The sequence below is a fragment of the Mycobacterium malmoense genome, from assembly GCF_019645855.1.
Classification (GTDB): domain Bacteria; phylum Actinomycetota; class Actinomycetes; order Mycobacteriales; family Mycobacteriaceae; genus Mycobacterium; species Mycobacterium malmoense.
On sequence record NZ_CP080999.1, the window covers coordinates 4,348,472 to 4,405,370 of the forward strand.

At 65.9% G+C, this 56,899-nt stretch carries 54 protein-coding genes, 1 tRNA gene and 6 pseudogenes (2 of these 61 cut by a window edge); 31 read left to right on the top strand and 30 right to left on the bottom strand.

Going from position 1 to position 56,899, the window contains the following annotated elements:
- On the top strand, positions 1–337 hold the 3' portion of the coding sequence (gene pgi / locus K3U93_RS19905; RefSeq protein WP_083011429.1) for a glucose-6-phosphate isomerase. 1,328 nt of this gene lie to the left of the window's left edge; only the last 337 of its 1,665 coding nucleotides appear in the window; its start codon lies beyond the left edge, outside the window; its stop codon occupies positions 335–337.
- Positions 338–430: 93 nt separating this feature from the next.
- Here the strand turns inward: pgi and K3U93_RS19910 are convergent, their stop codons facing one another.
- The 4 genes and pseudogenes from K3U93_RS19910 to cobF all read right to left on the bottom strand — a co-directional run bounded on the left by K3U93_RS19910 (position 431) and on the right by cobF (position 2,870).
- A complete protein-coding gene (locus tag K3U93_RS19910) occupies positions 431–1,180 on the bottom strand; it encodes an SDR family oxidoreductase (RefSeq protein WP_083011428.1) in 750 nt (249 codons plus the stop codon).
- A 77-nt stretch (positions 1,181–1,257) separates the two neighbouring features.
- Positions 1,258–1,728, bottom strand: coding sequence for a zinc finger domain-containing protein (locus K3U93_RS25055; protein WP_230981697.1), 471 nt, complete (start codon positions 1,726–1,728; stop codon positions 1,258–1,260).
- A gap of 150 nt (positions 1,729–1,878) precedes the next feature.
- A pseudogene (locus K3U93_RS25060) lies at positions 1,879–2,121 on the bottom strand (DNA-formamidopyrimidine glycosylase family protein); the annotation flags it as partial.
- A 5-nt stretch (positions 2,122–2,126) separates the two neighbouring features.
- The gene (gene cobF / locus K3U93_RS19920; RefSeq protein WP_083011426.1) at positions 2,127–2,870 is read right to left on the bottom strand and encodes a precorrin-6A synthase (deacetylating); all 744 of its coding nucleotides are present in this window, start codon (positions 2,868–2,870) and stop codon (positions 2,127–2,129) included.
- A 169-nt stretch (positions 2,871–3,039) separates the two neighbouring features.
- Here cobF and K3U93_RS19925 point away from each other — a divergent pair, with 169 nt between their 5' ends.
- The 4 genes from K3U93_RS19925 (at position 3,040) to K3U93_RS19940 (ending at position 7,548) form a co-directional block, all read left to right on the top strand.
- A complete protein-coding gene (locus K3U93_RS19925; protein ID WP_071510487.1) occupies positions 3,040–3,945 on the top strand; it encodes an AurF N-oxygenase family protein in 906 nt (301 codons plus the stop codon).
- A gap of 239 nt (positions 3,946–4,184) precedes the next feature.
- The gene (locus K3U93_RS19930; RefSeq protein WP_420915426.1) at positions 4,185–5,183 is read left to right on the top strand and encodes a DUF4873 domain-containing protein; all 999 of its coding nucleotides are present in this window, start codon (positions 4,185–4,187) and stop codon (positions 5,181–5,183) included.
- 543 nt (positions 5,184–5,726) lie between these two features.
- The gene (locus tag K3U93_RS19935) at positions 5,727–6,494 is read left to right on the top strand and encodes an STAS domain-containing protein (protein WP_230981469.1); all 768 of its coding nucleotides are present in this window, start codon (positions 5,727–5,729) and stop codon (positions 6,492–6,494) included.
- Positions 6,495–6,681: 187 nt separating this feature from the next.
- The gene (locus tag K3U93_RS19940) at positions 6,682–7,548 is read left to right on the top strand and encodes a TIGR03619 family F420-dependent LLM class oxidoreductase (protein WP_071510488.1); all 867 of its coding nucleotides are present in this window, start codon (positions 6,682–6,684) and stop codon (positions 7,546–7,548) included.
- 3 nt (positions 7,549–7,551) lie between these two features.
- Here the strand turns inward: K3U93_RS19940 and K3U93_RS19945 are convergent, their stop codons facing one another.
- Positions 7,552–8,370 carry an enoyl-CoA hydratase/isomerase family protein gene (locus tag K3U93_RS19945; RefSeq protein WP_083011425.1) on the bottom strand — a complete coding sequence of 273 codons (819 nt, stop codon included), beginning with the start codon at positions 8,368–8,370 and terminating at the stop codon, positions 7,552–7,554.
- Positions 8,371–8,448: 78 nt separating this feature from the next.
- Between K3U93_RS19945 and K3U93_RS19950 the strand changes: the two genes are divergently transcribed.
- Positions 8,449–9,369: an SAM-dependent methyltransferase gene (locus K3U93_RS19950; RefSeq protein WP_071510490.1), complete on the top strand. Its 921-nt coding sequence runs from the start codon at positions 8,449–8,451 to the stop codon at positions 9,367–9,369.
- A 56-nt stretch (positions 9,370–9,425) separates the two neighbouring features.
- Here the strand turns inward: K3U93_RS19950 and K3U93_RS19955 are convergent.
- A pseudogene (locus K3U93_RS19955) lies at positions 9,426–11,690 on the bottom strand (ATP-dependent DNA ligase); the annotation flags it as partial.
- A 19-nt stretch (positions 11,691–11,709) separates the two neighbouring features.
- Between K3U93_RS19955 and K3U93_RS19960 the strand changes: the two are divergent.
- From K3U93_RS19960 to ku, 3 genes are all read left to right on the top strand, one after another.
- On the top strand, positions 11,710–13,143 hold the full coding sequence (locus K3U93_RS19960) for a mannitol dehydrogenase family protein (RefSeq protein WP_479494922.1): 1,434 nt from the start codon (positions 11,710–11,712) through the stop codon (positions 13,141–13,143).
- A gap of 13 nt (positions 13,144–13,156) precedes the next feature.
- Positions 13,157–14,113: a carbohydrate kinase family protein gene (locus K3U93_RS19965; RefSeq protein WP_083011423.1), complete on the top strand. Its 957-nt coding sequence runs from the start codon at positions 13,157–13,159 to the stop codon at positions 14,111–14,113.
- A gap of 175 nt (positions 14,114–14,288) precedes the next feature.
- Positions 14,289–15,176 (top strand): non-homologous end joining protein Ku, encoded by an 888-nt coding sequence (gene ku, locus K3U93_RS19970; protein ID WP_083011422.1) that lies wholly within the window; start codon positions 14,289–14,291, stop codon positions 15,174–15,176.
- Between the two features lie 17 nt (positions 15,177–15,193).
- Here ku and pstA read toward each other — a convergent pair whose 3' ends face one another.
- From pstA to pstS (K3U93_RS19985), 3 genes are read right to left on the bottom strand one after another with little or no spacing between them, the layout of a single operon-like run.
- The gene (pstA, locus tag K3U93_RS19975) at positions 15,194–16,108 is read right to left on the bottom strand and encodes a phosphate ABC transporter permease PstA (RefSeq protein ID WP_071510494.1); all 915 of its coding nucleotides are present in this window, start codon (positions 16,106–16,108) and stop codon (positions 15,194–15,196) included.
- Positions 16,105–17,094, bottom strand: a complete 990-nt coding sequence (gene pstC, locus K3U93_RS19980; protein WP_071510525.1) for a phosphate ABC transporter permease subunit PstC — start codon at positions 17,092–17,094, stop codon at positions 16,105–16,107. Before pstC ends, pstA begins: the two co-directional genes overlap by 4 nt.
- An 11-nt stretch (positions 17,095–17,105) precedes the next feature.
- Entirely contained in the window at positions 17,106–18,221 is a 1,116-nt protein-coding gene (gene pstS, locus K3U93_RS19985) for a phosphate ABC transporter substrate-binding protein PstS (RefSeq protein WP_083011421.1), read from the bottom strand.
- 269 nt (positions 18,222–18,490) lie between these two features.
- On the opposite strand from pstS (K3U93_RS19985), the gene K3U93_RS19990 reads away from it, so the two are divergent.
- Positions 18,491–19,282 (top strand): SDR family oxidoreductase, encoded by a 792-nt coding sequence (locus K3U93_RS19990; protein ID WP_071510496.1) that lies wholly within the window; start codon positions 18,491–18,493, stop codon positions 19,280–19,282.
- 102 nt (positions 19,283–19,384) lie between these two features.
- On the top strand, positions 19,385–20,461 hold the full coding sequence (locus K3U93_RS19995) for an NAD(P)H-dependent amine dehydrogenase family protein (RefSeq protein WP_083011420.1): 1,077 nt from the start codon (positions 19,385–19,387) through the stop codon (positions 20,459–20,461).
- A gap of 7 nt (positions 20,462–20,468) precedes the next feature.
- Here K3U93_RS19995 and pstS (K3U93_RS20000) read toward each other — a convergent pair whose 3' ends face one another.
- A complete protein-coding gene (gene pstS / locus K3U93_RS20000; RefSeq protein WP_083011419.1) occupies positions 20,469–21,584 on the bottom strand; it encodes a phosphate ABC transporter substrate-binding protein PstS in 1,116 nt (371 codons plus the stop codon).
- Between the two features lie 186 nt (positions 21,585–21,770).
- Between pstS (K3U93_RS20000) and K3U93_RS20005 the strand changes: the two genes are divergently transcribed.
- From K3U93_RS20005 to K3U93_RS20015, 3 genes are read left to right on the top strand one after another with little or no spacing between them, the layout of a single operon-like run.
- Positions 21,771–23,027, top strand: coding sequence for an Nramp family divalent metal transporter (locus K3U93_RS20005; protein WP_230981699.1), 1,257 nt, complete (start codon positions 21,771–21,773; stop codon positions 23,025–23,027).
- Complete coding sequence (locus tag K3U93_RS20010) at positions 23,028–24,083, top strand: poly-gamma-glutamate hydrolase family protein (RefSeq protein ID WP_083011418.1); 1,056 nt, start codon at positions 23,028–23,030, stop codon at positions 24,081–24,083.
- Between the two features lie 18 nt (positions 24,084–24,101).
- Complete coding sequence (locus tag K3U93_RS20015; protein WP_083011466.1) at positions 24,102–24,926, top strand: LLM class F420-dependent oxidoreductase; 825 nt, start codon at positions 24,102–24,104, stop codon at positions 24,924–24,926.
- An 86-nt stretch (positions 24,927–25,012) separates the two neighbouring features.
- Here K3U93_RS20015 and K3U93_RS20020 read toward each other — a convergent pair whose 3' ends face one another.
- Positions 25,013–25,948 carry a ribose-phosphate diphosphokinase gene (locus tag K3U93_RS20020; RefSeq protein WP_139797097.1) on the bottom strand — a complete coding sequence of 312 codons (936 nt, stop codon included), beginning with the start codon at positions 25,946–25,948 and terminating at the stop codon, positions 25,013–25,015.
- A gap of 361 nt (positions 25,949–26,309) precedes the next feature.
- Here K3U93_RS20020 and K3U93_RS20025 point away from each other — a divergent pair, with 361 nt between their 5' ends.
- The 3 genes from K3U93_RS20025 to K3U93_RS20035 all read left to right on the top strand — a co-directional run bounded on the left by K3U93_RS20025 (position 26,310) and on the right by K3U93_RS20035 (position 27,477).
- Positions 26,310–26,762, top strand: coding sequence for a DUF5709 domain-containing protein (locus tag K3U93_RS20025; RefSeq protein ID WP_083011417.1), 453 nt, complete (start codon positions 26,310–26,312; stop codon positions 26,760–26,762).
- Between the two features lie 184 nt (positions 26,763–26,946).
- On the top strand, positions 26,947–27,162 hold the full coding sequence (locus K3U93_RS20030; protein WP_230981471.1) for a hypothetical protein: 216 nt from the start codon (positions 26,947–26,949) through the stop codon (positions 27,160–27,162).
- A 242-nt stretch (positions 27,163–27,404) separates the two neighbouring features.
- Positions 27,405–27,477, top strand: a tRNA-Arg gene (locus K3U93_RS20035).
- A 136-nt stretch (positions 27,478–27,613) separates the two neighbouring features.
- Here the strand turns inward: K3U93_RS20035 and K3U93_RS20040 are convergent.
- Positions 27,614–27,724 (bottom strand): annotated as a pseudogene (locus K3U93_RS20040) (GNAT family N-acetyltransferase); the annotation flags it as partial.
- Positions 27,725–27,812: 88 nt separating this feature from the next.
- Between K3U93_RS20040 and K3U93_RS20045 the strand changes: the two are divergent.
- The 4 genes from K3U93_RS20045 to K3U93_RS20060 all read left to right on the top strand — a co-directional run bounded on the left by K3U93_RS20045 (position 27,813) and on the right by K3U93_RS20060 (position 31,496).
- Positions 27,813–28,301 (top strand): helix-turn-helix domain-containing protein, encoded by a 489-nt coding sequence (locus K3U93_RS20045; protein WP_230981700.1) that lies wholly within the window; start codon positions 27,813–27,815, stop codon positions 28,299–28,301.
- A complete protein-coding gene (locus tag K3U93_RS20050) occupies positions 28,301–28,879 on the top strand; it encodes a DUF6036 family nucleotidyltransferase (RefSeq protein WP_230981473.1) in 579 nt (192 codons plus the stop codon). The genes K3U93_RS20045 and K3U93_RS20050 overlap by 1 nt, the downstream gene beginning before the upstream one ends.
- A gap of 532 nt (positions 28,880–29,411) precedes the next feature.
- Positions 29,412–29,822 (top strand): nitroreductase family deazaflavin-dependent oxidoreductase, encoded by a 411-nt coding sequence (locus K3U93_RS20055; RefSeq protein ID WP_230981484.1) that lies wholly within the window; start codon positions 29,412–29,414, stop codon positions 29,820–29,822.
- A gap of 483 nt (positions 29,823–30,305) precedes the next feature.
- Complete coding sequence (locus tag K3U93_RS20060; RefSeq protein WP_420915428.1) at positions 30,306–31,496, top strand: MFS transporter; 1,191 nt, start codon at positions 30,306–30,308, stop codon at positions 31,494–31,496.
- A 27-nt stretch (positions 31,497–31,523) separates the two neighbouring features.
- Here the strand turns inward: K3U93_RS20060 and K3U93_RS20065 are convergent, their stop codons facing one another.
- On the bottom strand, positions 31,524–33,005 hold the full coding sequence (locus tag K3U93_RS20065; protein ID WP_083011415.1) for a glycoside hydrolase family 183 protein: 1,482 nt from the start codon (positions 33,003–33,005) through the stop codon (positions 31,524–31,526).
- A gap of 502 nt (positions 33,006–33,507) precedes the next feature.
- Here K3U93_RS20065 and K3U93_RS20070 point away from each other — a divergent pair.
- Together K3U93_RS20070 and K3U93_RS20075 are read left to right on the top strand one after the other, a co-directional pair.
- Positions 33,508–33,669, top strand: a pseudogene (locus tag K3U93_RS20070) (carotenoid oxygenase family protein); the annotation flags it as partial.
- A 201-nt stretch (positions 33,670–33,870) separates the two neighbouring features.
- The gene (locus tag K3U93_RS20075) at positions 33,871–34,347 is read left to right on the top strand and encodes a VOC family protein (RefSeq protein ID WP_139797102.1); all 477 of its coding nucleotides are present in this window, start codon (positions 33,871–33,873) and stop codon (positions 34,345–34,347) included.
- 4 nt (positions 34,348–34,351) lie between these two features.
- Here the strand turns inward: K3U93_RS20075 and K3U93_RS20080 are convergent, their stop codons facing one another.
- The 7 genes from K3U93_RS20080 to K3U93_RS20110 form a co-directional block, all read right to left on the bottom strand.
- Positions 34,352–34,777 carry a hypothetical protein gene (locus K3U93_RS20080; protein WP_071510505.1) on the bottom strand — a complete coding sequence of 142 codons (426 nt, stop codon included), beginning with the start codon at positions 34,775–34,777 and terminating at the stop codon, positions 34,352–34,354.
- A gap of 62 nt (positions 34,778–34,839) precedes the next feature.
- Positions 34,840–35,310 carry a type II toxin-antitoxin system Rv0910 family toxin gene (locus K3U93_RS20085; RefSeq protein WP_083011414.1) on the bottom strand — a complete coding sequence of 157 codons (471 nt, stop codon included), beginning with the start codon at positions 35,308–35,310 and terminating at the stop codon, positions 34,840–34,842.
- Between the two features lie 4 nt (positions 35,311–35,314).
- Positions 35,315–35,503 (bottom strand): antitoxin, encoded by a 189-nt coding sequence (locus K3U93_RS20090; RefSeq protein WP_071510531.1) that lies wholly within the window; start codon positions 35,501–35,503, stop codon positions 35,315–35,317.
- Between the two features lie 43 nt (positions 35,504–35,546).
- A complete protein-coding gene (locus K3U93_RS20095) occupies positions 35,547–37,946 on the bottom strand; it encodes a cation-translocating P-type ATPase (protein ID WP_071510507.1) in 2,400 nt (799 codons plus the stop codon).
- Positions 37,943–39,535, bottom strand: a complete 1,593-nt coding sequence (locus K3U93_RS20100) for a serine hydrolase (protein ID WP_083011413.1) — start codon at positions 39,533–39,535, stop codon at positions 37,943–37,945. The genes K3U93_RS20095 and K3U93_RS20100 overlap by 4 nt, the downstream gene beginning before the upstream one ends.
- 19 nt (positions 39,536–39,554) lie before the next feature.
- Positions 39,555–40,670 carry an MBL fold metallo-hydrolase gene (locus K3U93_RS20105; RefSeq protein WP_083011412.1) on the bottom strand — a complete coding sequence of 372 codons (1,116 nt, stop codon included), beginning with the start codon at positions 40,668–40,670 and terminating at the stop codon, positions 39,555–39,557.
- Positions 40,671–40,675: 5 nt separating this feature from the next.
- Complete coding sequence (locus K3U93_RS20110) at positions 40,676–41,404, bottom strand: enoyl-CoA hydratase (protein WP_071510510.1); 729 nt, start codon at positions 41,402–41,404, stop codon at positions 40,676–40,678.
- A 124-nt stretch (positions 41,405–41,528) separates the two neighbouring features.
- Here K3U93_RS20110 and K3U93_RS20115 point away from each other — a divergent pair, with 124 nt between their 5' ends.
- The 3 genes from K3U93_RS20115 (at position 41,529) to K3U93_RS20125 (ending at position 43,728) form a co-directional block, all read left to right on the top strand.
- Positions 41,529–41,774, top strand: coding sequence for a type II toxin-antitoxin system VapB family antitoxin (locus K3U93_RS20115; protein ID WP_071510511.1), 246 nt, complete (start codon positions 41,529–41,531; stop codon positions 41,772–41,774).
- Entirely contained in the window at positions 41,771–42,169 is a 399-nt protein-coding gene (locus tag K3U93_RS20120) for a type II toxin-antitoxin system VapC family toxin (protein WP_083011411.1), read from the top strand. The genes K3U93_RS20115 and K3U93_RS20120 overlap by 4 nt, the downstream gene beginning before the upstream one ends.
- Before the next feature lie 86 nt (positions 42,170–42,255).
- A complete protein-coding gene (locus tag K3U93_RS20125) occupies positions 42,256–43,728 on the top strand; it encodes a carboxyl transferase domain-containing protein (protein WP_083011410.1) in 1,473 nt (490 codons plus the stop codon).
- Between the two features lie 305 nt (positions 43,729–44,033).
- Here the strand turns inward: K3U93_RS20125 and K3U93_RS20130 are convergent, their stop codons facing one another.
- From K3U93_RS20130 to K3U93_RS20145, 4 genes and pseudogenes are all read right to left on the bottom strand, one after another.
- Positions 44,034–45,197, bottom strand: a complete 1,164-nt coding sequence (locus tag K3U93_RS20130; protein WP_139797096.1) for a hypothetical protein — start codon at positions 45,195–45,197, stop codon at positions 44,034–44,036.
- A 573-nt stretch (positions 45,198–45,770) separates the two neighbouring features.
- Positions 45,771–46,286 (bottom strand): GNAT family N-acetyltransferase, encoded by a 516-nt coding sequence (locus K3U93_RS20135; protein ID WP_071510515.1) that lies wholly within the window; start codon positions 46,284–46,286, stop codon positions 45,771–45,773.
- A complete protein-coding gene (locus K3U93_RS20140) occupies positions 46,287–46,565 on the bottom strand; it encodes a type II toxin-antitoxin system TacA family antitoxin (RefSeq protein ID WP_230981487.1) in 279 nt (92 codons plus the stop codon). It abuts the gene before it with no gap.
- Positions 46,566–46,764: 199 nt separating this feature from the next.
- A pseudogene (locus K3U93_RS20145) lies at positions 46,765–47,862 on the bottom strand (ABC transporter ATP-binding protein); the annotation flags it as partial.
- Positions 47,863–48,327: 465 nt separating this feature from the next.
- Between K3U93_RS20145 and prrA the strand changes: the two are divergent.
- Positions 48,328–49,038, top strand: coding sequence for a two-component system response regulator PrrA (gene prrA, locus K3U93_RS20150; protein ID WP_139797095.1), 711 nt, complete (start codon positions 48,328–48,330; stop codon positions 49,036–49,038).
- A gap of 13 nt (positions 49,039–49,051) precedes the next feature.
- Positions 49,052–50,392 (top strand): HAMP domain-containing sensor histidine kinase, encoded by a 1,341-nt coding sequence (locus K3U93_RS20155; RefSeq protein ID WP_083011408.1) that lies wholly within the window; start codon positions 49,052–49,054, stop codon positions 50,390–50,392.
- 17 nt (positions 50,393–50,409) lie between these two features.
- Here the strand turns inward: K3U93_RS20155 and arfC (K3U93_RS25750) are convergent, their stop codons facing one another.
- From arfC (K3U93_RS25750) to arfA, 4 genes and pseudogenes are all read right to left on the bottom strand, one after another.
- Positions 50,410–50,844 carry a channel accessory protein ArfC, sunset domain variant gene (gene arfC, locus K3U93_RS25750; protein WP_434084838.1) on the bottom strand — a complete coding sequence of 145 codons (435 nt, stop codon included), beginning with the start codon at positions 50,842–50,844 and terminating at the stop codon, positions 50,410–50,412.
- A 216-nt stretch (positions 50,845–51,060) separates the two neighbouring features.
- A pseudogene (gene arfC, locus K3U93_RS25755) lies at positions 51,061–51,150 on the bottom strand (channel accessory protein ArfC); the annotation flags it as partial.
- Positions 51,147–51,299 carry a channel accessory protein ArfB gene (gene arfB, locus K3U93_RS20165; RefSeq protein WP_176220024.1) on the bottom strand — a complete coding sequence of 51 codons (153 nt, stop codon included), beginning with the start codon at positions 51,297–51,299 and terminating at the stop codon, positions 51,147–51,149. The gene arfB and the pseudogene arfC (K3U93_RS25755), both read right to left, overlap by 4 nt.
- Positions 51,300–51,310: 11 nt before the next feature.
- Positions 51,311–52,342, bottom strand: a complete 1,032-nt coding sequence (arfA, locus tag K3U93_RS20170) for a channel-forming protein ArfA/OmpATb (RefSeq protein ID WP_220688557.1) — start codon at positions 52,340–52,342, stop codon at positions 51,311–51,313.
- 106 nt (positions 52,343–52,448) lie between these two features.
- On the opposite strand from arfA, the gene K3U93_RS20175 reads away from it, so the two are divergent.
- Positions 52,449–52,712: a DUF2630 family protein gene (locus tag K3U93_RS20175; RefSeq protein ID WP_083012724.1), complete on the top strand. Its 264-nt coding sequence runs from the start codon at positions 52,449–52,451 to the stop codon at positions 52,710–52,712.
- Positions 52,709–54,298, top strand: coding sequence for a phytoene desaturase family protein (locus K3U93_RS20180; RefSeq protein WP_254893632.1), 1,590 nt, complete (start codon positions 52,709–52,711; stop codon positions 54,296–54,298). The genes K3U93_RS20175 and K3U93_RS20180 overlap by 4 nt, the downstream gene beginning before the upstream one ends.
- A 172-nt stretch (positions 54,299–54,470) precedes the next feature.
- On the opposite strand, the gene K3U93_RS20185 is transcribed toward K3U93_RS20180, so the two are convergent.
- Both K3U93_RS20185 and pdxH read right to left on the bottom strand, forming a co-directional pair.
- The gene (locus tag K3U93_RS20185) at positions 54,471–55,766 is read right to left on the bottom strand and encodes a citrate synthase (RefSeq protein ID WP_083012721.1); all 1,296 of its coding nucleotides are present in this window, start codon (positions 55,764–55,766) and stop codon (positions 54,471–54,473) included.
- 248 nt (positions 55,767–56,014) lie between these two features.
- Positions 56,015–56,641, bottom strand: a complete 627-nt coding sequence (pdxH, locus tag K3U93_RS20190) for a pyridoxamine 5'-phosphate oxidase (RefSeq protein WP_139797221.1) — start codon at positions 56,639–56,641, stop codon at positions 56,015–56,017.
- 116 nt (positions 56,642–56,757) lie between these two features.
- Between pdxH and K3U93_RS20195 the strand changes: the two genes are divergently transcribed.
- Positions 56,758–56,899 carry the 5' end (the start) of a citrate synthase 2 gene (locus K3U93_RS20195; protein ID WP_083012717.1) on the top strand. The gene runs 980 nt beyond the window's last position, so the window shows 142 of its 1,122 coding nt (coding positions 1–142); it begins with the start codon at positions 56,758–56,760; its stop codon lies beyond the right edge, outside the window.

The window sequence follows — 56,899 nt, forward strand, 5'->3', positions numbered from 1 at the left end:
CAAGACCGCCGAAGAGATCGCCGCCGAAGGCACGCCCGCCGACATCGTGCCGCACAAGGTGATGCCGGGTAACCGCCCGTCGACCTCCATCCTGGCCAACCGGCTCACCCCGTCGGTGCTGGGCCAACTGATCGCGCTCTACGAGCATCAGGTCTTCACCGAGGGCGTGGTCTGGGGCATCGACTCGTTTGATCAGTGGGGCGTGGAGCTGGGCAAAACCCAGGCCAAGGCGCTGCTTCCGGTGATCACCGCTGACACCTCACCGGCGCCGCAGTCGGACAGCTCGACTGACGCGCTGGTGCGTCGCTACCGAACCGAAAGGGGCCGGGTCAGCTGACCCGGCCCCTGCCGCGAGCGTGCGCAGAATGCCACCGCGAGGCGGCGTGTCGTGTACAAACACGCACGCTCGCGGTTGGGGCAAGGAGGGGGGCTACGCGAACGCCTTGGTGAAGCGGGGCGGCAGCACCCGCATCAGCTGCACCAGCGGCGCCCACGGCCACCACGGCACGACGGCGCGGCCGGGCTCGCGCTCGATGGCGTCAACGAGTGCTTTGACGCCAGTTTCGTTGTCCACCAGGAACATTGTGCTCGCCGATTTGGCCGTCATTTCCGACTCGATGTAGCCCGGCTCGATCACCGAGACCTTCACGGGGCTGTTGCAATATTCGGCCCGCAGTGATTCGCCCAGGGAACGCATTCCGGCTTTGCTTGCGGCGTAGGAGGCTTTGACGCCCGGCACGCCTTTAGCGCCGAGCACCGACGAGATGAGCACCAGATGCCCCGAACCACTCTTGGTGAACATCTCCAGCGCGGTTTCGATCTGCACCAACGCTGCCACCAAGTTGGTCTCGATGGTCGCCTTGTTCGCCCACAGCTTGCCGGAGCCCAGCTTCGCGCCCTTGCCGATACCGGCGTTGACGATGATGCGGTCGATGCCGCCAAGCTCGTCGCTCAGTTCGGCGAAGACCTTGGGCACCTGCTCGTGGTCGTTGACGTCCAGCGCGGCGACCGCGATCTTGATGCCCGGATGCTGTTGCGACAGTTCGGCTTTCAGCTCGTCGAGGCGGTCGGTGCGACGGGCGCACAGCGCCAGGTCGCGGCCCTTGGCGGCGAAGGAACGCGCCATCCCGGCGCCCAGGCCGGAGCTGGCGCCCGTGATGAGGATCTTCTGACGAGTCACGTTGGCAGCATATCCAGTGCCCGCCCAACGTCGAGTTGTTGGGCTGGACAGTGGGTTTTCGCCACAAGTCGGCGCACTTACTTCAGCAGCCGCGACATGCGCCGGTCGGCCAGCACCTTGCCGCCCGTCTGGCACGTCGGACAGTACTGAAAAGACTTGTCCGCGAAGGACACTTCGCGCACGGTGTCCCCGCACACCGGGCAGGGCAGCCCGGTGCGCGCGTGCACCCTCAGTCCGGAACGCTTCTCCCCTTTGAGCATGGCGGCACCCTGGCCGACCAACCGGCTGACCGCGTCGGTCAGCACCGACACCATCGCGTCGTGCAGCGCGGTGAGCTGTCCGCCGGTCAGCTTCCCGGCGATGGCGAACGGCGAGATCTTCGCGACGTGCAGGATTTCGTCGCTGTAGGCGTTGCCGATGCCGGCGATCACCTTCTGGTCGGTGATGACGGTCTTGATCCGGCCGGTGTTGCCGGCCAGCAGCCCGGCCAGGTCGTCGACACCGAGGTCCAGCGCGTCCGGGCCGAGGCCCGCGATGCCCGGCACCAGCCGCGGGTCGTCGACGAGCCACACCGCCAGCCGCTTTTGGGTGCCGGCCTCGGTGAGGTCAAAGCCGGGCGCCTCACCCGGCGTGCCCAGGTGCACCCGCAACGCGATCGGTCCCTTGCCGGGGCGCAGCGGCGCAGCGGCGAGCTTGTCGGACCACCGCAGCCAGCCCGCGCGCGACAGGTGGGCGATCAGGAACAGCTTTCCGGCCTGCAGCCCCAAGTACTTGCCCCACCGGGCGGCCCCGGTCACGACCTGGCCGTGCAGGGCGCTGATCGGCGGGTCGAAGGTTTTCAGCACCGACAGCGCGGCGACGTCGACGCGGCCGATCGTCAAACCGACGGCGTGGCGCCGCAAATGGTCGACCAGCGCTTCGATCTCCGGCAGTTCGGGCACGCCCTTCAGTCTGCCGGTCTGAGCAAATAGGTGTCCATGATCCAGCCGCGCCGCGAGCGGGCGTCGGCCCGCATCGCCGCGATGCGCGTCCCGACCTCGCCGACGGTGCCCGCCACCAGCAGCTCGTCCTCGGTACCCAGGTATGCCCCCCACCAGATCCGGGTGTCCGCGGGGCACGCCTGAAACGAGCAGTCGGCGTCGAGCATCACCAGGGCCGAGCCCTTCAGGCCGGCCTTACGCAGCTGCCTACCGGTGGTGATCAGCACCGGTTCGCCGACCTCGTTGAGCGGGATCCGGTGCCGTGCCGTCAGCGCCTGCACGGCGGTGATTCCCGGAATGACGTCATAGCCGAAGTCGACCTCGGCCGCGACCGCGTCGAGGATGCGCAGCGTGCTGTCGTACAGCGACGGGTCACCCCAGGCCAGGAAGGCGCCCACCCCGTCGGGGCCGAGCTCGGCGGAGATGGCCGCCGCCCAGACCCGCGCACGCGCGGCATGCCAATCCGAAACGGCCTCCCGGTAGTCGCCGTCGACCTGCCGTTTAGGGTCGGGCAGCTCGACGAAGCGATAGCCCGGCTCGCGGATGAACCGCGCGCAGATCTCCCGTCGCAGCGAGACCAGGCCGCTTTTCGCCTCCCCCTTGTCCATCGCGAAGAACACCTGCGTGTCGTTGAGCGCCCGGATCGCCTGGACGGTCATGTAGTCGGGGTCCCCGGCGCCGATGCCGATGACGTGGATATGCCGACTCACCGTTGCCTCCTGACACGCTCATCGCCGGACACGTTGCGCGCACGGCCCGGTGTGGGTCAACCTAATTGAAACCTCATACACCTAGTCGAAACCACAGGTACCCGATACCATGGGTATTGACTATCTGTTGCGATCTTCCTGCCGTCCGAAGCATGAAGGGACACCAGCGATGACCACCGCGGTGAAACCAGCCGGGCCGAGTCGTGAGGAATTCTCGGAGCGTCTACTGAAAGGCTCGGTCAAAAAGTCCTACGAGCCGGTCGTCGACATCGACTGGGATGCCCCGCTGGAGCCGGACAAGTTCTTCCTGCCGCCGCGGCTGGTGTCGCTGTACGGCACGCCAATGTGGGACGAGATGACGCGCGAGCAGCAGATCGAGCTGTCCCGCCAGGAGCTGGTCAACACGCTGTCGGCCGGAATCTGGTTCGAGAACATGCTCAACCAATCCTTGTTGCGCACCATCCTGCACGAGGACCCGACGAGCCGGTCGACGCATTACAAGCTGACCGAGCTGGGCGACGAGACCCGCCACATGGTGATGTTCGGCAAGGCCATCGAGCGCATCGGCGCCAAGCCGGTGCGCCCACGGCTGCTGCACCGGATGATCATCAACGCCCTGCCGCTGGCGTTCCAGCGGGGCGCGATGCTGTGGGTCGCCGCCCTGATCGGTGAAGAGATTTTCGACTCGCTGCAACGGCAGATGATGGACGACCCGGAGCTGCAGCCAATCATCCAGCGGCTCATGCGGATTCACGTCACCGAAGAGGCCCGTCACATCCAGTTCGCCCGCGACGGCGCGCGCAAGCGTGTCGCCGAAATGCCCCGGTTCAACAAGTGGTTCATGGCCAACATCAACGGGCTCGGCGGGTATTTCTTCCGCTACCTGTTCAGCAATCCGATCCCGTACGCGCGGACGGGCCTGGACGCCAAACGGGCACGAGCGACCGCGCGCACGAGCCCACACCGTTATGAGACGCAGATTGCCGGTTTCGCCCCGCTGGCCGCGTTTTTGACCGAGATCGGCCTGATGGGCCCGATCGCGCGCCGCGGCTGGAAGCGCGCCAAGTTTCTGTGACGCGGCGCGTCCACGAGGTCGTTATCGTCGGTGCCGGCGCGGCCGGCAGGTGTGCCGCGACCGAGCTGGCCGACGCGGGCGTCACCGACTCCCTGACCCTGGACAAAACGTCGGGCCACGAAGTCATCGGCTCGGTGTTCGACGACGACTCCGACACCTGGACGTTGCACACCGCCGCCGGCGAGATTTTCCAGGGTCGTATCGTCATCGCGGCCCACCCACCGCCAAATGTCCCGTGGATACCGGAATTGGCCGGGCGCAACGACTTTCGCGGAGCGTCGTTTCACGCGGCCCGGTGGCAGCCCGATTTCGATCCAACCGGCAAGCGCATCGCCGTCATCGGCGCCGACACCACCGCCGGGCATCACATTCCGCGGCTAACCCAATCGGCGGCCTCGGTCACCGTCTTCGCGCACCCGCCGCGCCGGATCGTCCCCGAGTTGCCGCTGCCGACGACGCGCGCAAAACGCTGGCTGCGCCGCCATATCCGACCGACCGCAAGCAACGGGCGGTCGCGGCCCGCGCTGGTGGGATCGGCGGTCGGCGCCGTCACCCCGTCGGGCATCCGCACCACCGACGGCGTCGACCACGACGCCGACGTCATCGTTTACGGCACTGGGTTCGCGATTCCCGAGCGGATCCCGGACAAGAGGCTGGTGGGTTCCGGCGGGCTGACCATCCGGCAGGCCTGGGACGACGGCATGGAGCCCTACTTCGGGGTCGCCCTTCACGGTTTCCCGAACTACTTCTTCATCGGCGGGCCCGACGTTGGCGCCCAAGCACGCTATGTCGCCGAATGCGTGCGGCTCATGAAGCACACCACCAGCACCCGAATCGAAGTGCGGCGCAGCAGCCAACAGGTGTTCAACGAGCGCGTCTACGTGCAATCCGCCCAGCCGCATCGGGTGGCATCGGCCTTCGACCTGTCATTCAGCGCACGCGAAGACGGCGAAATCTACGACGGCGCAGCGACGCTGACGGTGGCCGGCACCGAACACCCGGTGCGCGTCCGCCTCGCCGGCCACCTGGACCCGATCGACGGCCGTTACCACTGGCAGGGCACGGTTTTTGGTTCCTCGTCGCAGCCCCTGCCGGACGAGACGCTCAGGCAGGCGCGCACCGCGACGCTGACGGTGGGCGACCGCAGTGCGCCGGCGCGCATCGTCGAGCAAACGCCGTGGGGCACGCACACGGTCGCCGGAGTGGGCGCTCCACCGTACGCGCCGAGCCGGCGCTAACGGCCTAGAACCGGTCTGCCTTTTTTAGGTTTGCCACGTGTTACGTGGGGGTAATCCGCATAGGCCTATTTTCATCCCGCGCGGGAGGTTGGGCACCCGGGCAAAGTGGGTAACCCCGCTGGGTGCACACGCTGCAGCAGACGAGTGGACGAGAACGGCATGTTCGGCGTGGTAGGGGTCGATGCTTCGGACGGGCGGGTCGAAGCACGCACCTCGCTCGTGTCCAGTCCGCGGAGCGGCCATGGGGCCAAGGCGGCCCACCACATCCAGTCATCCCTGGCGGCATCGATGCCGCCCATCCGGGAGCGAGAAGCTTCTGCCGCCGAGGGGGCGGGTTCTCAAGCAGTTATCCGGGCGGGAATTCGAGGAGCGGGATATGGAAATGGGCCGCACGGCCGAGCCGGAAAGCCGGATTACGACATCCCATCCGTTTTCGACCACGTTAGGAATGCGGGCGCCTGAATCGCTCGCGGGACACGCACGCTGGCACGGCACGTGTTCGCGGGCCGCGGTCTGCGAGGATGAAGCCCTGAAGGAAAAGGGGTGGCCGCGGTGAGCGCGGTAGCTGAGTCGCCGAGCTCGCTGGCAGTTGTGACGCGGATGGATCAGTCGATGGTCGTCCTGACGGTCGAAGGCATGCTCGATACCGGCAGCTCCGCGGCGCTGCGCGACATCGTCATGAACGCCACACGCGACAAGCCCTCGGCCGTCATCGTCAACGTCAGCGCGCTGCGAGTGCCCGCGGAATCGGCCTGGTCGACCTTTATCGGCGCGCGGTGGCAGGCGCAGCCCGACGTTCCGATCATGCTGGTCTGCGCTGATCGCGCCACCCGCGAGGCGATCGCCCACAGCGACGTCGCGCGCTTCACACCGGTGTACGCGACCGAGAAAGGAGCGGGGAAGGCGCTCGATCGGCTCGCACGCCGCACCATTTGGCATGCCGACGCCGAACTGCCCGCCAACCTGACCAGCCTGCGCGAGTCACGCCGGCTGGTCCGCGAGTGGCTGGCCGCCTGGTCGCAATCCGCGCTCATCCCGGTGGCGCTGGTGGTGGTCAATGTGTTCGTGGAAAACGTGCTGGAACACACCGGAAGCGTTCCGATGATGCGGGTCCAGACCGACGGCGCCACGGCGACCATCGCGGTGTCCGACGACAGCAGCGCCCCGGCCCTGCGGCTGCCGTCGTCGGACCAGGGCATCGACGTATCCGGCTTGGCCATCGTCGACGCGTTGTCGCGCGCGTGGGGCAGCACTCCCACGTCGTCCGGCAAGACGGTTTGGGCGGTCATCGGCCCCGAAAACCAGCTTTAGCCGGACGACGATGCGGCCGTGCCGCTGAGGAGCCCGGCAATCCAACAGGGCCGGACGACGATGCGGCCGTGCCGCTGAGGAGCCCGGCAATCCAACAGAGCCGGACGACGATGCGGGACCCAAGCGCGGGTCAAACTAGAACACGTTCTAATGTCGTGGGACGGCCCCCTCAAGGAAGGCAGACGACGTGCGGTTCAGCTACGCGGAGGCAATGACCGACTTTTCGTACTACATCCCGCTGGCAAAGGCAGCCGAGGCGGCCGGGTACCACAGCATGACCATCGCCGACAGCATCGCCTATCCGTTCGAGTCCGACTCGAAGTACCCGTACACGCCCGACGGCAATCGCGAGTTCCTGGACGGCAAGGCGTTCATTGAGACCTTCGTCCTCACGGCGGCATTGGGCGCGGTGACGTCAACGCTGCGGTTCAACTTCTTCGTCCTCAAGCTGCCCATCCGGCCGCCGGCTCTGGTGGCCAAGCAGGCCAGTTCGCTGGCCGCGCTGATCGGTAACCGCGTGGGCCTGGGGGTCGGCACCAGCCCCTGGCCCGAGGACTACGAGCTGCTGGGTGTCCCATTCGCCAAGCGCGGCAAGCGGATGGACGAATGCATCGAGATCGTGAAAGGCCTCACCACCGGCGACTACTTCGAGTTCCACGGCGAGTTCTACGACATTCCCAAGACCAAGATGACCCCGGCCCCCACCCAGCCGATCCCCATCCTGGTCGGCGGCCACGCCGATGCGGCGCTGCGCCGCGCCGCGCGTGCGGACGGATGGATGCACGGCGGCGGCGACCCCGAAGAGCTCGACCGGCTCCTCGCCAGGCTCAAGGAGCTTCGCGAGGAAGAGGGCAAGACCGGCCCGTTCGAGATTCACGTGATCTCGGCCGACGCCTACACCTTGGATGGCATCAAGCGGCTCGAGGACAAGGGCGTCACCGACGTGATCGTGGGCTTCCGCATTCCCTACATCAAGGGATCCGATACCGAGCCGCTGGAGACCAAGATCCGCAACCTGGAGGCGTTCGCCGAAAACGTGATCGCGAAAGTCTAAGCGTCACAGGGGATCCCACTTCGGAGTCCGCTTCTCCTGGTGCGCCTTGGCGGCCTCGACCGGATTGTTGGTGAAGCCGCTGAGGATCTGCGTGCGGTTCTCCAGCTCGATCGCATGCCGCAAGCTGGGCGCGTCCAGGGCCGCGTTGAGGCCAATCTTGGTCTGCCACACGCCATATGCGTTGTTCTCGGCGATCGAGTGGGCCAGCTGCAGGGCCGCCGGCATCAGGTCGTCCGGAGCGACCACCTCGTGCACCAGCTTGATGCGGTAGGCCTCGGCGGCGTCGATGATGCGCCCGGTCAGCATCAGCTCCCGCGCCACCCCGGCGCCGACGATTTTGGGCAGCAGGTAGCTGGTGCCCATGTCCATCGAGGAGAAGCCGGCCTTGATGAACACCGACCCGAAGCGGGCATGCTCGGAGGCGACCCGGATGTCGCTGACGAGCGTGAACGCCAGCCCACCACCGACGGCGACGCCGTTGACCGCGGCGATCACCGGGATGGGTAACTCGTAGATCCGGGTGAACAGGTCGGCCAGGCGCACCTGGGCGTCGTAATTGATCTTGAACGGCGGCGTCGTCGGTTTGGCCTTGGACGGCTTCTTGATCCAGGGCTCTCCGGTCCCGCTCAAATCGGCGCCGGCGCAAAATCCACGTCCGGCGCCGGTAAGGATCGCGATCCGGAATTCGCCTCCGCCGAGCGCGTCCAGCGCGTCGTGCACGCCGTCGATCAGCGAGCCGTCGATGGCGTTCAGGCGCTCCGGCCGGTTGAGGGTGACGCAGGCGATGTTGTCGTCGAGGGTTTTGAATTCCACTGCGGACATACCCAAACCGTAGGCGACATCGGTGTTTACCCCCGCGGCATACGGTGGTTTGGCCGCGTACGAATCAAAGGAGAAGTGATGGCACGAACCGAGGGCGACAGCTGGGACCTGGCCAACAGCGTCGGAGCCACCGCCACCATGGTGGCGGCTGCCCGGGCCGCCGCGACCAAACGTCCCCAGCCGGTTATCAACGATCCGTTCGCCGAACCGCTGGTACGCGCCGTCGGGGTCGACGTGTTCAACCGGATCGCGGCCGGCGAATTCGACTTCAACGGAGCCGACGGCGACGTCGGGATTCCGCGGATGACCGATACTTTCGCCGCCCGGGCCCGGTTTTACGACGACTACTTCGCCGAGGCCACCGGCACCGGCATACGGCAGGTCGTCATCGTCGCGGCGGGGCTCGACTCGCGCGCGTACCGGCTTCCATGGCCGGCGGGCACCACGGTGTACGAGATCGATCAACCAGAGGTAATCGAATTCAAGACGTCGACGCTGTCGAAGATCGGCGCCGAGCCCACCACCGACTACCGCCCCGTGGGGATCGATCTCCGGTACGACTGGCCCGCGGCGCTGCGGGCGGCCGGCTTCGCTACCACCCGGCCCACCGCATGGCTCGCCGAGGGAGTGTTGATCGGTTTTCTGCCGCCCGAGGCCGAGGTTCGATTGCTCGACAACATTGACGCGCTGAGCGCCCAGGGCAGCTGGCTGGCCGCCGACTACGGAACGATCACCGGGCCTTCGGAGCGGGCGCAGGAACAGGCCCAGCGGGCGGCCGAGGGCTGGCGACGGTACGGATTGGATCTAGACGTCGCCGGTTTGACCTACCCCGGCGAGCACACCGACGTCGCCGCGCACCTGGAGGCCCACGGTTGGGACGCGACCAGGTTCACGCTCGCCGACCTGTTCACCGCCGCCGGCCTACCGGAACTGGAGGAGGCCGACCAGCAGGGGCCACCGGCCGCCACGATCGGCTTCGTGCGGGCGATCCGAACCTAGCCGCGAGAGTGCGACTGCCGACGCCGCTTCTCCGGAAACGCGTCGCCAGTTACACTTTCGCGCACCACCTCGCTTGGCTTCTTGTCCGGCCGCAGCCCGCGCCAACTCGTTTGGCGCAGGCGGTCATCCGGGGTCCATTCGCTGTAGCGCACCTCGCCCACCAGAACCGGCTCGACGAACGTCACGCCCTTGGCGTCGAGTGTCGAAAGCGGCGCGTCGAAGGGAGACCGTTTGGTGTGCAACGGCGCCAGCGTCTTCTTCAGGTTCGCGAGGTCGCGTTCGGTGAAGCCGGTACCAACCCGTCCGGCGAAATGCAGCCCGCCTTCACCGGGGATGCCCATCAGCAGCGAGCCGATGCCGCTCGTCCGGCCGCCCTCTCCGGCTTTCCAGCCGCCGATCACGACTTCCTGGGTGTTCCAGTGCTTGTCCTTGATCCAGGAGGCCGCGCGTCGGCCCGGCTGATAGGTGGAGTCGCGCCGCTTGGCGATCACGCCCTCCCAGCCGTGCTTGCGGGAATGCTCCAGCGCCTGGGCGCCGTCGCCGGGCAGCAGCTCGGGAACGATGAGGTTGGTGCCGCTGGCCAGGGTTTCCAGCAGCTTTCGCCGATCCCGGTACTTCGCGCGCAGCAGCGAGCGGCCGTCCAGGTAGAGCAGATCGAATGCCCAGTACTCGACGCGGCTGCCCCGGCCCCGGTTCTGCATCTCGTGGAAGCTGGGCACGCCGGACTCGTTCAGAACGACGGCCTCGCCGTCGAGCACCGCGTGATGGTCCGCCAGATCGTCTGCTACCGCCCGTAATTCGGGGTATTCGGTGGTGACTTCGCGGCCGCGCCGGGACCGTACCCGCAAGGCGCCGTGATCGACCTCGACCAGCAGGCGGTAGCCGTCCCACTTACCCTCGAAGGCCCACTGGCTCGCCGTGCACGCCGCGACCGAACCCTGCGTGGCGAGCATAGGGTCGAGCGCGTCGAAGTCGAAGGCCTTTTGATCCTTCATCCGGTGCGCCAGCCACTGGTCGCCATTGGTGTGAATCAGCACGTAGCGCCCAGAGATCCGGCTCCCGTGCAGATTGACGATGACCTCGTCACCACGGAATTTCTCGGCGTCGTAGGTTCCCGAGTCCCAGATGATCACCTTGCCGGCGCCGTATTCGCCCTTGGGGATCACGCCCTCGAAGGTGGCGTATTCCAGCGGATGGTCCTCGGTGCGGACCGCCAAATGGTTCACCGATGGGGTTTCGGGCAGGTTCTTCGGCACGGCCCAGGACACCAGCACGCCGTCTCGTTCCAGCCGGAAGTCGTAGTGCAGCCGGCGGGCGTGGTGCTCCTGTATGACGAACGTATTGCCCTGCCCGGTAGCAGGTTTCGCTGTGGGAACCGGCTCGGGCGTTTTCGACGCGTCGCGCATGCTGCGGTATTTGGTCAGCCGATCGCGGATCGGCGCGTCAGCGTCCAGCGGTGCCAGCAGGTCGCCGTCGCGCGCGACCCGGGCAAGCACCTCGTCGTAACGCAACTGGCGCAGCGCAGGGCCGTCGATTTCGTCCCAGCTGCGTGGCGCCGCGACCGTCGGATGTTCGCGTCCGCGCAACGAATACGGCGCGATGGTCGTCTTGGAGCCGTTGTTCTGGCTCCAGTCCACGAACACCTTTCCCGCCCGCACGCTCCTGGTCATGGTCGATGTAACCAGCTTGGGCATCGTCTTTTCCAGTTGCAGCGCAACATGTTTGGCTAACGTCGTGGCACCCTTGCTGCTTACCGGCTCGGTCAGCGGCGTGTAGAGATGCAAGCCCTTGCTACCACTGGTCACCGCAAAGGTGGTCAGCCCGATATCGGCGATCAGATCACGGACCGCATGCGCCACCTCAGCCAGCTGAGCCATCGTCACGCCTGCACCGGGGTCCAGGTCGAACACCAACCGCGTCGCCGGGCCCGGCTTGAGCACTTCAGCACTGCTTCGCGTCCACTCGGCGACGAACCGCCACTGCGGCACGTGCACCTCCAGCGCCGCCTGCTGTGCGATCCACGCCAGCCCGGCGGGGCTGTCGATGATCGGATAGGTCGTCGTCCCCGACCGGTGGGTGACGCTGCCGCGCGGCAGCCAGTCGGGCGCCGACGAGGCCAGCTGCTTTTCGAAGAACGACTCGCGGTCGACACCGTTGGGCCAGCGCTTGCGGGTCGCCGGACGCCCGGCGATGTGCGGCAGCATCACCTCGGCAATCCCCGCGTAGTAGTCGAAGACGTCCTGCTTGGTGGTTCCGGTCGCGGGATACAGCACCTTGTCGGCGTTGGTCAGCCTCACCCGCGCCTTCGCCGTCGAGCCCATGATGTCAACGTACGTCGTCGTGAGCGCCGGTACCGTCAACTCCGTGGTTCGACTGAACAGCGCCACCCTGAGACGACTGCCGATCGCGACGCCGAGTCATGACCGTGACGGTGTGCAGGTCGGTATAGCGCACTTCGGCGTCGGCGGGTTTCACCGGGCACATCAGGCGATGTATATCGACAGGTTGCTGCAGCAAGGCCGGGCGCGGGAGTGGGGCATCTGCGGGATCGGCCTGATGCCGGCAGACCGCCGGATGAGAAACGTGTTGCGTGCTCAGGACGGCCTGTACACGCTGGTTTTGGAACACCCCGACGGCAACCGGGAGGCGCGGGTGATCGGTTCGATCGTCGACTACCGCTATGCGCGCGACGACCCGCAAGCGACGATCGAGCTGCTCGCCGCACCGACGACCCGCATCATCTCGATGACCATCACCGAGGGCGGCTACGAGATCCGTGACCCCGCGTCGGCATTCGGCCTGATCGCCGAGGCCCTGTCCCGGCGTCGTGACCGCGGCATCACCGCGCCGACGATCGTGTCGTGCGACAACATCGAGCGCAATGGCGAGGTCGCGCGTCGGGCCGTCATCGCCCATGCCGAACCGCTGCGTTCCGGCCTCGCAGGCTGGGTCGCCGAGCACGCCCGGTTCCCGTGTTCGATGGTCGATCGCATCACGCCGGTCACCACGCCGGACATCGTGGCCGGGGTGGAGCGCGACTTCGGTGTCGCCGACGAATGGCCGGTGGTGGCCGAGGCATTCGCGGCGTGGGTGCTCGAGGACGACTTCGCCGACGGCAGGCCGCCGCTGGACGAGGCGGGCGTGCTGCTGGTCGACGACGTGACCCCGTACGAGTCGATGAAACTTCGGCTGCTCAACGCCGGTCACCAGTGCCTGTGCTACTTCGCCGCGCTGTGTGGGTACCGCATGGTGCACGATGCGGCGCGCGACCCGTTGTTGGCCGAATTCCTGCTGGCCTATTTCGATTCCGAAGCGGTGCCGACGCTGCGGCCGGTCCCCGGCATCGATCTGGGTGCCTACACCCGCGGGCTTATCGAGCGCTTCGCCAACCCGGGAGTGCGTGACACCGTGGCGCGGTTGTGCGCTTATTCATCGGACCGGATCCCGAAATGGCTGCTGCCGGTGATCCGCGACAACCTGCGCACCGGCGGGCCGGTCCGGTTGGCGGCGGCGACCGTGGCAAGCTGGGCCCGCTACGCCGAGGCGGTCGACGAGCGTGGCGGACCGATCAAGGTCGTCGACAACCTGGCGGATTCGCTGGTGCCCATCGCGCGGTCGCAGCGGCTACATCCGACCGCCTTCATCGAGAACCGGGCGCTGTTCGGGGATCTGGCGCAGGCGCCCCGCTTCGTCGAGGCCTACCGCTGGGCGCTGGATTCGTTGCACACCCGCGGGGCGAGGGCAACGCTGGAGGTAGTGCTGCACGGCGCGTGAAGGAGGTGAGGCGATGACCCGCGGGCTGGTGATCGGTGAGGCGTTGATCGACATCGTGGACCGCAGTGACCCTTTGGAGGGCGGCACCGAGCACGTCGGCGGCAGCCCACTCAACGTGGCCGTCGGACTCGCCAGGCTCGGTCGCGCCGTCGACTTCTTGACCCATATCGGCGACGACGAACTCGGCCAGCGCATCGCCGAGTACGTCAAATCATCTGGCGCACAGCTGGTTCCGGGAAGCATGTCCGCGAGCCGAACGGCGACCGCGGCGGCGACCATCGCCGACGACGGGTCGGCGGTCTACGCGTTCGACCTGGAATGGCGCCTCTCCGGTACGCCCGAAGTCGCACCGCCATTATTCGTGCACACGGGATCCATCGCCGCCGTGCGGGAGCCGGGGTGCTTGGCGGTCGCGGCGCTGCTCGACGCCTACCGCGTGTCGGCCACCGTCACTTTCGACCCCAACGTGCGTCCGTCACTGATCGCCGACCGGGATCTGGCCCGCGAACGCATCGCACACCTCGTCGAGCGCAGCGACGTCGTCAAGGCCAGTGACGAGGACCTGAGCTGGATCGATCCCGACCACGAACCGGAGTGGACGGCCCGGACCTGGGCGGCGTCGGGACCCGCGATCGTCGTTTTGACGATGGGCGATCGGGGCGCGGTGGCGTTCTGCCCGGCCGGCGAGGCCAGGGTGGCCGCCAGGCCGGTCCGGGTGGTGGACACCGTCGGGGCCGGCGACGCGTTCATGGTCGGCCTGCTCGACGCGCTCTGGGGACTGGGCTTGTTGGGCGGCGGAAAGCGAGCCGCCCTGGGCCGCATCGGGCTCGACGCGCTGACGGCGGCGCTCGAGGCGGCCAGCCTGTCGTCGGCGCTGACCATCGGCCGCACCGGTGCCGACCTGCCCGACCGAGCCGCCCTGCAGGCTCAAACCTCCCCTCCGCCCGGTCGTTTCACTCGTTTCACTTAGGCCGGTGGAATTAGGCACCGGCGGATTGCGTGCCCGGGAGCGCCTAGGAGATATTGCGTCGCATCCGAGTGCCGCCCGAAACGTTGCCGCACGGGACCGGCAAACGGGAAAATTTTCGCTGCGCGGATCCGCCGCGCTGTTTTGCTGCGGGTGGTGTGTGGGCATACTGACTTACATGCGCTCCATCTGGAAGGGCTCCATCGCGTTCGGGCTGGTGAACGTTCCGGTCAAGGCGTATAGCGCCACCCAGGACCACGACATCAAGTTCCATCAGGTGCACGCCAAGGACAACGGCCGCATCCGATACCAACGCGTGTGCGAGCTAGACGGCGAGGTCGTCGAATACCGCGACATCGCCCGGGCCTACGAGTCCGACGACGGCCACATGGTGGTGATCACCGACGACGACATCTCCACCTTGCCCGAAGAACGCAGCCGCGAAATCGAGGTGCTGGAGTTCGTCCCGGCCAGCGAGGTCGACCCGATGATGTTCGACCGCAGTTATTTCTTGGAGCCGGATTCGAAGTCGTCCAAATCCTATGTGCTGCTGGCCAAGACACTCGCCGAGACCGATCGGATGGCGATCGTTCATTTCACGCTGCGTAACAAGACGCGGCTGGCTGCGTTGCGGGTCAAGGACTTTGGCAAGCGCGACGTGATGGTGGTGCACACCTTGTTGTGGCCCGACGAGATCCGCGATCCCGACTTCCCCGTGCTGGACAAGGAGGTCGAGATCAAGCCCGCCGAGCTCAAGATGGCCGGGCAGGTGGTGGAGTCGATGGCCGAAGACTTCAACCCCGACCGCTACCACGACACATACCAGGAGCAGCTGCTGGAGCTGATCGACGCGAAACTCGAAGGCGGGGAAGCGTTTACCGCCGAGGAGCAGCCCCAGGAGCTGGACGAGACCGAGGACGTCTCCGACCTACTGGCCAAGCTGGAGGCCAGCGTCAAGGCGCGCGCCGGTAACGGCAAGGCACCGGCGAAGAAGACACCGGCCAAAAAGGCGACCGCCAAAAAGGCACCGGCCAAAAAGGCTTCGAGAGCCGGGTCGAAATCCTGACCTTGTGCCCAAAGCGCTCAGCGCCGTCGGGTTGACAGGAAGCGGAATGCCGCGGCGATGACGTTGATCGCGGCGACGATGATGATCAGCGTCAGCGCCGCGCCCCAGATCCGCAGGAAACCGGCGTGCTCGGGATTGGTGAGTTCGGTGTAGATCAGCAGCGGCAGCGAGGCCATGTTGCCGTGGAAGATGTCGAGGTTGATGGATCGGCTGTATCCGACCAGCACCAGCACCGGTGCGGTTTCGCCGATAACCCGCGCGACGGACAGCAAGACGCCGGAGACAATGCCCGGCATCGCGATCGGGAAGACGATCCGCACGATGGTCTTCCACTTGGAAACACCCAGCGCGTAGCTGGCCTCCCGCAGGTCGTCGGGCACCAGCCGGAGCATCTCCTCACCGGCCCGCACCACCACCGGCAACATCAACAGGACCAGCGCCAGCGACACGGCGAACGAGCTCTGCTGGAACCCCAAGGTCGCGATCCACAGGCTGAAGATGAACAGCGCCGCGACGATCGAGGGCACCCCGGCGAGCACGTCGACCATGAACGTCGTCAGTCGCACCAGCCGGCCCGAACCGTATTCCACCAAGAACACCGCGGTCATCAAGCCCAGCGGCACGGACAGGATGCCGGCGACCCCGGCCTGGGCCAACGTCCCATACAGCGCGTGGTACACGCCGCCGGCGAACTCCTCTGGCAGCACGCCGCGCAAGGAGTGCGTCCACCAGCCCGACCGGGTGACGGCGTACCAGCCTCGCGCGATCACCACCGACAGCAGCCAGACCAGCGGCACCAGGGCCACGAGGAAGGAGGCGACGAAAAACGTTGTCGCGGCGTTGTTTGTGAGTCGCCGCCTTAAGCTCAGGGGCTTGAACGCGTCCGATTTGACCGGCAGGTCGAGCACGTCTGTGCTCGTTGGGGGGCTCATCCGTTGACCTTCCCGCCGGCGATCGCGCGGGCGGTCGCGTTGACGATGAACGTCAGGACGAACAGCGCGAACCCGGCGGAGATGTAGGCGCCTGTGGGCAGCGGTTCGCTGAATTCGGCCGCCGCCGACGCGATCTTGGAAGCGAACGTGTAGCCGCCGTCGAATAGCGACCAATTCCCCGGGCGGGCGGCCGAGCGCAGGATGATCAGCACCGCCACGGTTTCCCCCAGGGCGCGGCCCAACCCCAGCATCGACGCCGCGATGACACCGCTACGGCCGAACGGCAGCACGGTCATCCGCACCACCTCCCACTTGGTGGCGCCGAGGGCCTGCGCGGCTTCCATCTGTATGGGCGGGGTCTGCCGGAACACTTCGCGCGACACCGAGGTGATGATCGGCAGGATCATCACCGAGAGCACGATGGCGGCGGTGAAGATGGTGCCGCCGCCGGCCAGGGAGACGTTGCCCTTCTTGAACAGAAAGAACCATCCCAGGTTGCGGTTGAGAAACGTGGCGACCGGCTCGAGTTTGGGGGCCAGCACGAAGATTCCCCACAACCCGAAGATGATCGACGGCACCGCGGCCAGCAGATCGACCATCGCGGCGAACGGGCGCGCGAGCCGTTGCGGCGCGTATTGGGTGAGGAACACCGCGATCCCGACGGCGACCGGCACGGCCAAGACCAGCGCCGTTATCGAACTCAACACCGTGACCATGAACAGGTCGCGGATACCGAACGCCAGGTGGGACGCCTTGGTGGTTTCGAATTCCGCGCTGGTGAAGAAATTGGCATGGTCCGCGCGTAGCGACGGGACGGCACGGACCAACAGGAATACCGCGATCAGCACGATGGCGATCACGATCGTCGAACCGGCGGCGGCGGCGACCAACTTGAACAGTTGGTCGCCGCGGCGCGCCTTGTGTGGATCAATAGCCGTCAGCGCAGGCTTCGTCCCGGGCGGCTTGGCAAGCGTTTCTCGGGCCATCACACCCCAGATCACGCGATGGCGTTGACCGAAGCCGACAACCTCGACTTGAAGGAGTCCGGAATGGGGATATATCCGTTGTCCCCCAAGCCATTTTGCCCGGCGCCGATGGTGCTCTGCAGGAATGCCTTGACGGCCGTGCCGACCTGGGAATCGGGATACTTCGAGCAGACGATCTCGTAGGTCGCCAGCACGATCGGGTAGGAGCCGGGCTGCGTCGGCTTGTAAAACGACAGCGTGTCGAGCACCATGTCGTTGCCCTGCCCCGTGACGGTGGCGCCGGAGATCGTCTTGCCGACCGAGTCGGCGCTGATCGCGACCGCATCCGTACCGGCCGAGGTGATGATCTTGGCCATGTTCAGATTCTGTGCCTTGGCGAACGACCATTCGTTGTAGGTGATCGACCCTTCGGTGGCCTTGATGGCCGCCGACGTGCCGTCGTTACCCTTGGCGCCCTCACCGACACCGCCGTTGAACGTCTTTCCGGTGCCCTTACCCCACGCGCCGTTGGACGCCGCGTCCAGATACTTCTGGAAGTTGTCGGTGGTCCCGGACTGGTCGTTGCGGAATACCACGTGAATCGGCTCGGCGGGCAGGTTGACGCCAGCGTTAAGGCCCTGGATCGCCGGATCGTTCCAGGCGGTGATGCCGCCGTTGAAGATCTTCGCCGCGGTGGGACCGTCGAGGTTCAGCGAAGTCAGGCCCTTGACGTTGTAGGTGATCGCGATCGGGCCGAACACCACCGGCAGGTTCCACGCCGGCGAGCCGCAGCGCTGCTGGGCCGCCGCGTACTCGTTCTGCGCCAACGGCGAGTCCGATCCACCGAAATCGGTTTGATTGCCCGTGAATTCGCTAATCCCGGCGCCCGAACCGTTGGCCGTGTAATTCAACGTCTGGCCGGGGCAGGCCTGTTCGAACGCGTTGACGAAACGCGTCATCGCGTTGGCCTGGGCCGTCGACCCGCTAGCCTTCAGCGTCTTCTTCCCGCCGCAACTCACCTTCCCCGACGAGCCTGCGGCACTTCCCCCGGTTGCGTTAGTTGCGTTGTTGTCGCTGCCACACCCGGACAGCACCAGCGCGGCGCTAGCCAGGACGGTCAGCGCTGCGCCAAATCGGTTGAGCTTCATTCAGTTCCTAACGGTAGGGATGAAACATCGCCGCCGCCTGTGGCCGCGGCCGGCCAACCAGCCGTTTTCCTCGCAGCCATGAAGCTAACAGTAACAAGGTTAACGTTCAGCGAACTTTGCCTGGCCGTCATCGCCCGGTGCCCCGGCGCACGAGCAACATTCCGGAGCGTTACATCGCCACGCCGCTGTGACAAACTAGAACCTGTTTCAGAAATGCCGCGATCCGAGTTGGCTACCGTTTCGCCGACAACTCAAATAGAGAGGCCGCAATGATCCTTGACAGGTTCCGTCTCGACGACAAAGTCGCCGTCATCACCGGCGGCGGCCGCGGCCTCGGTGCGGCCATCGCGCTGGCGTTCGCCGAAGCAGGGGCCGATGTCCTCATCGCGTCGCGCACGCAATCCCAACTAGACGCCGTCGCCGAACAGGTCCGCGCCACCGGCCGGCGGGCGCATACCGTCGCCGCCGACCTGGCCCATCCCGAGGCGACCGCACAGCTGGCCGGTCAGGCGCTCGAGGCTTTCGGAAAACTAGACATCGTCGTCAACAACGTTGGGGGGACCATGCCCAACACGTTGCTGACCACCTCGACCAAGGACCTCAAGGACGCGTTCACCTTCAACGTCGCCACCGCCCACGCGCTGACCGCCGCGGCGGCGCCGTTGATGCTGGAGCACTCCGGCGGCGGCAGCATCATCAACATCACCTCGACCATGGGCCGGCTGGCCGGGCGCGGTTTCGCCGCCTACGGCACCGCCAAGGCCGCGCTGTCCCACTACACCCGGCTGGCCGCCCTGGACCTGTGCCCACGCATCCGGGTCAACGCCATCGCGCCGGGGTCGATCCTGACGTCCGCGCTGGACGTGGTGGCCGCCAACGACGAGCTGCGCGCGCCGATGGAGAAGGCGACACCCATGCGCCGCCTCGGTGATCCCGTCGACATCGCCGCTGCCGCAGTCTATTTGGCGTCTCCGGCCGGCAGCTTCCTGACCGGCAAGACGCTGGAGGTCGACGGTGGCCTCACCTATCCCAACCTCGACATCCCCGTCCCGGACCTGTGAACCCATGACCCGCGAGCAGACGCAGAATCGCCCATTTTCGTGCGGTTTTGGGCGATTCTGCGTCTGCTCGCGGGTCATGTCCCCACCGCTAAGGAGCTAGCCATGGCCATACCCGTCGTTCAATTGGGCACCGGCAACGTCGGCGTCCACGCGCTCAAAGCGCTCATCACCAACCCGGACTTCGAGCTCACCGGCGTGTGGGTGTCCTCGGAAGCCAAAGCCGGCAAGGACGCGGCGGAGCTTGCCGGACTTGCGGATTCGACCGGCGTGCTGGCCAGCACCGACCTGGACGCCGTGCTCGCCACCGGGCCGCAATGCGCGGTCTACAACGCGATGGCCGACAACCGGCTGCCCGAAGCCCTGGACGACTACCGGCGCGTGCTGTCCGCCGGAGTCAACATCGTCGGCAGCGGCCCGGTCTTTTTGCAGTATCCGTGGCAAGTGATTCCCGAGGAACTCATCTTCCCGCTGGAAACCGCGGCGCGCGAAGGCAATTCGAGCCTCTACGTCAACGGCATCGACCCTGGCTTCGCCAACGACCTGCTGCCGCTGGCCTTGGCCGGTACCTGTCAGAACATCCAGCAGATCCGGTGCATGGAGATCGTCGACTACGCCACCTACGACAGCGCCGTGGTCATGTTCGACGTCATGGGATTCGGTAAGCCCCTCGACGAGATCCCCATGCTGTTGCAGACCGGTGTGCTGAGCCTGGCGTGGGGCTCGGTGGTGCGGCAGTTGGCGGCGGGCCTGGGCATTTCACTCGACGAGGTCGCCGAGGTGTACGTCCGCGAGCCGGCGCCCGAGGACTTCGACATCGCGTCGGGGCACATCCCCAAGGGCACCGCCGCGGCGCTGCGGTTCGAGGTGTTCGGAATGGTCAACGGCGACCCCGTCGTCGTCCTCGAACACGTCACCCGGCTGCGCGAGGACCTGTGCCCCGATTGGCCGCAGCCGGCCCAGCCCGGCGGTTCCTACCGCATCGAGATCACCGGCGAACCGTCGTATGCCATGGACGTCTGCCTGAGCAGCCGCAACGGCGACCACAACCACGCCGGCCTGGTCGCTACGGCGATGCGGGTTGTCAACGCGATCCCCGCGGTGGTGGCCGCGCCGCCGGGCATCGTGACCACTCTCGACCTGCCCCTGGTCACCGGCCGGGGCCTTTACGTCCCCGGGTGACCCCAGCTCATGTGATGGCGTTGACCGCGGCCTTCAACCACAACTTCCACGCGTCCGGCACGGGGATGTATCCGTTGTCCGCCAGACCATTCTGTCCGGCGCCGATGGTGCTCTGCAGGAACGCCCTCACGGCCATGCCAACCTGCGGATCCGGGTACTTCGAGCAGACGATCTCGTAGGTCGCCAGCACAATCGGGTAGGCGCCTTGCTGCTTCGGCCTGTAGAACGACACGAGGTTGAGCACGAGGTCGTTTCCCTTCCCCGAGACCGTCGCGCCGGCAATCGTCTTGCCGACCGAGTCGGCGCTGATCACCACTGGATCCTGACCGGCCGAGGTGATGATCTTGGCCATGTTCAGGTTCTTCGCCTGGGCGAAAGACCATTCGTTGTAGGTGACCGCCCCTTCGGTGGCCTTGACGGCCGAAGAGGTGCCGTCGTTGCCCTTGGCGCCCTCACCGACACCGCCGTTGAACGTCTTTCCGGTGCCCTTGCCCCACGCGCCGTTCGAGGCCGCATCGAGATACCTCTGGAAATTGTCCGAAGTCCCGGACAGGTCGCTGCGGAACACCACTCGAATCGGCTCGGCGGGCAGGGCGACGCCTTTGTTCAGCGCCTGGATCGCCGGATCGTTCCATGTGGTGATGCCGCCGTTGAAGATCTTGGCCGCCGTCACGGCGTCCAGGGTTAGCGAATTCAGGCCCGTGACGTTGTAGGTGATCGCGATCGGGCCGAACACCACCGGCAGGTCCCACGCCCGCGAGCCGCAGCGCTGTTGGGCGGCGTCATACTCGTTGGCGGCCAGTGGTACGTCCGATCCACCGAAATCGGTTTGCTTGCCGGTGAATTCGCTAATCCCGGCGCCCGAGCCGTTGGGCGTGTAATTCAACGTCTGACCGGGACAAGCTTGTTCGAACGCTTTGATGAAGCGGGTCATCGCGTTGGCCTGCGCGGTCGACCCGCTGGCCTTCAGCGCCTTCGTCCCGGCGCAATCCACCGGCACCGGCAGCGGGCTCGGCGTCGAACTCCCGCCGGCCGTATTGCTGTTGCCGCCGCCGCACCCCGACAGAATCAGTGCACCGCTGGCCAGGGCAGTCAGCGCGGCGCCAAATCGCTTGAGCTTCACTCTGTTTCCTCACTGCAGGGGGTGAAGCGCGACCGCCGCCGTTCTCGCCGCATCGCGCCGCCAGCCATCTATCGCAGTCATGAAGCTAACAGCTGCAAGGTGAACTTCGGGCGAACTCTGCCTGGGGGTTGGCTGGACCACCCCATGGTTCACGGCGGCAGGCTGTTCGGTTAACCTAACTTTTTTATTCGAGAACATGGATCGAGGGTCGATACGTTGGCGCAGGGTAGCCAGGCCTCGCTCAAGACGAGTTGGTATCTGCTCGGGCCGGCGTTCGTCGCCGCCATCGCCTATGTCGATCCGGGAAACGTCGCGGCCAACGTCAGCGCCGGCACGCAGTTCGGCTATTTGCTGCTGTGGGTGATCGTCGCGGCCAACGTGATGGCGGGGCTGGTGCAGTACCTGTCCGCGAAACTCGGGCTGGTGACCGGGCGCTCGCTGCCCGCGGCGATCGGCGGGCAGATGAACCGCCCGCTGCGGCTGACCTTTTGGGCGCAGGCCGAGATCGTGGCGATGGCAACCGATGTGGCCGAGGTGATCGGTGGAGCGATCGCCTTGCGAATCCTGTTCGATTTGCCGCTGACGATCGGCGGGATCATCACCGGCGTGATCTCGTTGCTGCTGTTGACGATCAAAGACCGCCGCGGCCAGCTTCTTTTCGAGCGCGTCATCACTGGCTTGCTGCTCGTCATCGCCGTGGGCTTCGCGGCCAGCTTCTTCGTCGCCACGCCACCGCCCGACGCCGTGGTCGGCGGCTTGGTGCCGCGGTTCCACGGCCGCGAAAGCGTGTTGCTGGCCGCCGCCATCCTGGGCGCCACCGTGATGCCGCACGCGGTGTACCTGCACTCGGGCCTGGCCCTCGACCGGCACGGACATCCAGAGCCGGGCCAGCTCCGACGGCGGCTGTTGCGCGTCACCCGCGCGGACGTCGCGCTGGCGATGACGGTCGCCGGGACCGTGAACGCGGCGATGCTGCTGGTGGCCGCGATCAACCTGCAGGGCCGTGCAGGAACCGGATCCATCGACGGCGCTTACCTGGCCATTCACCACACATTGGGGTCGGCGATCGCGGTGCTGTTCGCCGTCGGATTGCTCGCGTCGGGCTTGGCGTCGGCATCGGTGGGCGCCTACGCCGGCGCCATGATCATGCAGGGATTGCTACACCGGTCGGTTCCCATGCCGGTGCGCCGGCTGGTCACGCTATGCCCCGCCGTCGCGATCCTGGCGCTCGGTTTCGACCCGACGCGCGCACTGGTGTTGTCGCAGGTAGTTCTGTCCTTCGGCATCCCCTTCGCGGTGCTTCCCCTGGTCAGGCTGACCAGCAACCGCAAGGTGATGGGTGTAGATGCCAACCACCCCGTCACGACGGTTATTGTCTGGGCGGTCGCCGTAATGGTTAGTCTGCTTAACATGGTGCTGATTTACCTGACGGTGACGGGCTGAATGCCGGCCCGCCGGCACCCTTACTTCGCATACGGGTCGAACCTGTGCGTCAGACAGATGGCGCTGCGGTGTCCCGATGCCGCCGATCCACGGCCGGCGGTCCTGTCCGATCACGACTGGCTGATCAACCAGCGCGGCGTGGCCACCGTCGAACCGTTCGCCGGCAACCAGGTGCACGGGGTGCTCTGGCAGCTCTCCGACGCCGACCTGGCGACGCTGGACGGCGCCGAGGGTGTGCCGGTGCGCTACCGGCGCGACCGGCTGACCGTCCACACCGACGGCGGGCCGTCGCCCGCATGGGTCTACATCGACCACCGGGTGACCCCGGGTCCGCCGCGACCCGGATACCTGCCCAGGATCATCGACGGCGCCGTACACCACGGGCTGCCGCAACGATGGATCGACTTCTTGCGCCGCTGGGATCCCGCCCGCTGGCCCCGCCCGGTCTCCGCGACTACCCCAGCGCCGCAGTCACTTTCAGCGCTGTTGCGCGAGCCGGGGGTGGTCGAGGAGAGCCGGCTGCGGTCGCGTTTCGGTTTTCTCGCCATTCACGGTGGCGGCTTGGAAGAGATGACCGACGTCATCGCCGAACGCGCCGCAACGGCCGCCGGCGCGTCGGTGTATCTGCTGCGCCACCCCGACCGCTATCCGCACCACCTGCCGTCGGCCCGTTACGATCCCGACGAATCGCCGCGGCTCGCCAAGTTTCTCGAGCATGTCGACGTCGCCGTCTCGCTGCATGGCTACGGTCGCCTCGGGCGTGGGACGCAACTGCTGGCCGGGGGGCGCAACCGCGCACTGGCGGCCCACCTGGCCCGGCATGTCCGGCTGACCGGTTATCAGGTCGTCACCAACATTGACGACATCCCGCCGGAACTGCGTGGGCTGCATCCGGACAACCCGGTCAACCGGGTGCGCGACGGCGGGACGCAGCTGGAGCTTTCGGTTCGTGTCCGGGGACTTAGCCCACGCAGCCCGCTGCCGGGAGCTGACGGGCTGTCGCCGGTCACCAGCGCCCTGGTGCGGGGCTTGGCGGCTGCGGCCCGTTGCTGGTAAGTGTCGTTTGAACGGAGGTTGTTGGTGGTCAAGGATTTTCGGTTTGCGCTAAGCGTCCGCTTCTTCAAATCGCGCGCGGCGCTAGAGGACAAGGCCAAGCGGGCGGAAGATCTTGGATTCGACGTTCTGTGTGTGCCCGACCATTTGGGCGCGGCGGCACCGTTTCCGACGCTGACCGCGGTCGCGATGGTGACCACGCGGATGCGGTTGAGCATGTATGTGCTCAACGCCGCCTTCTACAAGCCGGCCTTGCTCAGCAGGGACCTTCAGGCGCTAGACATGCTCAGCGGCGGCCGCGCCGAGGTCGGGCTCGGCACCGGTTACGTTCGGGAAGAATTCGAGGCCGCCGAGCTGCCGTACCCCAGCGCCGGAGCCCGGGTCGACTACCTCGAACACATGACGACGTATTTGAAAGAGCATCACCCGACGGTTCCGATCCTCATCGCCGGCAACGGCGATCGGGTGCTGACCCTGGCCGCCCGGTACGCCGACATCATCGGACTGACCGGCTCCAAGGTACGCGACGTCGACGATCCGTTCGCCGAACGCATCGACTTCGTTCGCAAGGCCGCGCCGGATCGGTTTGACCCGCTGGAGCTGAACCTGGCGATCACGGCGATGCCACGTGACGGCGAGACCGCCCCCGACCTGAAGCTGACCCGCAGCTACGCACCGGAACTGTCCGACGAGCAGTTACTGTCCATGCCGTCGGTGCTCAGCGGATCTCCCCGCGAGATGGCCGACACGTTGTCCGGATACCGCGAAAAGTACGGAGTCACGTCCTTTACGGTGCAGGACAACCACATCGACAACTTTGCAAAGGTGATCGCGGAGCTGCGCTGACCGGTTGCTGCCGTCGAGATCGAGCGTCTTGGCTGATCGTCGACGACCGGTCACCATCGACGACGGGTGATCCCTAGCGGTCCCGCTCATCGCGGGCCGGGCGGCTCATGCAGGGGCTCGTCGGCGTGCAGGCAGGCGATCACGTCGGCCAGCGTGGCCGCGACAGAGCAGACCCGGATCGACGTTCCCGCCGTCTGGACCGCAACGGTGTCGGTGACGAGCACTCCACGCAGGTCAAGCTCACGCAGGCGGCCGGCGGCGGCGTGAACCAGAAGCCCATGGGTCGCGGCCACGACAATGTCCGGCGCGACCCCGCGCGCGCGGAGCAATCCGACCGCGGCTTCGATGGTGGCCCCGGTGGTGATCATGTCGTCGACGATCACCGCCGGGCGGCCGCGCACGTCGCCGGCGATGTCCAACGCGGCGACAGCCGAACCACTTTCGCGTTGTTTACGCACCACCGCGACCGGGCCGTGCAGCACCGTCGCATACCGTTCGGCCAGCTTGACCGCGCCCAGGTCGGGGGCGACGACCACCGCCCCCTCCGGCAGCTCGCCGGCGAGCTCGCCCGACAGGACCGGGACGGCGGACAGCGTTTCCACCGGGATGCGGCACGCGGCCTCCAAGGACGGCGTGTGCGGGTCGACAACGACGAGCCGATCGGCGCCCGCGGCGGCGATCGCATCCGCCACAACTGCTGAGCCGAGGGCCTGACCCGGTTTGGTACGCCGGTCCTGGCGGGCGTAGCCGAAGTACGGCACCACCGCGGTCACCCGCGCCGCGCGGGCCCGGCGGCACGCGTCAAGCAGCAACAGCAGTTCGACGAGGTGCTCGTTGACCGGTGGCGATGTCGGCTGGATGACGTAAACATCTGAGCCACACGCATTTTCGATACTCGGACGAAGCTCCCCATCCGGATATCGCTGTGGTGAGCCGCCACCGGGCTCCACGCCCAGATAGTTGGCGATGGCACTGGCCAGAACCGGATTGGCGCTACCGGAGACGATTCGCAGAACGGTCATCGGACACCTTTTCCCTCGCCTTTTTCTCGCCGCACAGGGTCCATGTTGCCAACACTTCGGACAGATCGCCTTCGACGGTCACACCGATTCGGTGTCGGGCCGAGGGATCGGTCACCGTAGAAGGGCACGTTTACGCTGTTTATTCAAGCGCCGCAAGCGAAGTCGAGCACGCGCGGGCGCGGGGTCGTCCACAGTTCGCTGGTCCAACGTCGTCGGGTGAAGGGACGAATGGCCCTAGGCCGGGCGACATCGCCGTCTTTATGGTTGGTCTGCCCGTCACGATTCAGGAGTGCATAATGCCCGCTATGTCGTGGGAGAAACACGCAATCGCCAGTCACCGACACTACCTGGGGAGCAAATCATGAATACTCACTACGGCAGCGGCCCGGCGGCAGGCGAATACAGCGCCGAGGACGACAACCAGCTTCAGCCAGAGGACACCCTCACCGACCGCGGCGTCGACGACATCCTCGACGAGGGGTACTCGCCGCCCGAGCAACCATACGGGCGTGGCGCCTTCGGGCCGTCCGAAACCATGGACGAGCTGCTTGCGGAGGAAGAGCCGGACCCCGCATCGCGGATCGATGTTCCGCTCGATGAGGCCGAGCGGCAGCGCTCTGACGAAGCCGAGCGCGAAGCCGAATTTCCCCAGCGGCGTGAGGTTGGCCGGGCGCGAGCCGGCCGGCTTGTCGCGCCGGACGAGGGATTTGGTGAAGATGCCGAGGCGGAATTGGTCGCCGAGGACGTAGGTATCAGCGGCGGTGCGGCCTCCGCCGAGGAGGCCGCGGTTCACATCATCGAAGACGGGCAGTGACCAAAACTCGCAAGTTCACCCGTCGGCCGACCGGGCTCGTTCAACACGTCGGCCGTGCGGGGAGGTGACATAGCCCACCAGGCCAGCTGGCCAGCGGTCGTGGATGCCCCGACTCCGCATCTCGCCAGCACGCCGGTAGCCTCAATCTCGATCGGCCAATGCGGAGGATTGCTTTTATATGAAGATGTGGATCCAACTTGAAGGCCACGATGAGGATGACGAATACCCGGACGACGCCACCTACGAAGTACTCACGGGCGGTGTGCTAAAGATCGTCAGCGGCAACGACATTCACCTCTACAGTCCGGTGTACTGGCAAGAGGTCACGATCGATACCCGCCCCGCGGTCCAGCGTGACGAACAAGCGCAACCCCTGGACGACGAGCTCAAATGGCAATGAGTCCGGCCCAGACACGATTCGCCTTGGGCCGCAACGCGATCGCCCGCATTTAAGAGGACCCAGTGCGAGCCCCCGAACATCTGCCAAGCGACCCCGTTCACGTCCACGCTTCATGTCGCTTTGCCCCGCCAGCTACACTCACGTCAGCCGCACTGGGACGACCGGCCCGATCTCGGGCCTGTGACCCGGCACGGCGTTAGGACGCCCAGGACACCGCATGGCAGTATTCGAAGACGTCCCTCGCCCTCGTAGCTCAGGGGATAGAGCACGGCTCTCCTAAAGCCGGTGTCGCAGGTTCGAATCCTGCCGGGGGCACTCGATGTTTACGCAGGTCAGCGATGGTTTTTAGGTGTCTGCTGACTAGCCGTGGCTTGCTCCGGCCGGTGCTGTGGTCGGTGATTGTTTGGCATCAGATGACGCAGCCTGGCGGGCGATAGTCAATCGCGTAGCATCAGCCGCGGATGAGCGCACGAGCGTCTTTCATAACCAGCATCGGATGCAGCGGATCGGTCGGAGAGACCTCGAACTCGAAGTGGGCGTAGAACGCGCGGGCCTCATCGTGCGGCACGACACAAAACGCCCCCGCCGCCTGCCTATAGTATATGATGCTATAGTTGGGCATGAGCGGTCGGAGTGACGTATTGCGGACGGTGATGCACGAAACAGGCACCACCCAGTCCGAGTTGTCTCGGCTCAGCGGTGTGCACCAGCCGAGCATCAGCCAGTTCCTCTCGGACAAGGTTGAACTCAGCGATGAGCAGCTCGACCGACTGTTGTCCTGCATGGGGTACCGACTCGAAATCACCCGCCAACCAGTCACTCCCCAGCTGACACGTTCCGAACGCCGCTCGTGGAAACTGCACCGCGAGCTGGCCAGACACCTGACGCGGTCGACTCTCACACAATGGCAACCCACGATCGAGCGCAACCTGCGACGATTGCGGTCCGATGTCACCGGACAGCCGCACATGAGAAACCTCGACCGCTGGGAATCACTCATGAGAGACGGCGACGTACCCGGCCTTCATCGCGTCCTTACTGGACTCGGCCGCGATTGCATCGAGATGCGCGAAGTCTCACCGATGGGTGGGCTGCTCCCCGAGGCGGAGCGCATCCGCGTTCTGCGCACGGTGCGCTGATGCGGCGCGACCAGCTTGAGCACGCTATCCGGACTGCCTGCCAAATCGCCGGTCTGACTGAAGTGATCATCGTCGGCTCCCAAGCGATCCTCGGCACCTACACCGAAGATCAGCTGCCCTTCTACGCCACCAGGTCGGTGGAAATCGACGTTCTACCGATCGCTGACGACACCGGTGAAATCGCCCGTCTTGCAGACGGAATCGAAGGAGCAGCAGGCGAATTCTCCCCGTTTGAACAGCTTCACGGCTTCAGTATCGACGCCGTAGACCTGCAGACCTCGGCACTGCCCGACGGATGGCGCGATCGCCTGGTCAAAGTCCAGAACGAGAACACCGCCGCACCATCGGGCGAACCGCAATTCATCGGATGGTGCCTCGACAAGGAAGACTTGTGTGTTGCGAAACTGTGTGTCCTGCGAGAGAAGGACCAGAACTTCGTCGACGCACTGATCACCGCCGGCCTTGTTAACTCGCAGGTGATCGCTACCCGCCTCGCGACCGTACCCGACCGCCACGAGCATCTCCGCGATATCGACGGACTTCACACGGGGTCATCCTGTTTCGGGTGCCTCGCCTGAGTTCCTCGGCACCGGTGGTCTGCCACCGCTTCCACATCAACGGCGTAGCGCCGCGCAAGCACGTCGTCAACACCGACGCACCGGTGCGGCAAGCAACACGCTGTCCCGCACCGTATTTCGCATGTACTGGTAACCCCGCCATATTCGATCCCGCTGTATTCCTCCCCGGGCGAGGCAACGAACGAGCCGAGATGAGGTGAGCGAGGAGCCTCGACTGCTGGTCGAGTCAGCCAGCGGTGTAGCTGGACATGGCGAGTCGGTCTGCGGAATGGTTGTTTGCTGACGTCCAAATCTGCGGAACTGCGATTCACGGGCCATGAGGCAGTCGAACTCACCCGAGCCGCGAGGCGCCATCGCTCGGAATTGTCAACGGCGGCCGAAAATTGACCCCTTTCCGACGTCGACACGGGGTCAGTTTCCAGACGACGCCGACAGGAGTTGGCCGCCAAGTCCACAGCATCTGCCCGGTGTCGAGCGGGGCCCGAAATGGCTGTCGTCGAACCGTGGTCGACAGGCGAGTATCGTCAGCGACGTGGCGCTTGCACCAGGGACCTGGCCCGTTCCGCTACTGCGTGTGGTTCGTACTTCGAACAAGTACTTGCTCAACCCGCTCATGGGCTTGCTTGCCGGGCGAAAAAACTCGTACGCCGCGGCTATCCGGCATACTGGCAGAAAGTCAGGCAAGCAATATTCGACGCCGGTTGGGGCAGAGCGTACGCAGGACGGGTTCATCATTCCGCTGGGCTACGGGACCCAAGTGGACTGGCTGCAGAACGTGCTTGCCGCTGGGCAGGCCACGGTATCGGCCAAGGGCGAGACCCACGACGTAACCGAACCCGAACTGATCAACGCGGCGACGGCCTTGCCAATGCTCTCGCCGAGGCGGCGGCGGACCTTTGAGCGCCTAGGCATTGCGCAATATCTGCATGTGAAGCTCGCCTGATTGCGATAAGACGCTGCGCACCGCAGAACTGATCTCCCGAAGTCAATCTCAGTCCACACATGCTGTGAGACAACGTAATTAGAGATATGGCGTACTTTACCGGTAACTCTCTGATACCCACGAACAGCTGCGACGCTTAGGACCGTGCCTGGAGCCGACCGCCAAACGTCGTCGACCCTCACCTAACCGGGCTGATTCCCGACTTCCTCGCTGACTGTGCGATTCGCAAGCCTTCACCGCACAGCATCAAGGCCGCTGTGCTGGGGGTGTCTCGTCGTCAGCTCGGTCTCGATCCAGTTCGCGCCGTCGCGTCGAAACAGCATGAACCCTGTTAGTTACGGTAACTTCAAATGGTGAGGTTTACCGCTCGCTTGGCTGCAGTAGCCGTGGCGATGTTCGCCGGCACGGGACACAACTAAGTTGAGCGGTGCGTCAGTGGATGAGCCACTCCGCCGGCACAGCTTTTTGCGACAGCCGAAATCGGTGTGGGCCGTCGCATTTGCCTGTGGGGTCTCGTTCATGGGTTCCGGGTTGGTGAGCCCGATCCTGCCAACGATGGCTAGCCGGCTGCACGCAACTCCAGCGCAGATGTCGCTGTTGTTTACGAGTTACCTATCGGTGACCGCTGTTACGATGCTGGCTACCGGCTGGGTCTCGTTCCGGATTGGCGCCAAGAGGACACTCGTTGTCGGATTGCTCCTCACCGCCGTGTTTAGCGGACTCGCGGGTGCTTCGCACGGGCTCGACGGCATTATTGGCTTTCGCGCCGGATGGGGTCTCGGGCATGCGCTATTTATCGCGACCGCACTGGCCGTCATTGTCGGAGCATCCAGCGGTGGAATCGTGGGCGCGATCGTGCTCTACGAGGCCGCCCTTGGCATTGGTATCGCGCTCGGGCCGGTGATTGGCGGCTTCCTGGGCGAAATCAGTTGGCGTCTACCATTCTTCGGCGTCTCCACCCTCATGGCGATCGGCTTAATCTGTGTCATCACCCTGGTCGCACCGACCGTGCATCCGGCGGAACGCGTCTCGGTCTCAGACCCCATCAAGGCACTTCGTCACCGCGGGTTGCTCACCACATCAATCGCCGCGCTGCTGTACAACTGTGGCCTCTTCATCGTCATCAGCTATGCCCCTTACCCCATGAAGATCACAGCACACGAACTCGGATTCGTATTCTTTGGCTGGGGAGTACTCATCGCGATCTTCTCGGCCTTCTGCGCGCCGTGGGCTCAGCGGCGCATAGGCACCGCGAGATCGCTCTATCTCACAATGCTTCTCATATCAGTGGATGTCGCCGCAATCGGCTACTGGATTGAGCGCCCGCGAATCATCATGATCTGCGTGATCGCCAGCGGGGCGCTCATCGGAATGAACAATACCTTGCTGACTGGCACTGCGATGCATGTGGCGCAGGTGCCCGGTCCAACTGCTTCTGCCGCTTACAATTTCGTGCGATTCATCGGTGGAGGTGTCGCGCCGTGGGTGGCCGGTATTGCGGCCAGGCACTATGGTCATTCCTCGGCGTTCTACGTCGGCGCGGCCGCGGTACTCCTTGGATTGGTGGTGCTCGCTACCACGCACCGGCTCATCGTGCAGGTGGATGAGCGCCGCGTCCAAGAAACCGAAGAAGTCATTGAGGAGTTTCTGGATTCAATGGGCAACGTTGGCTAGAAACAAGTTTGAGTTGCGGCCGGGGCACTATGGCAGCACGGTATGCATCAACATCACGTCGTATGCCGACCACAGCGACAGGTTGAAGTACAGGTCCCGACCAGACGACCAGGGATGGATCATCGGCGCGTAGATGCCACCGGGCATCTGGAACGACGACACGAGCGGTTGCTCCGGGCTCCACGGTCCCTGAGGGGTCGGCGCAGTCCTGGCCACGACGTCGTTGCTGCCACCGTTGGTATACAGCACCAGGTACTGCTTGAGATAGTTGTTGTATTGGGCCGACATTTCGCCCACGGGAGCCGGAAAAATCGGCGTCGCGGCCCCCGGATTGGCCGGGACCCAGCGCCCGCCATCGTCGCCATTCCAGTACTGGTACTTGGTCAAGTCCGGCAGCTGATTCGGGGTAACTCGCGACAGAAAGGCCGCACCGCCGCGCCCGGACGGAGTTCCGAACTGGTAGAGGTAGCCGTCGTTACCCTTCATGAAGGCGCCCATCTGGAAATTCTCGTTCCCCGGCGTGAACCCGGCTCCCGGGATGGCATCCGCCGAAGCCGTGCGGATACTGGTGGGGAAGATCCCCCAGTTCTGTCCGTTGTCGTTGGACCTGGCGATCGCGGAGTAGTTTGTCGTCCATTCGCCATCGCGACCCCATTGCCGGATCGACATGTAGCTCATGTACTGGGTTCTGCCGAGGGAGATCGCGGCGGTCGGAATGATTCCCGTCTCGTGCGACGCCTTGTGGATGGTGTTGACCACCTGTTTGGACAGGCCGTTTGTCCACACCGGTGAGCCCGAGTACTTGTCGTTGGGCACCCCGTCGGCCACGTGGATTCCGTGCGACAAATCATGGTCGGAACTGCGGAACAGGACGTTGTATCGCCATTCTTGACCGTGGACCTTGCAGTAGCCGAATGTGTCACCAAAGGCCATGAGGATCTGATGGTTGGCGGGATCGCCATTGTCCCAGGCGATTCCGAGGTCTGTCCCGGAGATACCGAAACGTTGCAGGGTCTTATTCGGACCGTTCGGTCCGGTCACCCAGTCGACGAGCGATGTCGGTGCCCCCGCGATCGAGGCGGGCGGCGGCGGTGCCGGCTGCGGCGGAACCGGTGCGGCGTTCGGCTGTAACTGAGTAGCGTTCGGGGACTGCGGGATGCCGGGCGCGGGCGGATTGGGCCCGGGCGGCGGTACTACTCCCGCCTGAGGTTGTATCGGCGCGGAGTATCGAGTACCCGGCGATCCCGGCCTGATCAAAGAAGAGATCAGCGGACCCAGCTTGGGCAGCGGCGCGCGGTCATTCGTATTGGAGGGCCTGCGCCCGGTCGGTGGTTGGACGACGGGCTGGGGTGCGGGCATCGCTGGGGGTGCCGCGGGAGGATCCACGTTCGCTTCGGGCGCGCCGCAAGGCGTGGCGTTCGCCGACGGCGCGAGGCCGACCGCACCAATGAATGCGATAGCAGCCACCGACGCCACCGATAGCGATACGGTCCGAGGAATCGCCGACAAATGTCACACCTTTCCAGGAGCAGGCCGCCGCATTGACGTCCGCAGTTGGCTCATGTGACGATAGTGATTTACGAGGCTGCTGTGACCACTGATTCGGCAATAGGTATGCATCCGAGACCGTGTCGCAATCGAGAGTTTTCACGGGAAATGCGCGCGCGGGAGCGCCGGCGCTCCCGGCCCCGCTGTTGGGCCCATAGGCCCCCCGCCCCCATCACTCGCTTGGGTCACAGGACGGTCACGTGCGGCGGTTTGCCCACCTCGTAGAAGGCTGCGGCCGGCCACGTTGGCACCCCAGGGAGCCGCTACGACTGCGTTAGCTAAGAGCCGGCATGTTTGTCCACCGCTGCCGGTGGCAATGTTTCAACAGAGGTGGGTGCGTCGGCCGGCCGGCGCACTTATCCAGGTCCCGTCGGTTCAGCCCGAGAGCCGACGGGGCCGCCCTTTTGCCTGCGCCCCGGCAACCGGACCGGCTCGCCGGATGGGCACGTCATCCAGGAGTACCGTGCCGCACGGCCTGGACGGCATCTGTCTGCGCAACACCGAGAATCGGCCACACCCGGCGTTGAAGACCTATCACCCGTTCGATGGTGACGGCATGCTGGACATGGTCGGCTTCCGCGACGGAAAAGCCTTCTACCACAACCGCTTTGTGCGCACGGATGGCCGGCGTGCAAACTCCAGTAGCCCGAACGTACTTTCAGCGGCACGCATTCGGCGTGGGTGCGCGGCGCGCGGTTGCCGCGCCGGCATTCGCCGAGTCGGCGGCGAGCGCCATCGGGCCGGGTGGATCGCCGAGCCTGTAATCCGGCAGCATAAGTACGAGTGGCGGTCTGCAGAATTACAGGCTCGGCGAATCGGGGTAGCAGTGGACAACGAAAAGCGTCATCGGACAACGCACTGGCCCGCGCGGCTGGCGTCGATCGGGGCCATCCGCTTCGCTCGCCGCTCGTCGAACTTCGAAGAAACAGTGCGGTTTTACCGTGAGCTGGTGGGGCTGCCGCTCTACGAAACGTTCGAGGCCAGCTACGGCAGCAACGGCGCCATATTCGGCCTGCCCAGTTGGAACCTGACGCTCGAAATCGTGGAGGCCGTCGACACCGTCGCCGTCGATCACCACGAACAGCTGTGCCTGTACTTTCCCGACAGGCAGGCACGGCAAGCCGCGATCGCGCGCTTTCAGGCGGCGGGGCTGGCACCCGTGGAGCAGCACCCCTACTGGGAGGCGACGGGTGCGGTCACCTATCGCGACCCCGACGGCCGCGAAGTCGTGTTCGCGCCCTTTGTGTTCGGCGTCAACGAGCCCGAGGACACGTCAGGCAGACACGAGTTCCCGCCGGCCTGAAACCTCACCGGCCGGAAACCACCGCCGCGATCACTGCCGCAACCGAGCATGCCACGGCGCAGACGGCAGCGACGGCGCCGACGTAGAGCCCGTATTGCGCCGACACCGGCGGGCTGACGTTGAGCCGGTAGTACCACAGTGTGAGCGCCACGATCAGCAGCGAAATGACGAGCGCGGCAACAGAAGCGAGCTTCACCGACAGGCCGCGGCCCACCATCGCCCCGGCCACCAGCAGCGTCGAGGACAGCAACACGATGAGCTGGCCCGCACCGAACCCCGGCGGCAGCTCCAGGCTGCCGTGGGTGCCTCCGATGGCGTTGGACCAGCCCCCGCCATTGACCGCCGTCGTCAGCCACGGCATCCAGGCGCTGGCCGAGATGAGCAGGGCGAAAAACGCCACCAGCCAACCAGAGCGCAGCCGGCGAGTCATGGTTGCGAGGTTAGCCGACGCGGGTCCGGGCCCGTGTGACCGAACGGCAGCGAGCCGGAAACTCACCGCCGGCCACCATCTCCGTTCATCTGTGGGTCGGGGGCCGTGAACACCCTGACAAAGTTGTGCAGCGATTCATTGATGTCGCTTCGCAGCGCCGCGGCAACGATCATGCCGATCGGCCCGAACAGCGCCGGGCCGCCCAGATGTACGTCGAACCCGACGACGGAGCCCTCGTCTTTGGGCTGGATCTTGGCCATCAGCTTGACCTTGACTCCGCCGACACCGTCGCCGTTGAGTGTCATGCCTTGCGGCGGCTTGTAGTGCACGACCGTCCATCTGATCCGGTTGAGCATGCCCTTGACCTCGACGATCGATTCGATGACCGTCCCCTTCTCGATCTCGTCGGGCAACGTGCTGCGCCACACCCGGTGGATCGTCAGCCATTCCCTGTACCGAGAGAGGTCGGAGGCATGCTTCCAGGCGACCTCGGGGGGCAGGGGTACGTCGATGGATCCGGAGAGTTTCGCCATGCGCTCAGTTCTGCTGGTCGCCGGGGCCAGCAGACTCAGCGGCCTTCTTCGCCTCCTCCTGCACCTTGTGGATGGTGTCGGAGTACTTGCCCTTCGTCTTGCCGTCGACGAACTCGCCGGCCTTGTCGATCGCGGTCTCGACCTTGTCGGCGTTCTGCGCCAACAGGTCTTTCGCCTTGTCCAGGAATCCCACGCGCCAGCCCCCTTCCCGCAGATGTTGCTTTGCTGGTCAAAGCCTAACTTGTCGGTGCCCACAACCGCGGCCGGACGCCCAGCATCTTGGCCCGGATCCACCAGGTTGCCTCGATCGCCGCGGCCCCCGCCACACCGATCCCCAGCGCGGTCGAGGTCACCACCATATTCGACGGGTCGAGCAGGAACTTCTGCTGGGCCAGCGGGATGCTGAAGATCACCACGTAGGCCAGGCCGGAGGCAACCACCAGCGCCACCCGCCACCACTGGTAGGGGCGCGCCACCACCGCGAGCACCCATAGCGCGGTCACCAGCAACGTGATCAGCGCAGCGGTCGACGCCTGATCCTGTTGCTGGAACGTGGCGTGGCGGCCGTGGTAGGCCACCAGGTAGGAGACGAACGTGGCGACACCGGCGACAAGTCCGGACGGCAGCGCCGAGGTCAGCACCCGCCGCACGAAGCCCGGGTGGGCGCGTTCGTTGTTGGGTGCCAGCGACAGGATGAACGACGGAATACCGATGGTGAACCACGCCGCGATCGTGACGTGGATCGGCTGGAACGGATACAGCAGCGGGTCGGCCTTGAGCGGTTTGGCAAACAGGCATTCGGTGCCCACAAACAGCGCGAGCAGCACCGAGTACACCGTCTTGGTCAAGAACAGGTTGGCGACCCGCTCGATGTTTCCGATCACCCGCCGGCCCTCGCCGACGACATACGGTAGCGTGGCAAACCTGTTGTCCAGCAACACGATTTGCGCCACCGCGCGCGACGCCGGGCTGCCCGCGCCCATCGCGACACCGATGTCGGCGTCCTTGAGGGCCAGCACGTCGTTGACGCCGTCGCCGGTCATCGCGACGGTGTGGCCGTGCGATTGCAGGGCGTGCACGATGGCGCGCTTCTGTTCGGGCCGCACCCGGCCGAAGGTGGTGTGGCAGTCCAGCGCGTCGGCCAGTTCGGCTGGGTCGGTGGGGAGTTGACGCGCATCCATCGTCTCGCCGCGCAGTCCGAGCTTGCCGGCGATGGCGCCGACCGAGACCGCGTTGTCGCCGGAGATCACCTTGACCGAAACGCCCTGGGTAGCAAAATAATCCAGTGTGTCGCGGGCGTCGGGACGGACTTTCTGCTCGAGTACTACCAGGGCGATGGGGGTGACCCGGCCCGGTGCGTCCGGGCGATCCACGGCCACCTCGCCGCGACCCAACAGCAGCACCCGCAGCCCTTGGGCCCCGATCCGCTCGGCCCGTTCGGCGACCGCCGATGCCGGGTCGAGCAGCACGTCCGGCGCGCCGATCACCCAGTCGCCGTGATCGCGGTAGGACACGCCGCTCCACTTGGTGGCCGACTTGAAAGGCGCGGTGGCGGTGGCGATCCAGCCGGGCGGCTGGTCGTAGGTGTCGGCGATCGCCTGCATGCTGGCGTTGGGCCGCGCGTCGGCCGTGGCCAGCGCCGCCAGCACGTCGGCGACGGTTTCGGACTGCGCGGCCCGCGCCCCGACCTCGAAGACGTCGGCAACCCGCATGCCGTTTTCGGTCAGGGTGCCGGTCTTGTCGACGCAAACCACGTCGACCCGGGCCAATCCCTCGATCGCGGGCAGCTCCTGGACCAGGCATTGGCGTTGACCGAGCCGGATGACCCCGACCGCGAACGCGATCGACGTCAACAGCACCAGGCCTTCGGGCACCATGGGCACCAGCGCCCCGACCATCCGCAGCACGGACTGCCGCCAGCCGGCGTGCGTGGTGAACAACTGGGTGTAGATCGTCAGCAGACCGGCCGGCACCAATAGATAGGTGATGAACTGCAGAATGCGGTTAATACCATGGCGCAGTTCGGATTTGACCAGGGTGAACTTGCTGGCCTCCTCGGCGAGCTTGGCCGCGTACGCGTCCGGGCCGACCTTGGTGGCGCGGTAGGCGCCGGTGCCGGCGACGACGAAGCTGCCCGACATCACCGCGTCGCCGGGGGCCTTGGCGATCAGGTCCGCCTCGCCGGTCAGCAGCGATTCGTCGATCTCCAAGTTCTCTTCCTCGAGGATCTCGCCGTCGACGACGACCTGATCCCCCGGGCCGAGCTCGATGACGTCGTCGAGCACCACCTCGCTGGGCATCAGCGTTCGAGTCCCGGATCGCCTGCGCACCAACGGTTTCGCCTGCCCGACGATCGCCAGCTTGTCGAGCGTCTGCTTGGCCCGGATCTCCTGGACCATGCCGATGACGCTGTTGGCGACGATGAGCAGCCCGAACAGCCCATTGATCACCGAGCCCGTCGCCAACACAATGATCAGCAGCACGCCCAGGATCGCGTTGATCCGGGTGAAGACGTTGGCCCGAACGATCTCCGCGATGCTGCGCGCGGCGCGCTGCGGAACGGCGTTGCTCTTGCCCTCGGTTACCCGCCGCGCCACCTCCGCATCGGTCAGGCCTAGCGTGTTAGCGACGGTCATCGGGTGAAGGTTCCCAGCTTGTCCGAATCGAAGTACTCCAGATTCAGCGTGGCGCGGGGGAACCCGGCGAAGACGGCCTTGGAAATCGTCCCAGGCGGGGCGTTTTCGTTCGTCAGCGGGAATGTGAAGGTATTGCCGTCCCAGTGCATCAGGGCGAAGGTCTGGTTTTTCGGCCCGAGCGAGAGCTGCAGCGCACCATCGCGTTCGGTTACGACGGCCGGACCCCAGTAGTCGTTGGCGTATACGCCGGCGTAGTCGCGCGGCGGTCTGGCCGGTGTGGGGTTGGCCGGGGGCTGCTTGCCGACGAGCGAGCCTTCCGGGTTGTTCATCCAGCCGATCGCCTGCCTGTACAGGCTGGCCCAGTCTTCGCGAATCTGGCCGTACTGCACCAAATCCATGAATTCGGCGGTCAGCGTCTCGGGCACACCGATGGGCGCGGCATTGGTCAGTGCGATGATGGCCAGGTCCTCGGACGGCATCACCACAAAGTTGGTCGCCGCCCCCAAAGAGAAAGCGCCGGAATGACTGTATTCGGTGCGCCCCGACGACGTCACCGACACGTTGAACCCGTAGCCATAGAAGCCAGAACGCGCCTTCGGCGTGGTCGCGGGCGCCGAGACGACCTGCGCGGTGGTGGCGGCCAGCAGGGCTTCCGGCGACACGATCCGCTGGCCGCCGTAACTTCCATTGCCCAGCAGCATGATTAGCCAGTGCGCCATGTCGTTGACCGACGAGCTCACGCCGCCCGCGGGCGTCTGTGTATCGGGATCGCGTTGGAAGCGCGGCTCCCATTTGTCTCCGACCCTGACGTGGTTGACGGCGCGGTCGGGCCTGGCCATGAAATCGGCGAACCGCGAACTGGTCGACGCCATTCTCAGCGGGCGGTAGAGCACCTCGTCGGACAGGTCGGCCCACGGTTTGCCCGCGGCGGCGGCCACCGCCTCGGCCGCGGCGGTCACGCCGAAGTTGGTGTAGGCGTAGCTGATTCGAAAGGGCGACAGCGGCAGGTACTTCAGCCGTTCGAGCGACTGGCGGCGGTCGTAGCCCAGATCCTCCAGCTTGTCACCGGCATGGTCGGGCAGCCCGGAACGATGCGAATACAGGTCGGCAATGCTCACATGGCCGGTGACGTAGGGATCCTCCAGCGCGAACCACGGCAGCTTGGACACCACCGGCGTGTCCCAGGTGACGACGTTGTCGCCGACCTCGTGCGCGACCACCGTCGCGCCGACCGATTTCGACACCGAGGCCAGTTGGAAGACGGTGTCGGCGTTGACCTTGTTGTCCTGGCCGTCGCCCTTGCTCGTGTCTTTGATGCCGAAGCCCTTGGCATATACCGTCTTTCCGCCGCGGACGACGGCGACGGCCATTCCCGGGATGCCGGTGGCCTTCATCAGGTTGCCGATCAGGCCGTCGACCTTGGAGATGGCATCGTCGATGCGACCCGGGGGAATGTCCACGCCCGAAACCTCGTTGGGCGGTGCGTTAGACAGTGCGGACGGCGGGCCGGATACCGGTTGCGCCGGCCCGCATCCCGTCGACGCAAGCAAGGCCAGCACGACGGCGGCCGTTGCGGCGCGTTTCGTCATGGCGGAACTCTAGCGTGGTTTAGAGCCGCCACCACGGGTTGAATCGCGGGGGCGCGGCGGGTTCGACGCGTTGACCGGGCGCGGGCACCGCCACATTCACATGAGCCGGCGTCGCGGCCGCGAGCAGGCGCTCGACCGGTTCCGCCCACGGGTGCGGGGCCAGCCGGAAGGTGCCCCAATGGATGGGCACCAGCAGTCCCGACCCCGAGTCGGTGATATCCAGGTGCGCCCGAACCGCCTCCTCGGGGTTCATGTGGATGTCGGGCCAGGCCGTGTTGTAGGCGCCGATGGGCAGCAGGGTCAGGTCGAACGGTCCGTGGTCGGCGCCGATCTGCGTGAAGCTCTTGGTGTAGCCGGTGTCGCCGCCGAAATACACGCGGCGGCTCGGGCCAAGGAAGACCCACGATGCCCACAGCGTGGTGTTCCGGCCCAGGAAGCGTCCCGAAAAGTGCCGTGCCGGCACGCAAATCAGGGTGAGCTCGTCGACTTGAGCGCTCTGATGCCAGTCAAGCTCGACGATGCGGCGCTCGGGGATGCCCCACGCGCGCAGGTGGGCACCGACTCCCAGCGGCACGACGAACGGGGCCCGCTGGGTGCGGGCCAGCGCGAGGACGGTGTCGACGTCGAGGTGGTCGTAATGGTCGTGGCTGATCACCACGGCATCGACGGCGGGCAGCCCGTCCAGTTGCACCGGCGGCGGATGCAGCCGCCGCGGTCCGACGACGTCCGACGGTGAGCATCGGTTACTCCACACCGGATCGGTGAGCACGCGGTAGCCGTCGATTTCCAGCAGCGCCGTCGAGTGACCGAACCAGCTGACGGCGAGCCGGCTGGGGTCACGCTCGACGATCTCCGGCGCGGCCAACGGGATCGGCGCCGCCGGCCGGCCGCTGCCGCGTCCACCCACGAATTCCCACGCGATCAGCCGCAGTTGCTCGCGGTCCATGTTGAACGTGGCCGGGTCGAGGTTGACGAACTTGCCGTCGGAGTAGTTCGGCGATTTCTGCGCCACCGCTCGGATCGAAGCGGGATCGGCGCCCAGCGCTGCCGGCGCGCCATGCAGCGCGCGCAACGCCCATCCACCGGCCGCCAGCGAGGCCGTGCCGGCGGCCAGCCGCAGCGCCCCCCGCAGCATGCTTGTCAGGCCCCCTGAAACTTCGGTTGTCGCTTCTCCATGCGGGCAATCTGCGCTTCGATGACATCCTGGCTGCCCCAGGCTTTGTCGAAGAGTTCTTTGTGCTGCGGTGACGCCTCCTCGATGGCGTCGTCGTTGAGCACCCGCTTGGCATGCTGGATGGCCAGCGGCGCCAGGCCGGCGATCTCGGCGGCCCAGGCCTGGGCGTCGGCCAGTGTCCCGATGCGGTTGGCCATTCCGGTCTGCAGTGCCACGTCGGCGGTCAGCTTCTCCGCGGCCAGCAGCATCGCGCGGGCCCGTCCGTGACCGACCAACGAAGACAGTCGCCGAATGCTCCAATTATCAAGGGCTAGCCCATATTTCGACGTCGGGAACTGGAAGAACGCCTCCGGCGCGACGACCCGCAGGTCGCATTGCATGGCCAGCTGCAGGCCGGCGCCGATGGCGGCCCCGTTGATGGCGCCGATGATCGGCATCGGCGCCCCGTCCATCGCCTTGTGCAGCTCGATGAGCCGGTCGGGATAGTCGGCGGCGAAGGCGTCGCCGCTGAGATCCGCGCCGGCGCAGAACACGGTGCCCTGGCCGGTGAGCACCACGGCCCGGGCATTTTCGGCGGCGGCTTTCAGCACGGCCTCCCGCAGCTCGTCGACGAGCTGGGAATTCAGGGCGTTGCGACGCTCCGGGCGCTGCAGCTCAATGGTCGTGACGGCTTCCGCCTGGGTGACACCGATCATGAGGGCCAGGATAAAGCGTGTTGAAGGACTGGTGTCAGCCCAACCACGCCGTCGCGACAAGGCGACGGAAGCCATCCGTAAGGATGGAACCGTGGTACCGTATCGACTGTAGAAAGGTACCACCATGGCTTTGAACATCAAAGATGCGTCGATCCACGAAGCGGTCAAGCAAATCGCGAAAATCACGGGTGAGTCCCAGACCCAGGCCGTGGCGACCGCGGTGCAGGAGCGCCTGGCTCGACTGCAACGGGACGATCTCACGGCCCGGATTCTGGCAATCGGCCACAAGACTGCGGGCCGGATGAGCTCGGAGACCAAGCAGCTGGACCACGCCACGCTGCTCTACGATCAGCGAGGGCTTCCGGCGTGATCGTGGATACTTCGGCGGTCATCGCGATCCTCACAGAAGAGGACGACGCCGCCGTCTACGCCGAGGCCCTTGCCGGCGCGGACACCTGCAGACTGTCAGCGGCCAGCTACCTCGAATGCGGGATCGTCCTAGATTCCCAGCGTGACCCGATCATTAGCAGAGCGCTCGATGAACTCATGCAGGAAGCCCAATGCGTAGTCGAGCCGGTAACCGAGCGCCAGGCCCGTCTGGCCCGCCAAGCGTATGCAGATTTCGGCAAAGGCAGCGGGCACCCGGCGGGTTTGAACTTCGGTGATTGCCTCTCGTACGCGCTGGCGTCCGACCTACGCGAGCCCCTGCTATGGAAAGGCAACGACTTTGGGTATACGGGCATCAGGTCGGCGCTGGATCAGTAGGACACCAATACCTGGGGCCTGAACCATTAGGGCGTTGCCGATTCGATCGAACCGAGTTAGCCGACAGGGTTATATAGCCTCGTCACGTGGGTCGTATCACGACTGATCAACTGCGGGATGCGGTGCTGGACGACGGCTCCTTCGTCAGCTGGGACAGCGAGCCGCTGGCGGTGCCGGTCAGCGAGTCCTATGCGCGGGAGCTGGCCGACGCCCGAGTCGCCACCGGCCGCGACGAGGCGGTGCTGACCGGCGAGGGGCGCATATTCGGGCGCCGGGTGGCGGTGGTGGTCTGCGAGTTCGGCTTCCTCGGCGGCTCGATCGGCGTGGCCGCCGCCGAACGGATCACTGCCGCGGTGGAACGGGCGACCGCCGAGCGGCTGCCGCTGCTGGCCTCGCCGAGTTCGGGCGGCACCCGCATGCAGGAGGGCACGGTCGCGTTTCTGCAGATGGTGAAGATCGCCGCCGCCGTCACACTGCACAGACAGGCGCACCTGCCCTACCTGGTCTACCTGCGCAACCCGACCACCGGCGGGGTGTTCGCGTCGTGGGGCTCGCTGGGCCATGTCACCGTCGCCGAGCCGGGCGCCCTGATCGGCTTCCTCGGGCCCCGGGTGTACGAGCTGCTCTACGGCGAACCGTTCCCGGCCGGCATCCAGACGGCGGAGAATTTGCAGCGGCATGGGGTGATCGACGGCGTCGTTGCGCTTGACGAGCTACGGGGCACGCTCGATCGTGCGCTGAGGGTGATCGCCGATCCGCCCGAGCCGCTGACCGCGCGGCGGCCGGCCGAACCGGTGCCCGACGTACCGGCGTGGGACTCGGTGGTGGCGTCCCGGCGGCCGGACCGGCCCGGTGTCGGACATCTGTTGCGGCACGGCGCAACTGACCGGGTGCTGCTGTCGGGTACCGGTCAGGGTGAAGCGGCGACGACGCTGCTGGCGCTGGCCCGATTCGCCGGCCAGCCCGCGGTGGTGCTGGGCCAGCAGCGGGTCGGTGGCGGACTCGTCGGGCCCGCTTCGCTACGTGAGGCCCGGCGCGGCATGGCGCTGGCCGCCGAGTTGCGCCTGCCGCTGGTGCTGGTGATCGACACCGCCGGCCCCGCGCTGTCGGCCGAAGCCGAGCAGGGCGGGCTGGCCGGTCAGATCGCCCAGTGTGTGGCCGAGCTCGTGACGCTGGATACGCCGACGGTGTCGGTCCTACTTGGCCAGGGCAGCGGCGGCCCGGCGCTGGCGATGGTGCCCGCCGACCGGGTGCTGGCCGCGCTGCACGGCTGGCTGGCGCCGCTGCCGCCCGAGGGAGCCAGCGCGATCGTCTTCCGCGACACCGCCCATGCCGCCGAACTCGCTGCGGCCCAAGGCATTCGGTCGGCCGACCTGTTGGCCTCCGGTATCGTCGACGCCATCGTGCCGGAGCATCCCGACGCCGCCGACGAGCCGGTCGAATTCTCCCAACGGCTGTCGCGCGCGATAGCCGCCGAAGTCGACGCGCTGCGCGGGATGCCCGACGCCGAGCGCCTGGCCGCGCGACTGCGGCGCTACCGACGAATCGGATTGCCCTGAGACGCTTTGGTCCGTCAGCTCTCGGCAGCCGAGGTAGCGCTGGATGATCGCGGGGGTCGATGAATCAGTAACAACGCTCGAAGTCCGCGACCCAGTCTCACCAAAGTTATTGGGATAGAACATATTCCAGCAGATCGCGGAGTCATGATGCAAAACCTGGTGGACTCTCGTCCGGCATTGGTTACGTTGTCGTGGGCGACTGCACGCCCGGGTGAGGAGCACATCAGTAAACGATGGCCCCCTTCTCGCGAAGGGGGCCATCGCCGTTGGCGGTCACCGGCTCGCATCGGCGACCACCCGCGGACTCAGAGCAGCTTGAGGATGTTGGAAATCAACAGCCCGATATTGCTTGCCAACGCTGCGCCGAAGTTGCCCAACATCGCGGGGAAATTCGTCACGACATTTTGCAGCGTCCCAATCAATTGACTACTGATGTTGCTGATCACCGGGCTCAAAGATGGCCAACCATTGACCAACTGGTTCCCGAATTGCTGGATCGCGGTCCCGACATTGCCGCCGGCTAAGATATTAACCGAGCCAGGAGCGATGATCTGGTTCGTAATACCCTTTTGGATGGCTAGCAGCCCCTCTATCGCACCAAAGTTCTTGCTCAGCAGCCCGTTGGTGGCATTCTTTCCGGCCCCGTTGAGGAATGTGTTCATCACTGCGCCCGGTGTGTTGAGCAGGTTGGTAATCGCCAGCAGCGGCTCTCCGGCGTACCAGGCATTGAAAGCCGTCTGAAGGCTGGTGCCAAGCGCTGCCTGGGTGACATTGGGCAGCCCGAGGAGTAGATCAGCAAGGCTGACCACGCCAGTGGTAGACATGTAGTTCGTCGCGTTGGCGAGATTTTGAGTCATATAGGCCGGGATCTTCAAAATACCCTCAAGCGGAATCCCGAATTGCGCGAAGGGACTAGCCCACAAACCGTTGTAAAATTGGGTTAGGCCGCCGCTAATGTTGCCCGCCATGAGGTCGGTGATACCGGTTTGCATAAACTTACTGAAAGTGCCACCCGTTCCGAAATATGAGACGGCGTTCGTAGCGACTTTCTGAAACGCCCCGACGTACAGTTGCCCATAGTCGGCGAAGTTCGCGCCAACCTGCTGCAGTATCGGGAAGGGAGGCGCAGACATCTCACCGACAATCCGCTGCAGGTTCGTGCTGGCCGACGCGAAAGTTTGCATCCACGTCTGCACGATCAAGTTCTGGGTGGGGTCCAACGCCGCACCGGCCGCAGCGGCCGTGGCTGATCCGCTGGCGAGAGACGCGAGTTCGTTTTCCACGCCAGAGAACAAATCCACCATGGTGTCGGCGGCATCGCTGAGGCGAATGTCGGAAATGCTCACCTGGGACAGCTGCTGGGCCAGGTGAAAGTCGGGCAGGTGCTGGGTCACCGGGGCGACCGTGATGACGCTGGCGGCGGCCAGGGCCACTCCAGCGGTGATGCGGTGGCGGGCTGTACGTTCCACAACCATCTCCTTTGATCGGCGAGTCGAATTCAGATGATCGAAAGGTAGCTGAGAACAACCTGAGATTCGGGCGAGTTCGACCGAAGCTGATCAAATCCATCCGGCAGACGTCTAGCATTGCAAACCATACGAGATAAAGAAACCAATGCTCATAGGCACTTTAAAAAGCCTGGAGTTACCCCCCCCCCCGAATTTTAGTTCAGGTCGCAACTACCGGCGGGCGATCCTTAGGCTATGTTTGCCACACTATGCGGCGCGACCAGCAAACCCTCCGATACCACACCCGTCACCACACCCTTGGCTACCCACGGCTCAACTTGATGCTCGTGTCAGATGATGAATCCGCCCAAATCGCGGGGTCGATGCTGACCACCCCACGACCCACCCCCTGCTAGGCAGCTGCACTGCACGTTGGGGGTGGCAATCCGCATGAACAGCGTTGTACGCCCACGGAACGCACTACCCCTTAAAACGCAGGTGCTTCACACCGACATCGACAGCATCGGCGATGCCTGGTCGAGCGTCATCCAGCTGGCATTGTTGCGTTGGCCGTCGGGTGAAGCAGCTGTGGTGTCAGAGCCGCGCGAGGGTGGCACTGATGTCCTTGGTCAGCAAATAGAGGTCGAGGTTTGTCGGATCCTCGGAATCGAACGGTTCAAAGCCGAATCGCTGCCACCAACTCAACGCGATTGGACTTAGCGCTGTCACCACCACGGCACGGCATGCCGCTTTTTCGTTCAACTCCGCTGCAGTCGCCAAGATGTGCTTAACCATTTGGGTACCGAGCCCGAGCCCGGCAGCATGGTTGTCAGTGGCCAATCGGCCGACCAGCAGTGCGGGCACTTGGATCGGGGCGCCTCTGGCGAGAGGAGCGGGGCTGGCGGATCGATCCACCGAGGTCATAGACAAGGTCGCGTAGCAAACCACCCGGCAACTGCGGTCGGCGATCACCCACACTGCTGCGGTGTTGCCACGTCGGTTCTGGCCCGCATAGCGGCGCAGCCACTCGTCCGGCGACGGCTCACCGGAGGTGAACTCGTTGCGCTGGTGACCCTCCAGGTCCAGCAGCGTCGGCCGATAGAACTCCACTCAGTCAAGCCAGCTGAACTTCTGCGACTGCCCCAGCGCGACCGCTAGCCGCTCGTTCACCTGTGCCGGACGGTTAAGAGCCTCCGTGAACGCAGCCGCCGCGTTGGGTGATAGGTGAATGGCCCGTCGTTGAGCCAGTAGGTCATCGGCTGCCTGATTGGCGGCCTGCAGCACAAACGCTGACACACTCAAGTGCGCCGCGCTGGCAGCCTCCTCCAGTCGACGCTTCGACGCCGCATCGACACGCAGCTGTAGGCGATTATCTTTCATGACGGCCATGTACTAACAATGGCAGTACGTCACGTTGCCGTCAAGGACGATTGTGTCGGAAGCACCGTGACGTCAAAGACGATCGTCATCATCGCCGGCGCCGGCCACCGCACACTGTCTCGAACCTCACAACAGATTTCGGGCGATCCGCAACCGGAACCACAAATCGAGCGCAGCAATACCAAAGACACCGCCCGGCACATCAGCCCTAACTGCCGATCAAACGTGACGAGCAGGATGGCGATTCCCAGCAAGCGGGAGCGGGCTCTCCCATATTCATCGCGAAATCCATTGTCTTGCAAGCGATATCCTCATCCTGACCCTGGCCGGCGGTCATAAGGTGGCGATACGCTGCGACCCGCGCGAAAAGCTCGGCATGCGTTCCCGCATGCGCGATGGTCGCCCCAGAACAGTCGTCGGCTTCCAGGAACGCCACCCGATCGGCGAGCAGCACGGTCGACAGCCGCCGCGCGACCACGATGCCGGTCGTCCCGGTGAGCGCCGCCCGCAGCGCCTCGGCAGACACGTCCAACCCGGACAGGGTGTCGTCGACCACCAGCAACGTCGGCGCGGCGATGATCGCCCGGGCCAGGCACAGCCGCTGACGCTGCCCGCTCGATAGCCGCATGCCCCGTTCCCCAATACGGGTATCGAGTCCGAATGGCAGCTCGTAGACGAACCGCGCCGCCGCGATACCGATGGCCTCGGCCAACTCCGCGTCGGTAGCACCCGGGCGGCCCACCCGCAAACTCTCGGCCACCGACATCGAAAACACCGTCGGATCCTCGAATGCCGTGCTCACGGACCGGCGCAGCGACGGCAGAGACAACTCGCGGATGTCGTGGCCATCGAGCAGAATCTGCCCCTCCGACACGTCGTAGATCCGGGAAAGCAGCGACGTCAACAGGGATTTGCCCCAACCGACGGAGCCGACGAGGGCGAGCGTCTCGCCGGGCTCGATGGTCAGCGTGACATGCCGGAGCAGCCACTTGGCGCCCGCCGCCACGTCGGGAATCCGGAAGCCCACATCGCGCAGTTCCAGTCGCCCGGCCCGGACCGGGTTCGCGCGCGGCACGTCGATGATGCCGCGGGGTGTGTCGAAGGTCCGATTCGCCGCCGTCATCGACAGCAGCAACCCCATCGCCGTGACCGGCCACACCAGCGACAGCATCAAAGTGATGAATCCGGCCAGGGTGCCGACCGTGACCAATCCGTGGTCCGCCGCGTACGCACCGAAACCAAACAGAACAATCAGCGCGACGTTCGGGATGACCTCAAGCAGCGTCCAGATCTTCGCGGCCACCGACGCCGGCCCATCGATCACCACCCCCGTCATGATCGGGATACCCACCGTGGCAACAAGACTGGTAGTGGCGGCCAACACGATGGCGATGCGTGTGCGGTCGGGAACTAGGTCCGGAAGCAACCGACTCAGGTTCGAGGCCGCCCGCCGGTGCTTCGGCGCAGCGACATCCCGCGGCCGCCTGGCTTCAGTCACGACGAGTCCGTTTCCCCCTGTCCTTTGCGCGCGGTGGCGCCGAAATCGAAAGCTCACGCCTGGATTCGATCCTGGCACGGTGTGATCCACGCGCAGTCGCGGCTGGGCGTCGAAAACGTAACCGTTTAGCCACTCCCCCGAGCCACTCCCGCGAGGAGACGCAGAATCGCACTCCGGCGACCGGATTTATGCGATTCCGCGTCTGCTCGCGCAGGGAGCCAGGCTTATGCGCCCGCTCGCGCCTCCCACCCCCATCGTCGACAATCAGGCAAAATGGGCGACATGGACACTGGTGCGACTTCGCCTCGGGTTTTGGTCGTTGACGACGACTCCGACGTGCTCGCCTCGCTGGAACGCGGCCTGCGCTTGTCCGGGTTCGAGGTGTCGACGGCGGTCGACGGCGCCGAGGCCTTGCGCAGCGCCACCGAGACGCGGCCGGACGCGATCGTGCTCGACATCAACATGCCCGTGCTGGACGGCGTCAGTGTGGTGACGGCGCTGAGAGCCATGGACAACGACGTCCCCGTCTGCGTGCTGTCCGCCCGCAGCTCGGTCGACGATCGCGTGGCGGGCCTGGAGGCCGGCGCCGACGACTACCTGGTCAAGCCGTTCGTGCTGGCCGAACTGGTCGCGCGGGTGAAGGCGCTGCTGCGCCGCCGCGGGTCCACCGCGACGTCGTCGTCGGAAACCATCACGGTCGGCCCGCTGGAGGTGGACATCCCCGGCCGGCGGGCCCGGGTCAACGGCGTCGACGTCGACCTGACCAAGCGGGAATTCGACCTGCTGGCGGTGCTGGCCGAGCACAAGACCGCGGTGCTGTCCCGCGCGCAGCTGCTGGAGCTGGTGTGGGGCTATGACTTCGCCGCCGACACCAACGTCGTCGACGTGTTCATCGGGTACCTGCGCCGCAAGCTGGAGGCCAACGGCGGCCCCAGGCTGCTGCACACCGTCCGCGGAGTAGGGTTCGTGCTGCGAATGCAGTGACCATGAAGCGGCCATGAACATCCTGTCGCGGATTTTCGCCCGTACGCCTTCGCTGCGGACCCGGGTCGCACTCGCGACGGCGATAGGCACCGCCATCGTGGTACTCATCGCGGGAGCGGTCGTCTGGTTCGGCATCACCAGCGCCTGGAAGGAACGGCTGGACCGCCGCTTGGACGAGGCAGCGGGTTTCGCCATTCCCTTCCTGCCTCGGGGGCTCGATGAAATCCCCCGCTCACCCAACGACCAGGACACCGTCATCACGGTCCGCCGCGGAAGCCAGGTCAAGTCCAATTCCGACGTCACGCTGCCCAAACTGAGCGAGGGCTACGCCGACACCTACGTCAACGGGGTGCGGTACCGGGTTCGAACGGTGGAGATCCCGAGCCCCGAACCGACTTGGGTCGAAGTCGGCGCGACCTATGACGACACCATCGTCCAGATCAACAATTTGCACCGACGGGTGATCCTGGTATGCGGGTCCGCCATCGGCGCGGCGGCGATATTCGCTTGGCTGCTGGCCGCTTTCGCGGTCCGGCCATTCAAACGGCTTGCCCAGCAAGCCCGTTCGATCGATGCCGGGGACGAGGCACCGCGGGTCGAAGTGCGCGGCGCCACCGAGGCCGTCGAGATTGCCGAAGCGATGCGGGGCATGCTGCAACGCATCTGGAAGGAGCAGGACCGGACCAAGGAGGCGCTCGCCTCGGCGCGCGACTTCGCCGCGGTGTCCTCCCACGAGCTGCGCACCCCGCTGACCGCGATGCGCACCAACCTCGAGGTGCTGTCCACCCTGGACCTGGCCGACGACCAACGCAAAGAAGTGCTCAACGACGTCATCCGCACCCAGTCGCGGATAGAGGCCACGCTGACCGCCCTGGAGCGGTTGGCCCAGGGCGAACTGTCGACGTCCGACGATCACGTGCCGGTCGACATCACCGAGCTGCTGGACCGCGCCGCGCACGACGCCATGCGGATCTATCCCGACCTCGACGTCTCGCTGGTGCCGTCGCCGACCTGCATCATCGTCGGGCTGCCCGCGGGGCTGCGGCTGGCCGTCGACAACGCCATCGCGAACGCCGTCAAACACGGCGGCGCCACCCGCGTCCAGCTATCCGCGGTCAGCTCGCGGGCCGGGGTGGAAATCGCGATCGACGACAACGGCAGCGGGGTGCCCGAAGCCGAACGCCAAGTGGTGTTCGAGCGGTTCTCCCGTGGGTCGACGGCCTCGCATTCGGGGTCGGGCCTGGGGCTGGCGTTGGTGGCCCAGCAGGCCCACCTGCACGGCGGGACGGTGTCGCTGGAAGACAGCCCGCTGGGCGGCGCGCGGCTGGTGCTGCGCCTGCCCGGCCCCAGCTAGCGCCCTGCCGACCAGGGTCACCTTCTCGAGCTTTTGCGCCACGGCGTGAAACAGGCCCGCGCGGCGGATTCCTCGTCCTTGAACCAGACCTGGGCGACGGTCGGGTCGTACGTCGGGTCGTCGGGGGTGTAGTAAAGCCGGGTGTCCGAGCGGCCCTTTATCAGCCATCCCGCCGGCCCGCCGCCGTCCGGGGCGGCGCGAGCCGAGCCCGGGCCGTAGGGCGCATAGGGCAAGACCGGGATCTTTTGGGTGGGCGACCCCTCGGCGACGGGGATCTTGGTCGTCGGCGACTCCTGGGCGACCAAAGCCTTCTTCGCCGGTCGCCCCCTGGCGGGCGGAACCTTTTTCGGCGGCACCTTTTTCGCGGCCCGGGCCTTCGTCGGCCTTCCCTTGCCGGGCGGGGCCTTCTTGGGCGGCACCTTTTTCGCGTTTTTCGCGGCCCGAATCTTCATCGTCGGCGCCTCTTTAGCGGCCGGAGCCTTCTTCGGTAGCAACTTTTTGAGAAACTTGGTCGCCGGTGATTCTTTGGCGACCGAGATCTTCGTCGTCGGCGCCTCTTTTGTGACGGCAATCTTCGTCGTGGGAAACTCTTGCTCGACGGGGATCCTGGTTGTGGGGAACTCGGACGTGGCGTTGACGTCAGGGCCCGGCACCCCCACCGGCACTTGACGTTTGACGGGGCGGACGGTCAGCGCGAGCGTCAACACCAACCCCATCACGAAGGACAGGCCGAAGAGCCACCAGTGCACGTGGTTCATCGCCACCCGCCTATGCGGGGGCTGGTCGCGTCGGGAGAGCCTTGCCCATCACCTGCGCGCTTGCGCAGCGTGTTGGCGATCACCCAGGCGACGGCCGAGCCCGCCACGAAAGCGAGCAGGTACCACAACCATTGGATCACGAAATCCATGCCGGATCTCCTTAGCTGACAACGATTTCGACGCGGCGATTCTTGGCGCGACCCTCGGCGGTGTCGTTGGGGGCGACCGGGTTGACCGAACCCAGACCCTTGGTCGCCAGCTGAGCACCGGGAACGCCATGGGCGACAAGAAAATCCGAGACCGCTTGGGCCCGCTGGTTGCTCAACGGGATGTTGATGCCCTCGGTGCCGGAATTGTCGGTGTAGCCGTTGATCGTCGCATGCGCGTTTGGGCATGCCTTGAGCTTGTCCGCTACCTGGGTCAGGATCTGCTCGTCGGCCGGGGTCAGGCTAAACCCGTCGTTCCCGAACGTGATCGGGCCGCCCGTCACGGCGTTGATGGCCGCTTGCAGGTCGGTGCACGGGCCGGGGGGTGCGGGCGGTGGAGGGGGGCCGGGGGGCGTGGGAGGTGGGGGCGGACCCGGCGGCGCGGGCGGGGGAAGTGGCCCGTTAACCACAAGATTGTCAACGACTTTCAGGTGCGACCAGGTGTGCGCCGCCTCCTGTTCGACGGTGTTCTTCTGGTCTTGGGATGTGGCGGTGCCCGCCAGGGTAATGGTGTCTCCGTTGACCGTGAGACTGAAATTGGCAATCGACGCGCTGTCCTTGAAAATCGATCCGGCGTTTGCGAAATCGAGCGCGTCGACATCGGGGTTGATGTGGATTTGGTCGATGACGTTGGCGCCCGGCGCCAGTGCGCCGTTGAGCGCCTTCAACAATGCCGCTTTAGCGGAGTCATCGGGAAACTCGCCGCTGAGCGTAATGTCGTTGCCGTTGCGGGTAATTGAAAGCGGCGCCAAGGACAACTTCGGTGTGCCGGACTTGCTCGGCGGCGCCAATGTTGGTAGCGCGCCGGTCGGCCCGGTGGTGGCCTGGGGTCGCTCCAGCGCGCCGTAGCCGATTGCGGCTATCAGCAACGGAATAACCAGCAGGGCAATCAGCCAAGGAAGGCCAGGCGACCGCCGGTGAAAGTCCCCGGCCCGCCGCGAGACGGTGCCTGCGGCCGCTTGCCGCAAACCCGCGCCTAATCCCACTATCGGTCCCTCCCTCTGTCGCTACCGGGACTCGTCCGTCCTGCAGGCGATCTGCAGCCTACCGAGTCGACGCCGCGTTACCCGTGAAGTCGGGCACACTGGAGCGATGGGCAACGGCAAAAAACCCGCCGACAGCGAAACCCTGGTACACATCCGCGAGCTGGTAGCCGAGGAGAAAGCCTTGCGGGCGCAGCTGCAGAACGGCAACATCGCCACGTCGGAGGAACATGATCGCCTGCACCGGGTGGAGGTCGAACTCGACCAGTGCTGGGACCTGCTGCGGCAGCGTCGGGCACTGCGCGATACCGGCGGCGATCCGCGCGGGGCGGAGGTGCGCCCGCCCGACCAGGTCGAGGACTACCTGAGCTGAACGAGCGCGCGGCGGATTTCGACGCCATAGACGTCCTAGACGTCATAGTCATAGGTGGGGGCCACAACGGGTTGGTCGCGGCCGGCTACCTGGCCCGGGCGGGCCTGAGGGTGCGGTTGCTCGAGCGGCTGGGGCACGTCGGCGGCGCCGCGGTCTCGGCGCAGGCCTTCGACGGTGTCGGGGTCCGGGTGTCGCGGTACTCCTACCTGGTCAGTTTGCTGCCGTCGCGCATCGTCGACGACCTGGGCGCCGCGGTGCGACTGGCCAGGCGGCGATATTCGTCGTACACGCCCGACCCCGCCACCGGCGGCCGCGGTGGGCTGCTGATCGGGGCGCCCGGCGACACGTTCGCCGCCATCGGCGCCGCCGGCGATGCGCGCGGTTTCGCCGCGTTCTACCAGCGCTGCCGGCTGGTGACCGAACGACTCTGGCCGACGCTCATCGAACCGCTGCGCACCCGCGAGCAGGCCCGCCGGCACGTCGTCGAGGCCGGCGGCCCCGGCGCGGCGGCCACCTGGCGAGCCATGATCGACGAGCCGATCGGGCACGCCATCGCCGACGCGGTGGATAACGACCTGGTGCGCGGCGTGATCGCGACCGACGCGCTGATCGGCACCTTCGCCCATGTCGACGACGCGTCGCTGCGGCAGAACATCTGCTTTCTGTATCACGTGCTCGGCGGGGGAACCGGGGACTGGGACGTGCCCGTCGGCGGGATGGGCTCGGTGACCGCCGCCCTGGCGACGGCGGCCGTCAGCCATGGCGCCGAAATAATCACCGGCGCAGACGTTTACGCCGTTGAACCGGACGGCCGGGTGCGCTACCGCAGCGGCGGCGACGAGCACCTGATCCGGGGCCGGTTCGTCCTGGCCGGCGTCACACCGGAGGTCCTGTCCGGTCTACTCGGCGAACGACCGGCGCCACCGGATCAGGGCGCGCAGGTCAAGGTGAACATGGTGTTGCGGCGGCTGCCTCGATTGCGCGACGACGTCGTCACACCCGAACAGGCATTCGCGGGGACGTTCCACGTCAACGAGACCTGGACCCAACTGGGCACGGCGCATTCGAGGGCGGCCGGCGGGCAGCTGCCGGATCCATTGCCGTGCGAGGCCTACTGTCATTCGCTGACCGACCCGAGCGTCCTGTCGGACGGGCTGCGCGACTCGGGCGCTCACACGATGACGGTGTTCGGCTTGCACACCCCACACTCGCTGTTCGACGGCGCCGACCCCGACACCCTGCGCGACAAACTCACCGACTCGGTGCTGGCGTCCCTGAATTCCGTTCTGGCCGAACCGATCCAGGATGTTCTGCTAAGCGACGCGAATGGCCGGCCGTGCATCGAGACGACCACCACCGCCGATTTGCACCACACACTGGGGATGACCGCGGGCAACATCTTCCACGGCGGGTTGTCGTGGCCGTTCGCCGACGACGACGACCCGCTGGACACCCCGGCGCGGCGATGGGGAGTGGCCACGGCCCACGACCGAATCATGTTGTGCGGCTCCGGTGCCCGCCGCGGCGGGGCGGTGTCGGGCATCGGCGGCCACAACGCCGCGATGGCCGTCCTCGCGTCGGTGTAACTGGTGGTCTGGTCCGTACGTTCGTCGGGGGTTACCAAACGCCGCTGACGTCGAGTCTGCGCTGGTGGCATCGAGCCTGCGTCCACGGCTGGCTTTTCGCCTCGAACGCCGCAACCACCGCAGTCTCGGCGCCCCGGCGAACAGCGCCCCAACGAACCTCCGGGCGAGACCGCTAGCGCGCGTCGATGGTGACGTAGTCGCGTTCGGTGTAGCCGGTGTAGATCTGGCGCGGACGGCCGATCTTGCTGTCGCCCTCGTCGTGCATCTCCCGCCAGTGCGCGATCCAGCCGGGCAGCCGTCCCAACGCGAAGAGCACGGTGAACATGCGGGTCGGGAACCCGAGGGCCCGGTAGATCAGGCCGGTGTAGAAGTCGACGTTGGGGTAGAGCTTGCGCTCGATGAAGTAGTCGTCGGTCAGTGCCGCCTCTTCGAGATCCTTGGCGATGCTCAGCAGGTGGTCGTCGCCGCCGAGCTTGGCGAGGATCTTGTCGGCCTGTTCCTTGACGATCCGGGCCCGGGGGTCGTAGTTCTTGTAGACCCGGTGGCCGAAGCCCATCAACTTGACGCCGGCCTCGCGGTTCTTCACTTTCCGGACGAATTCCCCGACGTCGTCGCCGCTATCGCGGATGCTCTCGAGCATCTCGAGCACCGCCTGGTTGGCGCCGCCGTGCAGCGGGCCCCACAGCGCGTTGATGCCGCCGGAGATGGAGGTGAACAGGTTGGCCCGCGACGAGCCCACCAGCCGAACCGTCGACGTCGAGCAGTTCTGCTCGTGGTCGGCGTGCAGGATGAACAACATGTCCAGGGCCCGCACGATCTCGGGGTCGGCCTCGTACGGCTCGGCCGGGAACCCGAAGGTCATCCGCAGGAAGTTCTCCACCAGCGTCAACGAGTTGTCCGGGTACAGGAACGGCTGGCCGACCGACTTCTTGTACGCGTAGGCGGCGATGGTGGGCAGCTTGGCCAGCAGCCGAATGGTCGACAGGTCCACCTGGCCGCCGTCCATCGGGTCCAGCGCGTCCTGGTAGTACGCCGACAGGGCGTTGACCACGCTGGACAACACCGGCATCGGGTGCGCGTTGCGGGGAAACCCGTCGAAGAACCGCTTGAGGTCCTCGTGCAGCATGGTGTGCCGCTGGATCCGGTCGGTGAACTCGGCCAACTGGTCGGTGTCGGGCAGCTCACCATAGATCAGCAGGTAGCTGACCTCGAGGAAGGTCGATTTCTCGGCGAGCTGCTCGATCGGGTAGCCGCGGTAGCGCAGAATGCCGGCGTCGCCGTCGATGTAGGTGATGGAGCTCTTGGTGGACGCGGTGTTGCCGTAGCCAACATCGAACGTGGTGTACCCGGTCTTGGCCAACAGCGAGCCGAGAGCTATCCCGTCGTTTCCTTCGGTGGCGCGGACGATCTGCAGGTCAATCTCACCCCCCGGGTACTTCAGAGTTGCGGTGTCGTCGGTGTCGGCCACGAGAACCCCTTTGCGCTCTGGCTGATATGGCTAGGTGCGTATAGCTGAAGGTAGTCGTTATCGCGACGACGCGCCTGCCCGGGGTCAGGTCGACCGAACTCGCGGCTTTCCGCCAGGTAAACCCCGCCTTATCTCGCGGTGTTAGGGCTCGCGGAAGCCTATTGCCGGCGGCCCTCCCTGCGGACCGGCCACACGGCAAGCAAGCCCTCGCTCGCCACCGCATGGCGCGCGCCGTTACGGGCGGGGGCTCACGGCTGCAGGCGCTCGACCTGGTTGCCGACGACCCGAATCCGGTTGTGCACCCGGTTTTCCCGTCCCTGCCAGAACTCCACCACCTCGGGTGCGATGAGGTAGCCGCCCCAGCCCGGCGGCACCGGGACGCGCTCATAGTCCGCGAAGCGCGCGGTCACCGCCGCCAATTGGTCCAGCAGCGCCGCGCGCGACGCGATCGGCCGCGACTGGTGCGACGCCCACGCACCCAGCTGTGAGCCGCGCGGCCGCTTGGACCAGTAGTCCCGCGTGACCTCCGGATCGACCTTGCTCACCGGGCCGCGGATGTGGAACTGCCGTCCCAGCTGGTACCAGGGGAAGGTCGCCGACGCGTACGGCGTCGCCGCCAACTCGACACCCTTGGCCGAGTCATAGTTGGTGAAGAACGTGATCCCGGTCTCGTCCGCGCTCTTGCACAACACAGATCGGCTGACCGGCCTGCCCTCCGCGACGGTGGCCAGCACCATGGCGTTGGGCTCGGCCACCCCGGCGCGTTCGGCGTCGTCAATCCACTTGCGGAACAACGCAAGCCAACCCTCGGCCAACCAGTCCGCATTCAGATCGGGGCTGCCGTCCTTCTCGACGGACCCGTATTCCACGCGCATAGCCTGCAGGTGCTCTTTACCTAGTCCCGGGTCTGGTCCCGCCATTGCGTCAACGCTACCGGGGGTTGCTACCGGCCGGTAGCGTCGGCCCGAAGGCGGGGTGCAAGAATTTTCCCATGACTGTGGTCCCCGAAAACTTTGTCCCCGGCCTGGAAGGCGTGGTGGCCTTCACCACCGAAATTGCCGAACCGGATAAAGACGGCGGTGCGCTGCGCTACCGCGGCGTCGACATCCAGGACCTGGTGAACCAGCAGGTCA

Coding starts and splice junctions, on each gene's coding strand:
- K3U93_RS20105 (WP_083011412.1), bottom strand. CDS start 40,670: ATGCTGCGGGGGGCGCTGCGGCTGGCCGCCGGCACGGCCTCGCTGGCG.
- pstS (WP_083011421.1), bottom strand. CDS start 18,221: ATGAAGCTCAACCGATTTGGCGCAGCGCTGACCGTCCTGGCTAGCGCC.
- pstA (WP_071510494.1), bottom strand. CDS start 16,108: ATGAGCCCCCCAACGAGCACAGACGTGCTCGACCTGCCGGTCAAATCG.
- K3U93_RS20175 (WP_083012724.1), top strand. CDS start 52,449: ATGGGCAACGGCAAAAAACCCGCCGACAGCGAAACCCTGGTACACATC.
- K3U93_RS20100 (WP_083011413.1), bottom strand. CDS start 39,535: ATGACGAAACGCGCCGCAACGGCCGCCGTCGTGCTGGCCTTGCTTGCG.
- K3U93_RS20115 (WP_071510511.1), top strand. CDS start 41,529: ATGGCTTTGAACATCAAAGATGCGTCGATCCACGAAGCGGTCAAGCAA.
- K3U93_RS20025 (WP_083011417.1), top strand. CDS start 26,310: ATGAATACTCACTACGGCAGCGGCCCGGCGGCAGGCGAATACAGCGCC.
- K3U93_RS19950 (WP_071510490.1), top strand. CDS start 8,449: ATGGCACGAACCGAGGGCGACAGCTGGGACCTGGCCAACAGCGTCGGA.
- K3U93_RS20110 (WP_071510510.1), bottom strand. CDS start 41,404: ATGATCGGTGTCACCCAGGCGGAAGCCGTCACGACCATTGAGCTGCAG.
- K3U93_RS20020 (WP_139797097.1), bottom strand. CDS start 25,948: ATGACCGTTCTGCGAATCGTCTCCGGTAGCGCCAATCCGGTTCTGGCC.
- pstC (WP_071510525.1), bottom strand. CDS start 17,094: ATGGCCCGAGAAACGCTTGCCAAGCCGCCCGGGACGAAGCCTGCGCTG.
- K3U93_RS20155 (WP_083011408.1), top strand. CDS start 49,052: ATGAACATCCTGTCGCGGATTTTCGCCCGTACGCCTTCGCTGCGGACC.
- K3U93_RS20085 (WP_083011414.1), bottom strand. CDS start 35,310: ATGGCGAAACTCTCCGGATCCATCGACGTACCCCTGCCCCCCGAGGTC.
- K3U93_RS19945 (WP_083011425.1), bottom strand. CDS start 8,370: ATGTCCGCAGTGGAATTCAAAACCCTCGACGACAACATCGCCTGCGTC.
- arfB (WP_176220024.1), bottom strand. CDS start 51,299: ATGGATTTCGTGATCCAATGGTTGTGGTACCTGCTCGCTTTCGTGGCG.
- K3U93_RS20010 (WP_083011418.1), top strand. CDS start 23,028: ATGCCGGCCCGCCGGCACCCTTACTTCGCATACGGGTCGAACCTGTGC.
- K3U93_RS19965 (WP_083011423.1), top strand. CDS start 13,157: ATGACCCGCGGGCTGGTGATCGGTGAGGCGTTGATCGACATCGTGGAC.
- K3U93_RS19995 (WP_083011420.1), top strand. CDS start 19,385: ATGGCCATACCCGTCGTTCAATTGGGCACCGGCAACGTCGGCGTCCAC.
- K3U93_RS20080 (WP_071510505.1), bottom strand. CDS start 34,777: ATGACTCGCCGGCTGCGCTCTGGTTGGCTGGTGGCGTTTTTCGCCCTG.
- ku (WP_083011422.1), top strand. CDS start 14,289: ATGCGCTCCATCTGGAAGGGCTCCATCGCGTTCGGGCTGGTGAACGTT.
- K3U93_RS20095 (WP_071510507.1), bottom strand. CDS start 37,946: ATGACCGTCGCTAACACGCTAGGCCTGACCGATGCGGAGGTGGCGCGG.
- prrA (WP_139797095.1), top strand. CDS start 48,328: ATGGGCGACATGGACACTGGTGCGACTTCGCCTCGGGTTTTGGTCGTT.
- pdxH (WP_139797221.1), bottom strand. CDS start 56,641: ATGCGCGTGGAATACGGGTCCGTCGAGAAGGACGGCAGCCCCGATCTG.
- K3U93_RS20050 (WP_230981473.1), top strand. CDS start 28,301: ATGCGGCGCGACCAGCTTGAGCACGCTATCCGGACTGCCTGCCAAATC.
- K3U93_RS20140 (WP_230981487.1), bottom strand. CDS start 46,565: ATGGCCGTCATGAAAGATAATCGCCTACAGCTGCGTGTCGATGCGGCG.
- K3U93_RS20030 (WP_230981471.1), top strand. CDS start 26,947: ATGTGGATCCAACTTGAAGGCCACGATGAGGATGACGAATACCCGGAC.
- arfC (WP_434084838.1), bottom strand. CDS start 50,844: ATGAAGATTCGGGCCGCGAAAAACGCGAAAAAGGTGCCGCCCAAGAAG.
- K3U93_RS19990 (WP_071510496.1), top strand. CDS start 18,491: ATGATCCTTGACAGGTTCCGTCTCGACGACAAAGTCGCCGTCATCACC.
- K3U93_RS19925 (WP_071510487.1), top strand. CDS start 3,040: ATGACCACCGCGGTGAAACCAGCCGGGCCGAGTCGTGAGGAATTCTCG.